The sequence below is a fragment of the Clostridium merdae genome (genome assembly GCF_900176635.1).
Taxonomy (GTDB): Bacteria; Bacillota; Clostridia; order Oscillospirales; family Acutalibacteraceae; genus Faecalispora; species Faecalispora merdae.
Map to the genome: position 1 here is coordinate 692,058 of NZ_FXLN01000003.1, position 47,943 is coordinate 740,000.

Below are 47,943 nucleotides of genomic sequence, written 5' to 3' on the forward strand. Positions count from 1 at the left end.
TTCTGCTGCGAATCGTATTCAAAGAAGGTTTCTTCCTTGGGGTTGGTTGGTTGCAGGTTACAATCGGGGCCAAACAGGGCATGGCAGGCATCTACCACATCGCCCAGAGGAACAAGAGTGCGGCCTTGGTCGTCGTAGCTGTTGTACTGCGCCCCGTTTTGTGTAACGGCACGCCACAGGGATGCCTTCATCACCATTTCCGCATTTGCTTCTTCTTCATTCTCAAAAGGCTCGGGGTCCTGCATTACAATAGGTGACAGAAAAGTGTCGTAAGCACGAAGCTGTGTGTCATCAGTCGCCGCACGGTAAATTTGGCGCCCAACTCCCCACACAAGAACCGAGAGGCCAACAAATGCAAGCACCATAACCAAAGCACCAACGCCAATCCCATAGCGGTATTTACCCCGCCTGCGCAAGGAAGGTGTTTGCTCCGCAACTATAACCGCAGTTTCTTCTGTATTCTCAGCCTCTGCCTGTTCTTGTTCCTCCGGAGTAAGTGTAGCTTTTTTAATTAATAGAATATCATCGTGCGTCGCAGGTTCATCCTCCGACAAAAAGTCATCCAGCTCCGGCTCTGGCTCGGGGTCCGGCGCTTGCGCCGCCTGCGCAAAATCGGCCGCAACTTTTTGCGCTTTCAGGCGAGCCTGTTCAGCGGCTTCCAGTGCAGCGCGCACCTTTTTTTCTTCCGGGCTGCGTTTGGCGGACTTTTTCTTTTTATCCGACTTTTTTTGGTAAGCGGATCGATAATCGGTTGAAACCTGGTTTTCTTCGCTTTTTTTACTCTCAGCAAAGCGGTCAAAATCGATTTCTTCCACTAGTTCCTCGGGAAGCTCGCCGTGTTCCGCGGCATTTTCCTGATTCTTTTCATTTTGCTCTGCGTTCATGGCCTCTCCTTTTACACTCTAATCTGCCCGTCACCGGTTATTATAAACTTCTGAGATGTCAGCTCGTTTACACCCATAGGCCCTCTGGCATGCAATTTCTGCGTAGAAATGCCGATTTCTGCTCCAAGGCCAAACTGCCCGCCATCCGTAAACCGAGTAGACACATTCACATATACGGCGGCAGCATCTACACGAGAAGTAAACGCTCGAGCATTGCCGTAATCATTGGTAACGATTGCCTCGCTGTGCCCGGAGGAATACTTGGAGATATGCTCGATTGCTTCATCGAGTGAATCTACCACGCGAACCGCCAGAATATAGTCTGAAAACTCGGTTGCCCAATCATCATCTACTGCGGGAATGACCGTATCACAGGCTCCCAAATATTGCAGCGAACGCTCATCAGCACGAAGCTGAACGTTTTTCTCGTCCAGCAGTTTCTTTGCTACGGGTAAAAACTGTTCTGCCACTGCCTTGTGAACCAGCAATGTTTCTGCCGCATTACAAACGGAGGGGCGGGAGGTTTTGGAATTGAAGATAATATTTGCCGCCATCTCCAAATCGGCGGATTCATCTACATATACATGGCAGTTGCCCACACCTGTTTCAATGACGGGTACACGGGAGTTTTCTTTTACCGAACGGATTAACCCTGCGCCACCGCGGGGAACGAGTACATCGAGATACTCGGTAAGAGCCATTAGCTCCACCGCGCTTTGGCGGGTAGTGTCTTCTATGAGCTGAACACTGTCTCGGGGCAGCCCGGCGCTTTCCACGGCGTCACGCATGACCTCTGTAATAGCGGTATTGGAATGAATGGCCTCTTTCCCTCCGCGCAAAATTATTGCATTGCCGGCTTTCAGGCACAACACCGCCGCATCTGCCGTTACATTGGGGCGGGCTTCATAAATCATGCCGATTACTCCCAAAGGAACGGCAACCTTTTCAATCTTCATTCCATTGGGGCGAACCTCACCTGAAAGAATACGGCCAATGGGGTCTGTTTGTGCCGCCACCTGCCGGGCACCTTCTGCCATATCTTTGATTCGTCCCTCATTTAAAGTGAGGCGGTCAAGCATGGATTCACTCATACCACCGGCTTTTGCCTGCTCTAAGTCTAATTTATTTGCTGTGATTATTTTGTCCACATTTGTAACCAAACCGTCCGCAATGCTCAAAAGAGCCACATCTTTTTTTGCACCGGCTGTTGCCAGCACGCGGGAAGCCACCTTGGCTTTTTGTCCCATCTCTTGCAATTTTGTCATCATACTTTCTCCTTTCAATATGAGAAACACTCCATTCTCTTGGAGAGATTCATAGGCAAATCCATTTGCATCTCTATTAATGCTATCTCTTCGCCAATGGCAAAGATGTAAAAAACGCGCGTCCGCCGGCAGACCCCTTTTAGGGGCTGCCTTTGCCCAGCTTGTAACAAGCTGGGCAAACCAATGCCGAACAGGCATGGGGCGTGCGCGCGCGATGTTTTTTTATTCCGCTTCGAATATCGTCCCCAGGTCTTCCCCTGCCAATAGGCGGTACAAGTCCCTTGGAGCAGCGCCGTCAATGATGCCGCACGGAATCCCTGCTGCGGTTGATACCATTGCCGCAGAGATTTTGGTACGCATTCCCCCGGTTCCTCTTGCAGAGCCTTCCCCACCGCCGAGCATTTTAATCTCATCGGTTATCTTTTTTACGCGTGGAACTCTCTTTGCATTGGGGTCCTTTTTGGGGTCGGCCTCGTAAAGGCCATCTATATCGGTCAGCAGTACCAACAGGTCTGCATCCGCCAAAACTGCCACCGTAGCAGAAAGCGTGTCGTTATCACCAATATGTGCGCCCATCAATTCATCAATTGACACGGTATCGTTTTCATTTACTACCGGAATAATACCCATGTCGAGCAGAGCACGGAACGTGTTTTGTACATTCCTCTTGCTAATCTGCTCGGTCATTACATCGCTTGAAAGCAAAACCTGCGCCACCGTGTGATTAAACTCCCCAAAGAATTTATCGTAAAGGAACATCAGCTCACACTGGCCCACAGCCGCTACTGCCTGTTTTTTCTCAATCTCACGCGGTCGTTCCTTTAACCCCAGCTTGCTCATGCCGACCGCTACCGCACCAGAGGTAACCAGAATCATTTCTTTACCAGAATTCTGAAGGTCGCTTAAAACCTTACAGAGTTCTTCCATTGTGCGGAAATTCGCCTTGCCATTATCGTATGTTAAGGTAGAAGTACCAACCTTCACCACGATACGCTTGGCTTGTGTGATTTCAGACATTCCTTTCACTCCTTTTCCTGCTACTATCCATATGCAAAACAGGGCAAACCTGCTCAACAATCATAAAAGCGCTAAATTTTTGAGGATTCCCCAATACCCGCAGTCGTCTCTTCCTGCCCTCTGCGGTAACGTGTCTTGCCACAATACACACAAGCACACAGTGCAGCAAATACCAACACAAGAGGTTCACTTGCAGCGGATAACCCCAAAACAACACCAGTCAAAACATCTGACGGGTAGTGCACAAACAAATAAAGACGGGAAAATGCGATTAAAAAAGCAAACACAAAAGCAGCAATACCCATCGCATGGTTCGCATAGAAAATAATTAAAGCCGCTCCAAAGGAAGACATGGTGTGGCCAGACGGAAACGAGTAATCCGTTGGGCAGCTCAAAAGCAATTTTACATCCGTATATGTATGGCACGGCCTTGGCCTAGCCACAAGAGGTTTTAAAACAAAGTTTGTTAAAACACCGCAGGCTGCTAGTACAAAAAACAGTACAACACCTGCTTCGCGGTAACGCGGCATCATAAAAAACAACACCATCACTGTGGCCCAAACAGCACCAACATTGCCGACTAAAGAAATATACGGCATAATCGCATCAAATAGGCTGCACCGCATTCTTCTTTGAATCAAACGCAACAGCTTTATATCGATTGCCTGTATTCGTTCAAACATCAAATAGTTCCTTTCTGATCCCCGCCAAATTAGCTGCCTAATACAGCCCGGGGATTTCATCTCACTTAATGTACCTTCCATTCCCTAACTTAACATAATTCATCCATAGCGATGGTCTTATGTAGTATTATACCTTATCTCAAAATATCTCACAAGGGATAAAGCCGTGAAAAAAGTGAGAACTTTTTGGGAATTTGCCGTGTAAAAAGCACAGTAAACAGCAAAAAACGGCTCTAATCGCTTTAGAGCCGTTTTTTAAAATAGCACTATATTTACTGTGTTGATTATATAAAATGTTCAATGATATACAAGGTTTGAGAGGATTCTACATAGTATAAGTACATTCTCGTGCTGCCTTTTTTCACTGCCTTCATTCTGAGTGTTACACCATCAAAATTTGGAAGATATCTCTTTTCCACCGTAATTCCGCTGGACAGTATTTTTAACACGTCCTCTCTTTCTTCCTCCGGTATTGTGGTAACAGGTATCATCTCCGCAGGAAAATCTGGAGTCTTGTCATACTGAAATACATGGTAACGCTCGCCATCTCCATGAAAACTTGCTTCACTTTGCACTTCATACAACTGTTTTGCATTCGTGGGCAGCGAGATCTTCCAATTCAGCCGAAAGACAAAAAAGTAATCTCTGCCGTTTTTGATATGATTCCCTATTACGATAGAACTGACTAAAATTACAGATAAAATTATAACGACAACTCTAATTTTCTTGTTTTCCACAAGTAAAACCTCTCATTACATAACACATTATATTTTTAATAGACATTTAACAATTAATGCTTATCAGGCATTCTCGCGGAATGTAATCGTCACATCAATAGGATAAAGAACAGCTGCATTCTGGCATAGCCATGCCCAATTATTAACAGATGCTGTAAATGGACTATCATAGTCTTTCATGTATTCAAAATCAAATGTATCCGTTATCTCAACTGCATAATTATTTGTAGACTTAACAGTACTAATATCAACTGAATGTAAAGCATAAAATAAGTCTGAATTATCGCTTTTCTCAATGTTGAAAGATCCACTGGAATATGCTTCTTTATTTCTCATAACAGGTTTCATATAATTTTTATATGGCGTAGTCTTCCTTATTTTTTTTCTAAATAAACCGTCTGAACTGGCTGTTTCATTATAATCTTTTCCCTTAACAGAGCATTTTATAAGTTCTGCTGAACAAGGATACCCTTTTCTTTTAGCTATCATTGCTGCTGCAAGCCAAGCATCTTGTAAATCATTGAAATGAATTCCAGGATTTATAGGAGTAATCCCATTGGGCCTAATCTGTTGCGGATTTGATTTTTTTGCTATTGAATCAATAAATTGGTTAAGTTGTCCAACCGTCATGCTTTCAAATCTTTTCTGATTTGCATCTAATGCAGTATAAGTGCCCTTTTCTGACACTAAAAAATCACTTGCAAAAACTGGAATACCAGAAGATATTACAAAAGACAATGCCATTATACCACTTAATACTCTTTTTTTCATCTTTTTCAAAATTTTAATAACTCCTTTCGAAATAACACAACTTAGTTTTTAACATATTCTATAATTATTACAAATAGAAAGTCTTTGAAAAACTAAAAAATACTTATCCTCCTCTCATAAATAAACTTAGTTTGTTTTTCAAAAGCCTTTATTAATATAACGATAAGCAAGTTCAATTTGTCACACATTTATTTAAATAATATATTTTATATTTAAAAATAATAAAAACTTACCAACATAACCGGTGGGTATTTCATATGCTGGCTCCACTTTATTGACAAATACTTCTAACCTTATCTCAAAATATCTTACAAAGAATAAACCTGTGAAAAAAGTGCAAAGTTTTTGGGAATTTGCCGTCTAAAAAAGCACAGTAATCGTAAAAACCGGCTCTGATGCAATCAGAGCCGGTTTCAAAATTTTTAGTTTATTTCGCTGTATTGTTTAGTAAGAATACCTATTGATTCATTTTTTATTTCCATTTAGCCTCTTTAACGCCTCTGCATATTCAACAAACCGGGGGGATTTCTCATCCATATCCTTTTGAGTTACCCCACGCCAGATACATAAATCATCGAGTATGGATTCCTCCACGTTCATGGCGGACATGTACTCTGTTTTCATCTCTACTTCGAGAATAGACTCATAATTACTATTTGTAAGCTGTGCCGCTGTAGCTCTTTGATTTTTCTTTTTTTCTTTCGTCTTTTGAGGGATTAGAAATGCACGGAACTCTAAATCCAGTTCTTCCTCTGGATATTTCAACGCTCGAATAAAGGAATCGCTTCTTCTACGATAATGCTGCTTTTCTTCGGGAGTAAGCTCTTTTTCTCTATCTTCCTGCAAAAGCTCCGGAAAATAATTTACAATCACATTCGCTTTTATTTCTCTCATGCGCTCTTTTGGTAAATTCGTAGGAACAGCATGATACGTTTCAATGAAGTAAGCAAGCATTTGTTCAAAGGTTCGCTCACTTGGCTTAACACTCTTTGCAACTTCGTTTAAAAAAGCTTCCTGCTTTTTACGCATTTCTTCCGTTTGTACACAAACAAAGGTTGCAATTGGTCCATCTGCCTCAATCATTATTTTCTTCCTTTCTTTTGTAAGATAATTATAGAATAAGATATAGTAAAACGGCTCCCCACAAGGTGGGGAGCACGATTTTTATAAAAGCATTTAACTATATCTCGATTACTCGCGGGGCCTATTGGTATTGGGGCGGAAGCCATTGCTGCCGCGGCGGTCGTCACGGCGGTCATCTCTGCGAGGAGCCGGACGGCGAGGTGCGTCTGAAATTTCGTTTTCCGGTACAAGACCCTCAACCTCAATCAGTGCATCACGACGGGAAAGGTTCAAGCGACCCTTATCGTCAATCTCAAGCACTTTAACCATCACTTCATCGCCAACATTGACAACGTCGGTCACCTTCTCGGTACGCTTTACATCCAAACGAGAAATGTGAACAAGACCTTCCTTACCGGGGGCAATCTCAACAAATGCGCCAAAGTCCATGATGCGGGTTACCTTACCGTTGTAAATGGCACCGGCTTCGGGGTCATTTACGATGGTATCGATAATGGTCATTGCACGGCGGCAGTTGTCAATGTCAATGCCGGATACAAATACGTGGCCATCATCTTCAATGTCAATCTTAACGCCGCATTCAGCGGAGATTTTCTGAATAACTTTACCGCCGGAACCGATAACCTCACGGATTTTCTCCGTAGGAATCACGGTAGACAGCATCTTTGGTGCATATTTAGAAAGCTCTTCACGTGGCGCGGGAATCTGCGGGAGCATAATATCGTTGAGGATATAGTCGCGAGCCGTGTGGGTTTTTTCCAAAGCTTCCTTTACCATTTCAGGGGTAAGACCATCAATCTTCAGGTCCATCTGAATGGCGGTGATACCCTCATGGGTACCGGCAACCTTAAAGTCCATATCGCCGAAGAAATCTTCCAGGCCCTGAATATCAACCATGGTCATCCAGCGGTCGCCCTCGGTAATCAAACCGCAAGAAATACCAGCAACCGGAGCCTTAATCGGCACACCGGCATCCATCAGTGCCAAGGTGCTACCGCACACAGAGCCCTGCGAGGTAGAACCGTTCGAAGAGAGAACCTCAGAAACCAAGCGCAACGCATAGGGGAAATCCTCAACGGCAGGAATCACCGGCAGCAATGCACGCTCAGCCAAAGCACCATGACCAATTTCGCGGCGGCCGGGGCCACGGCTGGGTCTTGTTTCACCAACGGAATACGAGGGGAAGTTGTAGTGGTGCATATAGCGCTTGTACTGTTCCTCATCGATTCCATCCAAAAGCTGGCGGTCTGTAACCGGGCCAAGGGTAACAATGGTGAGTACTTGTGTTTGGCCACGGGTAAACATACCGGAGCCGTGTACACGAGGCAGCAGACCAACCTCAGCAGCGAGCGGACGAATCTCATCCATTCCACGACCATCCACACGCTTGCGCTCGTCGAGCAGCCAACGGCGAACCACATATTTTTGTGTTTTGTAGAGGCATTCGTCAATCTTAGCCGCACTATCGGGGTAAATATCGGCGAACTTCTCATGCACTTTATCGTAGATGGGCTTGAGGCGAGCATCGCGAACTGTTTTATCGTCCGTATCCAGTGCAAGGCGAATGTCTTCAATTGCAAACTCTTTGATTGCATTGAGCATGTCCTCATCCGGCTCGTTGCTCGGGTAGCTGAACTTCTCTTTGCCGATTTCTGACTTCATCTTGTTGATGAGCTCAATAATCTGCTGGTTGGCGGCATGACCAGCCATAATACCATCATACATTACTTCGTCGCTTACCTGCTCTGCACCAGCCTCAATCATGGCAATGCGAGAATCGGTAGAAGCAACGGTAACAGCCATTTTGGAGTTTTCTCTTTGCTCGGCAGTGGGGTTGATAACCAGTTCGCCATCCACATAGCCAACCGAAACAGCAGAGATCGGCCCTCTCCACGGAATGTCTGAAATGCTGATAGCAATGGAGGTACCTACCATGGCAACAATTTCAGGGGAGCAGTCGGGGTCTACCGACATGACAGTGCAAACAACAGAAACGTCGTTGCGCATATCCTTAGGGAACAAGGGGCGAATGGGGCGGTCAATTACGCGAGAAGCCAAAACAGCCTTCTCTGAGGGGCGGCCTTCGCGCTTCATGAAAGAACCGGGGATTTTACCTACTGCATAGAGCTTTTCCTCAAAATCAACCGATAGCGGGAAAAAATCGATACCGTCGCGCGGCTTAGCAGATGCGGTTACTGCCACGTGAACAACCGTTTCGCCATAACGAACAAGGCAAGCTCCATTAGCCAGCTGTGCCATTTTGCCGGTCTCAACCACCAGAGGGCGGCCTGCGAATTCGGTTTCATACACCTTGAAATTCTCGAACATCAAATAATCCTCCTTGTCACTTCAACTACATTATGCCCGGGAGGGAAGCAGGCTTAGCAATAAAACCAATTCCTACACAAAAATTGTTGGGAACTCGTTTCACTGCTAAAACCCGAAACCTCCCATTTCTTTATGGTTTTGCTTAAATATGCCTAAAAGGCAGACGGCTAAAAAAGCCGTCTGCCCGAAACAGCGTGCTATTACTTACGAATGCCCAACTTCTCGATAATGACGCGATAACGCACAATATCTGTCTTGGTCAGGTACTTCAGCAAACTTCTTCTCTGGCCAACCATTTTCAACAAACCGCGGCGAGAGTGATGGTCTTTCTTATGTGCTTTGAGGTGATCGGTCAAATCGTTGATTCTCTTGGTCAGAATCGCAATCTGAACCTCGGCGGAGCCGGTGTCTCCCTCGTGTAAAGCATACTGCTCAATAATCTGCTGTTTTTCTTCTTTTAACATATTTTTTCCACCCTTCCGTGCGAGTTACGCACCTATTGTACCCTCAAACCCAGCATAAGGCTGGTGAACTCCCCAAAGGGGCTTACTCCTTGTTCCGGGTAAGGGGCAATTTAACCTATTGATTATATCATAGCTTCCTGTGTTTGTAAATAGGGAGCAGCCAAGCTGCGGGCGGTCTGTGCGTCCCGCAGAATCGCTTCGCGAAGCTGGTCTAAATCTCCAAATTTCTGCTCCGGGCGCAAAAAGCAAACCAGCTCTACGGGTACGCGGCGGCCGTATAAATCGCCCGAAAAACCATCAATCATGGTTTCTGCTAAAACTCCGTCAGAACCCACAGTGGGGCGAACACCGATATTGGTAACACCGGCATATCGCTTGCCATTTACCGTTACCACAGAGGTATACACACCAAACCGCGGTGCAAGGAACCCGGGCGGAAACGGCTGGTTAATGGTTGGCGCCCCAAGCTGCCTGCCAAGCTGGCGCCCGTGCGCAACCGGAAAATCGATGGAATAAAACCGCCCTAAAAGGCGGGCCGCCTCCGTCGCATCCCCTAATAGCAGAGCCTTCCGAATGCGTGTTGAGCTAACCGGCTCACCATCTACCGTAAGTGCAGGAACTATCGAAACCTCTATTCCAAACTCCGCGCAAATTTCGCGCAGCTCATTGCTGCCGGCTGTACCGCCGCGGCCAAAATGAAAATTAAAGCCACAGCTCACTTCTTTTGCGCGCAGAGTATGATGCAATATTTTCTCAACAAACTCGCGGGGCGAAAGCGACCTTACCTCTTCAAACCGAGGCATGTACACTCGGCGAACACCTAAACCCTCTAATACACGCATTTTGCTTTCGCACGAGGTCAGGCGCAAATCACCCTCCCCTTTTAACAGCTCCTGTGGGCTGGCATCAAAGGTAAAAACCGTTGGCACAAGCTTACGGGCTGTAAATGTAACGCACGAAATCACTCTTCTGTGGCCTAAGTGGACTCCGTCGAAAGCGCCCATTGCCACTGCACTTTCTGAAGGTGCTATCTGTTTCAAATCATGGAACACCTGTAATCTCAAACAAAAACCTCCCGACCAGCGCAATCATACCATTTTCTCACGGGAAACCGGCGCTATTCGGCTTTTTTATTCTCCTGTTCTGCTGCAAAACAACCGCAGAACGGCAAGCTCCTGCGTTTCTGCATTTGCCTGACCCAGCCCTAAAAACTCCCCCGTTGAGGAATACACCCTCACTCGCTCCTGTGGCGCTAACGGGCTGCTCAGGCGCAAGCGCTCCAATGCAAGCGCCCCACCATTTTGAAAGCGAACGCTCTGCGCGGCTGTTACCGAAACCTGCGGCAAGTGGAGAAACAAGCTTTCTACCGATAAAACCCTACCGGCAAGCTGATTCTCTTCCGCAAGTGAACGAGCCTCTTCGAGCGGCAACGCCTGCTCGAGTGAAAAGCCACAGGCACGAGTACGGCGCAGTGCCGTCATAATCCCCAAGCTTCCCACGGCTTGTCCTAAATCTGCACAAAGCGTGCGGATATACGTTCCTTTCGAGCATTCAACCAGCAAGCTACCCTGCCGTTCCTGCTCATTGTATTCCAAAAGCTCCAGCCGGTAAATGGTAACCGGACGGGACTCACGTTCCACTTCAATTCCCTGACGCGCCAGCTCATACAGATGCTTACCGTCTTTCCGCACTGCTGAATACATCGGCGGTGTTTGCATAATCTCACCCCGAAATTGGGGAAGAGCTTCCTCCAGCTGCGCACGACTTACCGGAGCGTTACTCTCGCGAAGCACCTCGCCCGTATTATCCTGCGTATCGGTTTCTACTCCGAGGCGAAACACCGCGCAGTATACCTTATCGGAATCCTCCAGCAAAGAAGCGGCACGAGTAGCTTTCCCCAAAAGCAGGGGCAAAACCCCTGTTGCCATTGGGTCCAGCGTACCGGTATGGCCAATCTTTTTCTCTCTGCAAAGGCGGCGTGCAACCGCGACCACGTCAAACGAGGTAAAGCCGCAGGGCTTATCAATTATTAGGACTCCGTCCATCGGGGTCACCTCACATTGTTTCGAGAACCTTACCAATTACTTTTAAAATCTTTTCACGAGCCGACTCAAAGTCTTCTTCAATGGTACAGCCAGCTGCTGCAATATGGCCGCCGCCGCCGAACTCTGCACATATTTTAGCCGCATTTACCTGCGGCAATGTGCGCAGAGAAACTTTATAGCCGCCTATTTTGCGCTCCCGCATGGTAACGCCCACTAATACGCCCTCGATTTGGCGAGGGATTGCCGAAAGGCCATCCAAATCACCTTCGTCAGCACCGGAAGCATCGATCATCGCACGGCTAATTTGCATCACCGCACAGCGCGAATCAAAATAAAACTCAATCGAATCCAAAACGCTGCGCTCCATTTCAAGGCGGGCGCGAGTTTTCGTTTCGAACATCTGGCGATTAATGTCTGCGGCATCGATACCGGTACGAATGACCTGAGCAGCAATTTCGTGCGTGCGTGCGGTCACATTGGTATAGCGGAAGCAGCCGGTATCTGTGGTGATTCCGGTATAAACCGCCTGCGCAATCACTTGATCCGGCACCACACCCAAACGGCAGATTACCTCATAGATAATCTCACACGCCGCAGCGGCGGTGCTGTCTACATACGATTCTTTTGCGAAAATCTGATGAGAACCGTGGTGATCAATGCACAAATCAATGTTACCGGCATGCTTTGCGGCGAGCACCGGGCCTAGCAGCTTAATGTCTGCTACGTCCACACTTACTACAAATTGCGCGGGGAAGTCCTGCTTCTCAATCTCTTCGAATAAGAAGCTATATTTTTCAGAAACGGGGTCAGCACAGGTGCAACGGGCACGCTTGCCAAGAAGGTGCAGTGCGTGGCAGAGTGCCGCCGCACAGCCCAGTGTGTCGCCATCCGGGAAATGGTGGCTTAATATTTCAATGTCCTGCGCGTTACGCAGGAGAGAAACCGCGCGCTCGAGATCAATCATCGTGATCCTCCCCGTTTTCTTCTGCACCGTCTTTCCAATCCATCAAAAGCTTATTGATGCTTGCGCCGTATTCAATGGAATCGGTCGCACGAAACAAAAGCGCTGGCACATGGCGAATTTTCAGTCGAAGCCCCAGCTCACGGCGAATAAAGCCGCCAGCCGATTTTAGCCCCTCTACTGCAATTTTCGCTTTCTCCATACCCTCCATTGCACTGATAAATACCGTGCAGTACGAAAGATCGTTTGTTACGTCCACACGCACAATGCTAATGAGGCCGCCTTGAACACGAGGATCCTTAAGCTCACGGAAAATTGCCGTGAGCTCGCGGTGAATATCTTCTGTAATACGTTCTATTTTATGGCTGGGCATTCCTTAATCCTCCCGGTATTCCTCCATGACAAAAGCTTCCAGAATGTCGCCTTCCTTTACATCGTTGAAGCGATCCAAACCGATACCGCAGTCGTAGCCCTCTGCCACTTCCTTTACGTCGTCTTTAAAGCGGCGCAGAGAGGCTATTTTATCTTCGGTAATTACGATTCCGTCACGCACCACGCGAACCTGGGCGTTTCTGATCAGTTTGCCGGATGTAATATGAGCGCCAATAATGATGCCCACATTGGTGATTTTGTAAATTTCACGTGCTTCTGCCTTGCCGAGAGCAATCTCGCGGAATTTCGGGGCAAGCATGCCCTTCATTGCAGATTCAATCTCGTCAATGCAATCATAAATAATGCGGTACAGTCGCATATCCACGCCGTCGCGCTTTGCGTTTTCTTCGGCAATGGGGTCTGGGCGAACGTTAAAGCCAACAACAATGGCATTGGAAGCATTCGCAAGCATTACGTCAGACTCACTGATGGCACCAACGCCACCATGAATGACAGAAACGCGAACCTCTTCGTTCGTGAGCTTCTCCAGAGACTGGCGAACCGCCTCCACAGAGCCCTGTACGTCTGCCTTAACAATGACTTGAAGAGTCTTCATTTCACCCTGCTGCATTTGGTCAAACAGGTTATCGAGCGTGACCTTGGTCTGCGCACGGAACTGCTCTTCCTTCTGCTCGTTGTAGCGTTGCTCAACTAGCTCACGAGCCAAGCGCTCATCGGAAACGGCATTGAGCGTATCACCACCGGAAGGTACTTCTCCAAGGCCGGTAATCTCAACCGGCATAGAGGGTCCTGCTTCCTGCACACGGTTACCACGGTCATCCATCATTGCACGCACACGGCCAACGCTGGAGCCAGCCACTACAATGTCGCCCACATGCAGGGTGCCGTTCTGCACCAGCACGGTTGCGATGGGTCCGCGACCCTTATCCAAACGAGCCTCAATAACCGTGCCCTTTGCAGCACGCTCGGGGTTCGCACGAAGCTCCTTCATATCGGCAACCAGCTGAATCATCTCTAACAAATCATCGATGCCCTGCTGTGTTTTGGCAGAAACGGGGATGCAAGGAGTTTCGCCGCCCCATTCTTCCGCAACAAGGCCGTATTCGGTTAGCTGCTGCTTTACATGGTCGGGATTCGCAGCGGGCTTATCCATTTTATTAACCGCTACAATGATGGAAACGCCTGCCGCCTTAGCATGGTTAATTGCCTCAATCGTCTGCGGCATCACACCGTCATCCGCAGCAACAACCAGCACTGCAATATCGGTTACCTGCGCACCACGGGCACGCATGGTGGTAAACGCTGCGTGGCCAGGGGTATCGAGGAAGGTAATGGGGCGATCCTGCACTTCAACGCGGTATGCGCCAATGTGCTGGGTAATGCCGCCCGCTTCGGAAGAAGTTACCTTTGCATTGCGAATGGCGTCAAGCAAAGAGGTTTTACCATGGTCAACGTGACCCATAACCACCACAACGGGGGCACGGGGAATCAGGTTGTCATCCTCATCTTCACTATCGTCAATAATTTGCTCTTCAATGGTTACAACAACCTCTTTTTCTACCTTTGCATGGAACTCCATGGCAACAAGGGAGGCGGTATCGTAATCAATGGTATCATTTACAGTAGCGAACACACCCATCGCCATCAACTTTTTGATGACTTCTGCCGCGGTTGCCTTCAGGCGAAGTGCAAACTCGCTGACGGTGAGCTCCTCTGGAATGGTAATTGTCATTTGCTTTTGCTTGCGCTCCTGCGCAATACGGCGCAAACGCTCGCCCTCGGTCTCACGGCGGGCATTTCTGGGCTTGCCGCGGTACTGCGAGCTACGCTGTGTCAGCTTTTGCTTTTTCACAACGTTGTCTGTCTTCACTTTTTCAGAAGCCATACGGTCATACTTTTCGTTGTAGCGGTCGAGCTCTACGTTAGAGGTACGAGTGTCTACAATACGCCCCTGGGGCTTACGAACCACATTGGAATCTGCAGCAGAGGCGGCAGGCGCATGGCTTTGATGCGGCTGTGCATTCTGGCCGTGGTGCTGGTTCTGCTGCGGGCGATTCTGACCCTGTTGCTGTGCAGGGCGCTGTTGGCTCTGCTGCGGGCGGTTTTGACCCTGCTGCTGGCCCTGAGGGGCAGTTGGTTTGGGGCCTACCGGTGTAATTTTACCCGGTTTAACCGCTTTACGCACGGGTGGCTGTGCCGCCGCCGGAGCCTGCTGCTGCACGGGTTGTGCAGGCTGTGGCTGTGCCGGTTGTGCTGCTTGCTGTACCGACGCAGGCGCTGCGGGCGCTTCCGCCTGAGCGGTAGCCTGCTGTGTTGCGTTCTGCGCATTATCTGCAAAATAGGCGTCTAAAGAGCCTGTGCTTTTCTGCTGAGTAATGGACTCAAACACCATATCCAGCTCTTTCTCGGTTAATGCAGTCATATGTTTTTTGGTTTCATCGCAATACTTTTGAATAATATCTAATACAACCTTATTCGGTACGTTAAGATCTTTCGCTACTTCGTGCACCCTGTATTTCATCATCATTAACTCATCCCTCCCGTTTGTCTGCCGCCTCATTGGCCAGCTCCGTCAACCTCTTAGCGAATCCCTGATCGTTTACTGCAATCACACCGATTTTTTTGCCAATTGCCATACCGATTTCATCCATGCCATCTGCAAGTATAAGGCAAGGCACCTCAGCCTGCTGAGCCGCCTTTTGCGCATGGGTGGCAGTGCGCGCAGAAACATCCTGCGCTAATACGATCAGTTTTGCTTCTCTCTTCTTCAAGGCTTCGTCTACGGCATCATGACCCAAACTGAGCCGGCCCGCGCGCCGGGCGATGCCTAAAAGAGAGAGAACCCGATTTGTCATTTTCCGATCTCCTCCTCCAGGCGGTCGTACACCTCCGGCGGTATAGCGCAGGAAAAAACCCGCTCAAACCGCTTGGACTTACGCGCCGCTCTCAGACAATTAATATCCTTACATACATAAGCACCGCGCCCGGGTTTACGGCCGATTAAATCCAGCGAAATCTCCCCTGGCCCAGTGACCTGCCCCGAATCATCTTTCACATCCGGCGCTTTCACCACCCGTACCAGCTCTTTTTTCGGTTTCATTTCTCCGCAGCCTGCGCACATACGCAGGGGCACGCGCTTTTGTATCATATAACACTTACTCCTTCCCGCGCAGCTGCGCGGCTTCTCTCCCTATTTTACATGGGATGGGAGGCTCCCCGGCCGATTGCCCTATGTTATTCTTCCTCTATTACCTCTGCTTTTTCAACAGCTACTGGCTCTTCGCCAAAAAAGCCACTTTCGGGCTTAATATCAATCTTCCAGCCGGTTAGCTTTGCAGCAAGGCGGGCGTTTTGGCCCTTGTTGCCAATGGCAAGCGAAAGCTGGCTATCCGGCACGGTAACGCGGCATACGCGAGAGCCATCCTCTGCCACCTGAACAGAAACAACGTCTGCCGGGGAAAGTGCGGAAGCAATAAACTGAGCGGGGTCTTCACTGTACTCCACAATGTCGATTTTCTCGCCGCCAAGCTCATTGACGATATTCGAAACACGGGCACCACGTGCACCAATGCATGCACCTACCGCGTCAACGTCTGCATTGTGGCTTTGCACCGCAAGCTTTGTGCGCGAACCTGCCTCGCGGGAAACTGCCTTAATCTCAACCACGCCGTCATAAATTTCAGGCACTTCGGTTTCAAACAGGCGCTTTACCAAGTCGGGGTGGGTACGGCTAATCATGGCACGGGGGCCTTTTTCCGTCTCTTTTACATCCACCACATAAACTTTTATATGGTCACCTTCACGCAGCTGCTCGTCGCCAACCTGCTCACTTTTGGGCAGCACGGCTTCTGCCTTGCCAATTTTAAGAGTAGCCGCTCCGGAACGGGGGTCTACACGCTCAACCAATGCGCTTACCAGCTCCTGATTTTTGCTTTGGAACTCCTGCATCATTTGCCCGCGCTCACCGTCGCGAATGCCCTGGCGAATAATATTTCTAGCAGTTTGAGCAGCGATTCTGCCAAACTCCTTGGTATTGAGCGCTACGTTGACCTTATCTTCCATACCTGCCGAGGGGTCGATTTCTCTAGCCTGCGCCAGCGAAATTTCTTTGCCCGGCTCTTCCACCTGCTCTACCACGGTTTTACGCAGGAACACTTCAAAATTACCGCGGGCGGCGTCCATGTTGATGAGCGCATCCTCATTGCCGTAGCTGTTCTTACAAGCGGTTAAAATCGCTTTTTTGATTTTATCCAGCATAAAATCGACCGGGATGCCACGTTCCTTTTCCAACAAATTCAAAGCCTCAAAAACTTCGCTGTTCATCTAACCTTACTCCTCTTCAAAATCGTCATCCAACAGGCGCACCGAGACGCTGTCTTTCTGAGCTATGGTCAATACTTCTTCCTCATCAACTTGCAGGCGGATTTCTCCATCTGCCAAAGAGAGCAGCTCCCCGTTAAGCTCCCGGCGGCCATCTGGCAGCGGGCGAATCAATTTAACCCGCACCGGCGAGCCGGTAAAATGCTCAAAATGCTCCGGGCGGGTCAATTCTCTGTTAATCCCCGGAGAACAAACCTCCAGGCAATAGCTTTGCTCAATTAAATCTTCTTCATCCAGCAGGGTGTTCAGCTCACGGCTGACCATTACGCAGTCATCCATACTAATACCCTCGGGTTTGTCAAGAAATACGCGCAAAAACCAATCTGCGCCCTCTTTTACAAAGCGAACGTCCCAAATTGTAACGCCTGTGCCGCTTGCGGCCTTCTCTGCCAACGCCCAAACAGCAGTTACGGTATTCCCCGATTTTTTCTTTGCAGCCAACGCTTTCACCTCATAGACAAACAAAAGAGCGGGTCACCCCACTCTTTCATCCTCACCGTTATTTACTCAAATTAGTATAGCATAATACTTTTTAAAATGCAACTTTAATTTCAGTTTTCAATCTGCCGCGCCAGAAAAGAAGCCGCGGCCTGCGTGAGCTTAATGTCGCTTGCATCCGGCTGTTCGGAAGAATCCCCCGCGAGCAGCACAACCGCTCCCATAACGTCGCTAGATGCAATGATGGGGTACACCACCGACGCAGCACGGTTAATGCCTTCTACCGGTTGCAGGGGTGGGCTGTTTTGGTCACGCACATACGTGTGGCGAGCGTGCATGGTCTCTTCCAAATCCTGCGAGACACGACGCTCCATATATTCTTTGCGAGATGCACCCGCTACTGCAATTACATGATCGCAGTCACATACAAGAGCTGGACGGTTTGCAATTTTACTCAACACATCTGCGTACTGTGCTGCAAAAGCAGACATCTCTCCAACGGCTGAATACTTCTTAAAAATAACGCCACCCTCGGCATCCGTAAATATTTCGAGAGGGTCGCCCTCACGGATTCTCAGAGTACGGCGGATTTCTTTTGGAATAACGACACGACCCAGATCATCAATTCTTCTGACAATTCCTGTTGCCTTCAAGATAATACTCCCTCCTGCGTTTTGATTTGTAATTATTATCCGCACTCTCTTTTCTGTTATTCATGCAGTTACCAATTCCGCCAAGGAATTCCTATGGAGGATTTTAACAATTGAATCGGAGGAATGCGCTGTTCTTTTGCCCCATTTTGGTGTATAATATACGCCATAAAGACGTGCATCGTCGCAAATAAATTTTTACATATTTTAACGCTCAAAAAAATTACCCAATACACAGGAGGAACTCCCGTTGAAACAAAGATTTTTACTTTTATCGGCCTTGCTAGTGCTGGCATTGGCTATGACCGGCTGCTCCGCACGCACTGCCGTAGACGCAAACGATTTTAAAACCATGGCCGAAGCGGCCGGTTACACCGTAACTGACAATACCGAACAGCTGAGCGGTGCAAAAAGCTATATGAGTGCAACCGATAAAAATGGCAATGAGCTGTACTACGCCGCTCTTGCAGACGACAGTGTTGCTCTGCGGATGTACAATTCATTAAAAGATGGAATTCAAACCGGCGGTAACAAACCCACAAATTTAGACTCCACCCCATACGCAAAGTATACGGTAACAAACGGCGAGCTTTATTACCGGGTAAGCCGAGTGAACAATACCGTGATTTACAGTAAGTGTTTAACCTCTGACCAATCAGTACTCGACAAAATGCTGGATTCGATTCACTACTAAATTTTTGTTTTAGGGAGTGTCTGCATGAAAAAAGTTTTGGTTTTATCGCGTTTATCCGATTCGCAAAAAGAGCGTCTGGAACAAAGCATTCCCGGTGCTGCAATTACTTATGCCACCTTTAAGACGGTAAGCGAGGAACAGCTTTATGAGGCTGAGATTATTTTTGGCAACCCGCCGCCTGAAAAGCTGGCCAAGCTGCCGAATTTGCGACTTCTGCAATTGAGAACTGCGGGCAGTGATAAATACGATGCCGAAGGTATTCTACCGCCCAACTGTAACATGATTAGCGCGAGCGGTGCATACGGAGTTGCTGTTTCAGAACACATGCTTGCTCTCACGCTCTCTTTTTGCAAAAAGCTTCACTTGTACCGAGACAACCAACTGCAATCCTTATGGAAGGACGAGGGCGAAGTGCAATCCATCTCCTCCATGAACATACTGGTGATTGGGGCAGGAGACATTGGTACCCATTATGCGCGTTTGTGCAAAGCGCTCGGCTCTTACACCATCGGTGTGCGTCGCTCGGGTGGTACACCAAACGGAGCTTTTGATGAAATGCACACGCTCAGTGAGCTCGAACAGCTTCTTCCCAAAGCGGATGCAGTGGCAATGGCGTTGCCGTATACGAGCGAGACACATCATTTTATGGACAAGCACCGGCTTGAGCTCATGAAGCCGGGTGCGTTACTGATTAACGGCGGTCGCGGTAAATCCGTAGACCAAGAAGCGGTTCGAAATGCTTTGCATAGCGGGCAGCTCGGCGGTTTTGTCACCGACGTTTGTGATCCCGAACCTCTGCCGGCAAGCGACCCCTTGTGGCAGGAGAAAAATGTGATTCTAACACCACACATTGCAGGGCTGTTCCATTTGCCCAAAACGCTGGATCTGGTGTTAGAGCTTGGCGCACGGAATATAAAGCGCTTTATCGAAAAAAACGCCTAATTACTTTATTAAGAATACGAAAAGTTCCCTACTCTTTTAGAGTGGGGATTTTTATTTGAGGATTTCAAGAAAGTTTTCAACAAGTTGTTAACTTTCTGTTGAAAACCAATTTTATTCTTCTTTTTCACTTGATTTTGCTGTTATTTTTTAATGCACTCTCGCCAATGCGCAGAGCGGGGCGAGGCTTCTGCTGGCACAGGGCTTTGCCCCTCATGCCGGGGCGGGCACAACCTTTCACGAAAGGGTGAAAGTAGGCAAAGGCCTTCCAAAGGGAGAGTATCGATTCTCTCCCTTTGGATTCCCTCTCAACGACCAAAGGCTCTGCCTTTGGTGAGTCTTTCCGCCTTTTCTCTTCATCGAGAAAAGGCGAGCCTGCCCCGGCTTGAAGGGCGAATGAAAAGAAAGAAGAAATTCTCTGCGGTGGCAGCCGCTTTAAAAACACTTAGACAAAATGAATGGCGCCAAGGCAAAGCCCCAGCGCCATCAAAATCTTGCGCCGTAGCGCAAAATTAAATTATTAAAAAAGCTTGCCTCCCGCAAAACCAAATATCGCGAGCGATAAAATACCTACATACAAAAACACCGATGGCAAACCTTGAAACGCTTTTGGCATATCGGGGTTTTTCAGCCGCTCCATAGCATGAGACAATACAAGAGCCGCCAAGAAGAACGCCACTCCTGACCCAATCGCATAGCCGGTAATCTGCCATTCATTCATACGAAATACTCTTTGAATAAAGGGCATCGACAAAACTAGGCAGTTAATGGCGGAGGAAGAAAAAACAGGCTCCAACCTTTTATAACGTGCCGCAAAAAATACGCGGTATATAAGAGCCGCAAGCAAATACAAAACCGCAACACACGCCGCAAAGATGGCGGGGCGGTAAAATGCAATGGGGCTCATTCCCGGAATCAACTTATTAATACCGATTCCAAGCCATGCAGAAAGAAGTGTAAATAAGCTCAATAGACCAGCATAAGAAAGCAAAATTTTGGGCCTGCGTGCCGCACGCAGTACGCGGCTAAAGCCAATTCCCCCACAGAAAATCACATTCTGTGCGGTAATCGCCAAAACTGCATAAAGAAATAACTGAGCTGCCATTTCCATTACTGCTTCGCCTTCCTTTCTGCCGCCAGTCGCTTCGCATTCATGTGCTGAATGAGAGCAGCAATCATACCCAGCAGCAAGAACCCAACCAACGGGTATGCCCCCGCGTGGTACACGCCGCCCGTATTTGCAACGAGCTTATCCCAAATCTCCCGGAATGCGGCAACCAAAAACAATACGGCGGAAAAGCCAGCCGTACAGCCCAAAGAATCCATTAGCACCGCTAGCGAAATATGCGTAGGCGCATAGTCATTCGCACGAGAAAGCACAATCGAGTTGCCTATCATTAAAATGGCATACACCCCTAAAGTCGATACCGTTTGCGGCAAAAGCCATTTGGTAAGATAAGCTGCTGGAATATACAAAATTCCAGAAAGCACTAAAGCCAAGGCCGGGCGAATCCATACTGGCACCTTGAGCCACCCGCTGAGAAGGCAAACCGGAAGCATCATCACCAACATCATGAGAGAGAGCACGGCAGCATTTTCTATACTATACCCCGCTCCCACTACAGGGAAGAGACCAAGCGCGCCAAGCGCCACAGGGTTACGGTAGACTAGACCATTGAGAAAAATGCCGATGCTTTCTTTTACCAATCGCTGCTGGATTGTTTTCTTAGAGCCCCGCGAAGCACTTTTGCGGCTGCCCTTTTCCATTATCTGCGGCTGTGCCTTGGTCTTCTTTTTATTGCTGCTCACTACGCCTTGCCTCCCTTCTTGTTAGAATGGCAATCACGAAGCTGTCAATCACCGGAGAAATCGCGTTCATAAGCAGCACCGCAAAGCATGCCGCCTGCTCAAAGGCGCCATAGCGGCGCATCAGCATAATCAGCACGCCGGCAACAGCACCATAAATTGCTTTGCCCACCTGTGTGCGGGGTGATGTAACGGGATCCGTTATTAAAAACACCGCGCAGAACAGTAACGAACCGGAGAGCATTTCATACTTTAATGAAGTAAGGGGAGTAACCATGATGCGTGGGAACAGCAGTGCCATGAGCCCTGCGGCTGCCAAAAAGCAAACGGTGATTCTCCAATTTACGGTTTTCTTCACGATTAAATAGACCGCGCAAGCGGCAATTACTAACACGGCAGTGGTGCCAATAGCACCGCTTGCATTGCCCCAAAGCATTTCAGAGGGAACTTGAAAGGGCTTTAGCCCCTCCTTTAACACCGATGAAGCGGACGGCTCTAAATATGAGAAGACCTTCTGCGGCCAAAAGACGGTAACAAACGCTACACCTGCGGCCGCCGGATTAAATGGGTTATTCCCGGTAAACCCAAACGGCACACGGGCAACCAGTACTGCAAACGCCGCTGCTGCCATAGGTAGCCATAAAGGTGCATACGGCGGCATTAGCATTGCAATGATTAAGCCGGTAACTACAAAGGATAACTCCGATATATTTACTTGACGCTTTGCAACCATACAAGCGGCTACCTCACAAATAAAGCAAGAGGCCATGGATACAAAAGCAATCAAAAGCACTTGCAGGCCATAATGAACAGTAGGCAAAGCCAACAGGAGTGCCAGCGCCAACAGCATGTCCTTAATCATGCTAGACACCGTTTGGCCACTGCGGAGAAACGGCGGTTTTTGTATTATAAGTTGCTGCATTCAGCGCTTATCCCCTTTCTTTGATTTCCATTGCGCGGGCTACCGCCTCGGCAAGCTCCAGCCCGGATGGACACACGACAGAGCAAGCGTTGCAGCCAACACAATGCTCGACCCGCAAAAGCTGCTTTGCATCGGGGAATTCCTGCCCCTGTATGCGGCGGTAAATATTCCAAGGCATAATCCCAACCGGGCAGGCTGCTTCGCACTTACCACACCCAATACACGGGAATACCTTTACGGTCTGTTTGGCCTCCGGCAGCACAATCAGGCAGCGAAGGTCTGCGGTAACCGGTGCAGAAAGGTCCTCCACACGGTTTCCAGTAATGGGCGAGCCAGCGATAACTGCCGTGCGTTTCTTACGCCCACAGGCTGCGAGCAGCTCCCCAATTGGCATGCCGAGCGGCACACGCAGGTTCTGCCAGCGAGATACGCCCTCCCCCGCAACGGTGATAACCGTGGTTGTTTGGGGAATTCCTCGCTCTGCTGCCTGTGCAAGCGCTTCCAGTGCCTGCACCCCGATTAAACCCGGGTGAAAGCCCTGCTTTCGTAATCTCTTGATTAACCCCGGCTGTGCGGGGTAACGACCACCGCTGCCAACCAGAAGATCTGCAATATGGCCTGACACATGCGAGTAGCTGCGCGCCCGCAAGCCGCTCACTACCGCAACGCCGGTCTTCTTCGCGCCAACTGCCAGAGCCGCAAGCTCCAGCCCTCTTTGTACCCCCTGCGGGTTCTCCCGCAGGACAGCCAAACCACTGCAAACAAAAGGCTCGTCATCCAGCACATTTGCACCAAGCCAATCAATTTTCATTCTTCTGAGGCGTTTTAGCTTCTTAAACAAGGGTATTCCATCATATTCATCAATAATCCCTGCTACTGCAGCAAGATGAATGAGCCCCTGTGGGGTAAGCTCTATTTCTGGAGCTCGCAGCGTTAGCTCCTGTTCCTCACCGTCCTGCTCAATCACCGCACAATCTACGGTGCCCCGCACCGGGTGGGAAAAGGTTTGAAAACCAGTAACGATGCCGCTTACTGGTGACGTAACGGCAACATGACTGCCCGGCATAGAAAGCTGTGAAAAGCGCAGTACCGTCTCTTGTACTCGCACACAGCGGTCTGAAATTGCCTGAGCACCCGGCAAGGGAACATGAAGTACCTTTGGCGCCGGCAGTACTAAAATCTTCGCTTTCATGGTACGGCTTTTTTGTTGTTCCAGACGAATACCGGAAGAAAAAAACGAAATCATTGAAATCACCTCTTACAAAATACCGGGGCCGTTAATATTATAGTAGTGAAGCTCTAAATGTGATTGGGGGTGTTCGATTGAAGACAAAAGCCCTGGATGCTTCTCACCTGCTGATCATCCTAACCGCACGGGAAACCCGAGCCTTGGGGCTAATGCAGGGACTAAGCTGGAACAGCCTGCACTGCCGTTTAACCATTGCCCGTATTTTTGCTGCGGCCTGCGCCAGTACCAACTTCACACTAAAAAGAGATCAGGTGGCGATTCGAGCGATGGCAACCGCAGACGGTGAAACCGTGCTAATGTTTACCGCGGTATCCCCAGCAAAGGCTAAAAAAGGAGAACCGCGTAAAATTTACCGGATTAAATGCTCCGGGCCCTATGTGTATGAACTGGAAAACGCCGGAGATCTACTAGACGTTTTGGAGCACCTATACCGCATTAACACCCTTGGCGGGTGCCAGCTCTTGCGGTACGGGAGCAACTACCGGCTGATTCTCTCCCCGTATTTTGCAATGAAAGAAAAAACAGAAGCATTTTTAAAAGAGTATGCCCGACTGCGCGGCATTGGGAAAACTGCCGCTGCATTGTGTATGGAACATGGTGAGCTTCTCTCACGTGATGCAGTAAATCAGGTAGGGGGCTGCCTTTAGCAACCGGCAGACTGCAGCTGCCGGATTGCCGCAGCGGGGTCAGCCGCTTTAAACACGCCTGTTCCCGCTACGCAAATATCTACGCCTGCCTGAGCACAGTCCAATACCGTTTGGGCGTTGATCCCTCCGTCTGCTTCAATCAAGACGGAGGGATTTTTCTCTTTTAACTGCCGTGCCTTCAAAAGCGGCTCCGGCATAAAGCTCTGCCCACCAAAGCCGGGCTCTACCGTCATGAGCAGCACCATGTATAGCTTGTCCAAATATGGAAAAATCGACTCAGCCGGTGTATTCGGCTTTAGCACCATAGCGGGCCTTACGCCATGAGACACAATTTCAGCGATTACCTCTGCCGGGTCATCTGCACATTCCACATGGAACGAAATAATATCTGCCCCAGCCTTTGCAAAATCGGCTATGTATCGTTTGGGGTGCTGTATCATCAGGTGAACATCAAACAGCATAGATGTATGAGGGCGCATGGCGGCAATTACCGGCGCACCAAAGGATATATTTGGCACAAAAGCGCCGTCCATTACATCCAAATGAACGTAATCGGCACCGCCATCCGTTATTTTTTTTAGTTCGTCCGCTAAATGGGAAAAATCGGAGGCTAACATTGAGGGTGCTACTAACATAGTTGAGAACTCCTTCCTGCGCAAGCGCAGCGGCTGTTTTTGGGGCAGATTCTCCCGCTGGGAGGTTCGGCGCCCCATTCTTTTTGCGAAGGGCACCGCTCCCCATTTCAATCTGTTCTATTTTACCCCAAATTCCACCCTTTTTCAAGCACAGTGTCATCCCTCAAAACACGTCCAAAAAGAAAATGCCCGCCACAGCCGAAACGACTGAGGCAGGCAATCTATTTGAAGCGGTACTCAATCTCGCCCGCATTCCATACTATGCGCTTAATCACACGAACGCCACTGCTTTTTAACCAGCAGCCACCAAACGCTGTGCCACTGCCGCTACCACAGGCATCGTCAGAATAGAAAACAACGTGCTCATTGCCACCATCTTACAGGCAAGGGGCACATCGTTCCCCAGCTTAATTGCAAACAGAACGGAGTTCATCCCAACCGGTGCTGCCATAAGAAGAACAGTGGTAATGAGCACTCCGGAATCGGGCTGAAGAAGCCACAGCGGTACCAAAAATACCGCCGGTACAACAACAAGGCGCAATACAGTAACCTTTAAGACCTCACTGTCTGAGAAAATCTCTTTTATCTTTAGCTGTGCCAAATAGGTACCTACCACAATCATAGCAAGCGGGGTGTTCATTGCACCCATAGAACCCATGGTAGCCATTATCGCTTCTGGCAGCTGTAATGAAAATGCAAACAACGGTAGACCCACCGCAAAGCTGATGGTGCCGGGGTTGAGCAAAGCGTTTTTCAGCATCTGCCTGCGGTCATCGCCACCGCCGCCCAGAAGAAGGTACCCATGCGTCCAAGTAAGCAGGTTAAAAGCCACTAGGCAAGCCGAAGCATACACAACGCCTGCATTGCCCAGAATCGCCTGTGCCAGCGGCAAACCCATAAACCCGCAGTTGGTATACACCACACCGTAACGCAGCATCCCGGCTCGTTTTGGTGATTGGGAGCGAAACAGAAGCTGCATTGCAAGGGCGGCAGCAATCATCCCGACCAAAAACAAACCGATGGTTAACAGGATGTTCCCGGTACTCACTGAGCCAGAATTCCCCTGCAATGCCGAGATGATAAGGCAAGGCCCTACAATATACAGGAGCAAATTCGTCAGCTGTGCGGCGCCGCGTGATGTAATGATGCGCTTTTTGTAGCAAAGGTACCCTACGCCCATCATTAAAAACATGACGAACACCTTCTCTGCCACAGTGAGAATCGATGCAAGCAAGGTTAGTCCTCCCTGTGGGTATCCGGTGATTCTTCTTCCGGTAAGGCTTCTTTTCCTTCCGCCTCTTGTGTCTCCTCCGGTTCTGCCGGCTCAAGTGCATCTAGCTCGGTATCGTTCGGTATGCTCTGCTCTTCTTTATCGTTTTCAAGCATTGCCTCAGTTCGTTTTTTCTCACGGTAAAAGGCCACGCTTACCACAGCCAGAGACAATGCAGTTACTCCACGCAGTATCCACCCCATATTCCCGGAGAACATGTGGTAATCTGGGTAGAGAATATTGGTCAGCCACCAGCCGCCTAAGAATAAAAAGTAAACTCCAGCGAAAATAAAAATCTTATTTTCCTGCCGAAGTTTGAAAATCATAATCAACCCTGCCGCAAACCAGATAACGGGGTAAAGATATGCCATCATTCCGTATTTCTCTCCTGTTCTCTTCACAGAGAATTTCCCGGGTTATTTCGTTACAAGGCGGCAAAAAAGCCTTGCCTGTATGCCCCTCGCTTTTGAAATGAAAACCCAAAATAATGTTCTAAGTATAATTCGCCCGGCGGGGAATGTCAAGGATTCCCGCATCGGCGCTAAATTGGGAGCACAATTTGCAAGCTCTAAACCGCGCTGCTGTTCAGGCAAAGTCGTACGCAAACGGCAAGTGTGAAGATGCTGGGCTCTTAAACGATATTCTTTGCAAACCGCCAGCAAACAGCAGCCCGCGAGCAAGCCTTGTAGAAGGCTTTGCATTGCCTGCATTGCAAATGCACCACCCGGTACGAGTAATCCCATAATTCCAGATAAAGCGCACAAGCCCCAAATTCCCTTTGTCCTCTTGCTACGTGGGCGCTTGCAAAGAAAAACGACCGCAGCTATCGCTAGAGTTACTAAGGTTACCACTGTACTCATTTTTAGCCCTCCGAAAACCGCTCATATGTTCGATTAGTGCTATTTTATCAAATGTATGTTCGATTTGCAAGAGGGTGAATCAAATTTTTTAATGAATGAAGCAGAGCCGCTCCCGCATTATAGATATTCTATACTGTGGTTTTATCCTGTAAGCTCTTTTTACCACTAAAAGCACAATCTATATGAAACCCCTTTCCAGAGGTTTTTTACATATTCTGCAATTCTATTTTACCATAATGGCAGTTGAAACAACAGCAATCTGCCAACTTTTCAAACGGCTTGTATTCGGTCTTTGTCCGCATCATGCCGTAAATAATTCTTACAGCCCTTCTGGTTATGCAGACAAAGGCTTGCGGCTTTGTTTTGCCTCGGCTTACATCAACCCGCAATGCGGGCTGCGGCATTTTGCATAGGTGATCGGAATTGGTGATACGGTCACCTGTCAGATGGTCGGATTATAAGAACACCCGCATTTACCAAGGGGTTACATGGTGGCCATTATTGACACCTGTGACTTTTAATGAAATGTTCAAATAAAAAAAGGCGGTTATTTCTGTTGAGATAACCGCCCTTGCATATCTAAACTATGATGGCAGGCTACTACACTTACACTATTTCTTATTAGCCAGCTATACCATCATATGCATCACCATATGGCACAAAATCATCTTTTAAAAAATACCAATACCCCCCTCCATTATTTATAAAGTGTTCTAACAATTCAGTAAATGATTTAGCAATTATCGGCATACCTCCCATTTCAGGATAACTATCCCAAAATGCTTTGTAGCATTGACCCATCCGCTCTTTATTAAAATCAATAACTGCATAATCCGAATTATACAAGTCAGCAATTATAAACCAATCTCTAGATATTTCGCTATCATAAGTTCCCTTTTCAATTTCGGCATTAATAATATCCTCACCAATAATTACTGGATTAGCAAAAACGACCTCTTCTGGCTTAACAATTTTAATAGCATAAGCAGCACCTTCAAACAGGCTCATACCTCCACAAAGACTATAAAACTCTTTTACATCGTCTGGGATTGCTAAATTATTTTCCACTTGTGGCATCCTCGATGGAGGTAGCACAATGCAATTGGGTAAAGTCTTTGCTTTAGCAATTAACTTTTTAATATTCATAAACACTTCACTCCATTACTTTTCTAGTCCATAAATATATCTATGAAATTCTTGATAGTAATCTCTTCAGACAATTTTTGTATTTGCTATGGAAAGATACTTTTCCAATCAACTTGCCCTTTGAATCCATAGTTTTCATATTACCATTTTCCAAATACAGACTTTGTTGCATTGTGTTGTTCTGGCGTTAATGCCATTGCTGTTTAATCGGCAGGTCTGGATTTATAACCAGGAATATTTTTCTGTGCCCGCATATCCATTACTCCATAATAATTTTGAATGCCTGGTGTTTTATCTCCATACTTAACTATATCAAATGACTTTACATTGCCAGCCTCACTTACTCCCGTGTAAGGAGTGCTCTGCTTCTCTAATTTTTCAAAAAAACGGACCGAGTATTGTAAAGCCTCTTTTACAACAAGCTTCCCTTTGAAAGGAAAATGGGTGCAAATACCAAAGCGATGATAGACATCAGCTTAATCAGCGTGTTCAGCGCAGGGCCAGATGTATCCTTAAACGGATCCCCTACCGTGTCACCTACAACTGCCGCCTTATGAGCATGGCTGCCTTTACCGCCGTGATTCCCCTGCTCAATGTATTTTTTCGCATTATCCCATGCGCCACCGGAGTTTGCCATGAAAATAGCCATCATCACACCGGTAACCAAAGCACCTGCCAATGTACCTCCCAATGCTTGTACACCCAGCAAAAGCCCTACTGCCACCGGAGTCATAATTGCAATTAGTCCCGGAGCAAGCATTTCTTTTAACGCGGCACGCGTAGAAATTGCCACGCACTTTTTATAATCCGGCTTTTGGGTACCGTTCATAATGCCGGGCATGGTGTGAAACTGGCGACGCACCTCTTCTATCATTTCAAAAGCGGCCTTGCCAACCGATTCCATAGTAAACGCAGAGAACAGGAACGGCATCATACCACCAATAAGTAAGCCAATCATAACACGAGGCTCCAGAATGCTAATGGAGTCAAGCTCAACTGCCTCCGCATACGAAACAAACAGGGAAAGTGCGGTCAGCGCCGCCGAACCAATTGCAAAGCCTTTTCCTACTGCCGCTGTGGTGTTACCCACCGCATCAAGCTGGTCGGTAATCTCACGCACGGAAGAATCCATCCCGCTCATCTCTGCAATACCGCCTGCGTTATCTGCAATTGGGCCGTAGGCATCAATTGCAACCGTAATCCCTGTGGTGGAGAGCATCCCCAAAGCGGCAAGAGCAATGCCATACAAACCGCCAACCGAGTAAGACACAAAAATGGCGGCACAAATCGTGAGCAGAGGAATGGTAACGGATGTCATTCCGACTGCAAGACCACTGATGATATTGGTTGCCGAGCCCGTTTCAGACTGACGGGCAATTTTTTTCACAAACCCAAATTCGGCAGAGGTGTATACTTCCGTTAAAATTCCAATCAAAACACCGGCCAAAAGACCGGCCACCACGGCAAAGCCCGGCATAAGGCCATCGAACAGCCAGTTGCTAAGCAGGAGCGCGCCGATCATTACGACAATGCTCGCAAAGTGCGTGCCGCTGTCGAGCGCACGCTTGGGATTCTTCTGATTGCTCATGCGTATTAGAATCGTTCCGATGACAGAAGCAAAAATGCCAACTGCCGCCAGCAGCAGCGGGAACAACGCTCCCTTTTCGCCGAAAACAGCCAATCCCAAAGAAATGGCGGAAACGATGGATACGGAATAGGACTCAAACAAATCGGCTCCCATGCCGGCTACGTCGCCTACGTTGTCACCCACATTGTCGGCAATAACCGCCGGGTTACGCGGGTCATCCTCCGGAATCCCTTTTTCAACCTTTCCTACCAAGTCGGCGCCTACGTCTGCCGCTTTGGTGTAAATACCACCGCCCACTCGCGCAAACAGCGCAATGGAGGAAACGCCCAAGCTGTAATTAAAGAGAATATTGGGGTCGCGTACGAAATAATACAGCATTCCTACGCCCAAAAGGCCAAGACCCACCACGCTCAGCCCGGTTACAGCACCACCGGAAAATGCAATACCAAGTGCACGGTGCATTCCGTGCTCTTTTGCCGCATTGGCTGTGCGCACATTTGCGCGGGTAGCGATGTTCATGCCAAAAAAGCCTGCCAGTATGGAAGAAACCGCTCCCATTAAAAATGCGCCTGCCCCCAAAAAGCCAGACACTGCTGAAATAAGTGCAAATACCACAACAATGAAGACTGCCAGAATCTTGTATTCTGCCCATAAAAAAGCGTTTGCCCCATCTCGAATTGCCGCTGCAATTTCTTTCATCCGCTCTGTGCCTTCCGCTTGTGCGGTTACCTGCCTTGCCAAAATCGCCGCTGAAAGCAGCGCGACCAGCGCAGCACCTGCTGCTAGGTAATAGTACAAATCCATTCTAATTTTCTCCTCTGTATTCGTTTTTCTTAAATGCGGTTGATACATAATTCATTCGTGCTACGTGCGTTCCCGAAAAGCAAAACCGCATAAAAAAATAAAGATATGTTGCGCAATTATACCATGTTGAAAAGTTGAGAGTCAAGAAACAAGCCATTTTTAGAGTAAATTGTAAAAAACATTTAAGAATTATGCACAAAATTCGATGGACTTCGCGCTTTCTTTCTTTTTACGAAAACTAAACGAAGCTTGCTTTTATCGCAGTAAAACATTCATATTGAGTGGATAACGCAAAAAAAGGAACGGCAGAAATTCTGCCATTCCTTTTTCATTTTTTACGCAAGCCGTGGTCAGTCTAGAACATAAATCAGCATATTGCGAACACCAAAGCTGTTGCACTGGCTCTCAGTATCGTAATACAAGTCAACCAGTACACGACCGCTGCGCATTGCACCGCCGGTGTCGGCTGCCTCGGCATAACCGTACACTACCTTTCCATTGGGCGAGGTAATATACAATTTTGTTCCATAGGGAATCACTTTTGGGTCAACCGCTACATAGCCAACCTGAGCCAGCTTACCGGTTGAGGTGCGACCGCCGTTTGAGGTATACGCCGTCGCCTTGCCTTTAATGACTTTGCGATAATTTACCTGCTTACCGTTACTGTCTGTAAAGGTAGGTGTAGCAGATACTTCTTCCTCCTGATCAGCAGGGGAAACCAGCTTTACTTCGGCAACCGGTTGTTTCACAATAGCACTGCTAACGGTTTCGGAGTCTTCCACCGTACCGTCCACAAGCTTCTCGCGAACAACTACTTCGCGCTGGCCTTGTTCACCAACCGTTGTGACACGAAAAGCACCAGGAGAAACCGTGTCGCTCTCTTTTTCAACAGTCGTAAAAGGAACATCTTCTGTTTTCTTTACTTCACGATAAGTCACTCTCTTAACAGCCACTACAAGGCCATCTCCCACCGGTGTATCGAGGGAGGGGGTAACGATGTCGTCTTTCCCCAGAGTAATGCCGCTCTCTTTTAAAGCCTGCTTCACGGTTCCTTCTGAGACCGTGGGGCTGCGGAAGCCTCCATCAAACAATACATGAATTCCATACTGCTTTGTTAGCTTTACCTGGTCGCCCGAGGTCAACTCCTGGTCAAGCGGTACATTCAGCTTATCTTTTCCACTAACCTGTACGCCAGCCTTTTGGAGTGCCTGAGCAGCGGTTTCATTCGTGTACATAATCACAGGAGTGGTTTTGCCCTTAGCAGATACGTTTACTTCGTATCCTCTGCGAATATGAATGAAGATTCCATGCTCGTCATTTCTAGTTACCACATCGTGGGGGCCTACCTCAACTTGGGCCTGTGCCAAAATGTCTTCGGTTTTGGAAGACAGCACTTGAATGGTATACGTGTTATTATCATCCACGATGGTTGCGGCAATGGTTGTTGCAACCGCTGTTACGACTGAACTTAAAAAAATAATCATCGTTAGCGCAAACGCTACGAATTTTTTAGCCGGAAAATGTAGTTCCAACTGCATTGTCTCCTTTCTTCTTCCTCAACTGCTCTGAAAATGAAAAAACCGCAAAGAAGCTTTGCGTCGTTGAGGTAAGGAATTCGGATTTCGTTGATGGCGTTATTATATCTGCACAATATGAATGCTGTCAAATTCAATTCCATTGTATTTTTGTACTGTTTGCACAATTGAAAAATCGAATAATTCTTTTAAAGATATTATAAACGCCTCTTTTCTTCGAATTTCTTTTTTTTCGTCGGGAAAACGTCCCCCCCTTTCTGTGCAAACTGTAAGAAAATGAACGGTTACAAACTTGTTACAATCATTACAAGGCTGTTTTTCTTTGTAAAATAAGAGATTATTTCGGCATAAAATCATAAGCAATACCGTAACTCACATTTAAAAAATTCAGCTATAGCTAGATTTTTAACATATTTTTGTTTTTCTACATTGGAATTACATAACCTGTAAGAAATTGTCTTTTCCTACCGAAAAATAAGTTTAAAAAATAACAGTTTGAAACAGAGTGATAACCGCTTTTTACACGGCAAAAGCGGAGTTTTAAGGAGACCTACTGTTTCACATTTTCATAAAAAGCCAGAGTATAATCGCATGTATTTGTAATTATTTACCTGTTAATAATTGACTATTTGTTATGTACCGAAAGACAAAGTCGAATTAATTCACTTTTTATATTCTTATTTTGAAGCGATTTCTTTCTATCTAATCATTCCCACTTATTAGAGAAGAATTTTTACATATTTCTTTTGGGAGTTTCTTGGATTACGAATAGGTTGTCCCAAAAAAAGCCTTAACAGGCCATATTACAATGCCTAAAACTTAGATTTTAAAGCCGTATTTTCCTTTCATTATATATAAGGATTTTGCGTGTAACTTTTGCACTGCAAAAACACACGCGCTGTGATTTAAAAATGTAAAAGAAAATCAGGAAAAACCTATCTTTATTCCTCTTTTTTATGAATCACAAAGTGCTTGTATTTTCTCCTATATATAATGAAAAGGAAAATGACGTAAAAAACCGCGCTTTTCAGAGTGAAAAGCGCGGTAAAATAGCACCTATTCTTTTGTCCGTTTTTAATCCATTCTTTTATAATAATCGTATTTTGTTTTCACAACTGATTCCATATCAAAATCAGTTAAAATTGCTTCTTCATTTAATATTTGCTTTTGAATTAGTAGTTCTTTTTTATTTGAGGGGAGCATTGCGACATACGGCCTGCCATTATACAAATAGTGATAAAAGAGTACTTTGCCTTGCCGATATAGATCCAATAAGATATTGGCCATCTCGTAAATCATTACCTTTGAAAAGGCGATCTCATTTTTCAAATTATACTCCAGCGCATATTCTTTAAACACACCGGTCTTATCGTGCTCCGCAATCTTTTCATCAAAGTACTTGGTAAACTTCTTCCAGTACTGGTCAATAATATCATCCAGAACACGGTGCGTTATTTTTGTTTGGACTATTTCTTCTAAGCTAATGTGCTCATCCGCAAAGGCGGTTAATGCCTCGTTGTATTGATCACCGGTTGTAATAACGGACACATTTCTTTTATTGGCACGAATTACGTTGAGTAGCGGAGTCATGTCTTTGTCGTTTGACATAATAAAGAATTCGTCTATATTGTGGTTGGAATAGATGGAACCAAGCACATCTATTGTAATTTTCAGGTCTGCATAGTTTTTACCCTGGTTCGCTGTGTGAATGGTTTCAACCCCATAGGATTGCAATAGGGACTGATGATAGGACTCGTGTAAATCGTTATTATCAAAGTTACAATAAACCGCTATGTTGACTACACGCTTGCCGTGTATACGGCACCATTCCCTCAGCTTCTCAAAAAAGGCCAAGCGCAGCATATTTTGATTTTGCTCCAGTAAGCACTTATAAACGTTTTCGTAGTCGATAAAGACCGCAACGTTAACTGGCTGCTGTTTATTCATTGCATCCATCGTTTTCACCTCTTCTTGAGCGTAACACATCTTTTTTGCTTTTACAATAATATTTTATAATCATATAATCTACTAACAGTATAGCCCAAGGTCTTTCTAATTATTGCTAGAAAGGCCTTGGGCACTCTGACTTCTTTTAAAATACAAGCTCACAGCGCATAAGTCTGCGCTCAATCTCTTCTATAATCTTTTTTTCCTCTTCTACACCATTTGCTACAAACGTAACCGAAATACGGATGTAATGCCCCACATCATCCCACGGCACCGTAGAAATACATGCGTTGCGCAGCAGGAAATCCGAAAACTCATCTGCAGTCGTAAAGGAGCGGCCATCGCGAGTCCCTTTTGGTATCTCCATATACTCATAGAAAGAGGCCTTGGGAGAAGATGCCACAAAACCAACTCTGCGCAGAGCAGCGGAAAGCAGCTCATGCCGCCTGCGATACTTTTCGCAGGTAGCCTCTGTTATCTCTGGGTGGTGAAGCGCATAGGCGCCTGCATGCTGTATCGGGATAAACTGTCCGGAGTCGTTATTATCCTTTACCGCTGCAATTGCTTTCACTATTTTTTCATTGCCCGCAACAAAGCCCAAACGCCAACCGGTCATATTATACGATTTACTCAACGAGTGAACCTCAATACCAACCTCCATTGCGCCCTCTACGGACAAAAAGCTGAGCGGACGCTCCCCAAAGGTAAGCGCACCATAAGCGGCATCCTGAATTACAATAATCTTATTTTTCTGCGCAAATGCAATTACTTCCTGATAAAACTCTTTCGTTGCAGCCGCGCCGGTGGGGTTATTGGGGTAATTAAGGTAGAGAAGCTTTGCTTTCAGTAACACAGCCTGTGGTATTGCTTCTAAGTCTGGCAGAAAATGATTCTCTCTCAGCAGTGGCAGAGGATATACCGCTCCACCCAGCCACTTTGTCTTTGTACCTAAAATGGGGTACCCCGGTACCGTCATGAGTGTAATATCGCCTGGGTTGATAAATGCCTGCGGTATCATTGCCAAAGCAGCTTTGGAGCCCATGGAGTGAAGCACCTGTGTTTGCGGGTTTAGTCCGCCCACGCCAAATACATTCTCCATGTACTCTGCTGCGGCCTGCTGAAACAAAAGAATGCCGTTATCGGCATATCCGCGGTTCTTCCACTCCTTTGCCTGCGCGTGGAGAACATCAATTACGCCGGCGTCCGCCATTGCATCTGGCTCACCCACACCCAAATCGATCATCGGGGTTTCCGGGTGCTCCCGCTCCATCTCTCGTCTTGTTTTTTTAATCTTCTCAAACTTATATAATTCCACCTGCTTGCCAAATGATGAACCGCCTATGCGCTCTGCAAACAGCTCCTGAAGATATTCCACTACACCCCATCCTTTCTAGTTTTCTTTCTTATTGCTAAGTATAACAGGATGTAGTATGATATGTAAAACCGATATAACCGATTTTTATCATTCGTTTTTTCGATATAATGTTATCTATTTTGTTACAAAAGGCGGCGGCGTATGAATACTGATATGTTACAAACTTTTTTGCTGCTTGCGGAGCTTAAGAATTATACCCATACCGCAAACCAACTCTTTGTGGCGCAATCTACCGTTACAAACCGCATTCAGGAATTGGAGGCTGAGCTTGGGAATCCTCTGTTTGTTCGCAACCGAAAGCAGCTTCGGTTAACCGAGCAGGGTGAGCGCTTTCTTTCTTATGCAAGGCGTATTGTAGAGCTTACGCAGAGCGCCGCTGAGGAGCTCGACAGTATGTCTCACTACCAAGCCTCTCTGCGGATTGGCTCGACCAACACCATTTACGACTGCCACCTGGCACCAAAGCTCGTTGGCTATTCCCTTAACCACCCAAACACAAAGCTGAATATTGTGATTGGGCACTCGCATTCGTTAATTCAAATGCTTCAGGATCACACACTGGACATCGCCTTTACTTATGTGCCGTATACCAAACGCAGCATCTCCTGCTCTTTGTTCACCACAGACGAGCTACTATTGGTTACCGCTCCGCAAAATAAAGAATACCAGCAAGGGATTCTACAAAGAGAGCTTGCCGGCATTCCGTATTTATATTGTGACTTTCCCTTTCAGGAGGTTGGTAGCTATATACGCGACCTGTTCCCGGCGGGGCATGCATTTCCTCTGGAGATTGACCGTAGTGCCAACCTGCTGCCGTTTCTATACAGCGGTAAAGGGTATTCCTTTCTTCCCAACAGCATGGTCAGAGCTTCGATTGACCATGGGGTGCTTCGTAACATTCCTCTGCTCGATTTCTCCATCCCCCGGGTAAACTGTTACCTGCTTTCTCGAGAGACTGCGGAAAGCGAAGCCTTGCTAAGTGCGTTACAAAAATCCATCTAGAATACGATCAATCGTCCTCTTCTTCCAGCTTCTTTTCAAGCATCTTTTGCCCTTTGTTATTGAACCAATATATCACTGCAATGATCAATGAAATGAAGATGACCGAAGACAGGGTGGTGATGAAAATCGTAGCGATAAAATACCCGTCGAAGATTCCCGTGTATTTATCCCCGTAAAGAGTGTAATTCTTCACCCCAGTAATAACACCAATAATAAGGCTTAAAACCACAATGGCCAATACCGTTAAACGCTTTCCGGATTTTGTGGTGCTTACAAAGTTATTCCCCAGCATCATGCTGCGAATGGAGATATATAGCGTTGAGAGAACAATGATGCCAAACTCAACTACATACTGTGAGAAGGCGAAATCTAGCACGTAAGACTTCACAATGATGGATGCCGTAGCAAGAAATAGTACTAACACGTAAGCTTCACTTTGAATCTTATAATTGATTTGTAGAACTCGTTCATCTTGGATTTTCATTCTAATACCTCCCAAAAGATATCGTTTAAGGTTTTATTGAGAGCTTTGCAGATTGCCGTGCAAAGCTTTAGCGTTGGATTATAGTTCCCAGCTTCAATTAATCCGATTGTTTGCCGCGTAACACCAACCATATTTGCTAAATCTTCTTGGCTCATCTCCAATTCCATTCTAGCCATTTTAAGCTTCTTGTTTTTCAAAACCATCCTCCTCTCTGCCGCTATTATACGATATATCTTGCATAATGTCAATTATATATTGCATTTAAGTTTAAAAAGTGCTTCTATTCCAAAGGCCTTAAACAGGAGGGATATCGGTGAAAAAAGAATTCATTTACCAAAGCATGGATTACATCATCCAACATTTTAACGAGAATCTTTCGGTTCAAGATGTTGCAAAACATTTTCATTTCTCAAAATTTTATTTTTGCCGATCCTTTAAAGAAGTGACCGGCGAAAGTATATATGAATTTATCAAACGCTTGAAATTAGACCAGAGCGCCGTTGATATGAAGCTGGAAAGGAGCAAAGCAATAACCGATATCGGGCTGGACTACGGATATAGTTCTTCTAATTACAGCTCGGCATTCAGAAAGCACCATCATGTTTCCCCAGCAGAATTCCGTAAATCTACCAATGTAACGGGTATGACGAATCCGTTCTATCCCGAAGGGCTATCCCGCTTTGATCCATTTGAAGAATACGATCGTAAAATTCTGATACAGGAGCTGCCGGATTTTCTCGTGGTCTACGAACGAATGATTGGTAATTATATCGATTTGAAAGAAAAATGGTACGACTTTTTGGATCGATACAAAGAAGATATCTCCGCAGATACCTTATTAATCGAACGGTTTTATAACGATCCATCGATTACCAGCTTAAATAGCTGCCTGTGCGATATTTGTTTTACGACAGATGCGTTTTGCAAAACGGACCAAATGACAACTGTAACAGGCGGCAAATTTGCAACCTACCGCTTTCAAGGCAAAATACAGGACATTTTTGGAACCTTACAGGGTCTGTTCAGCATCTGGCTGCCAGAAAGCGGTTATGAAATGGACGGAAGATGCGGACTAAATATATACCGCAAAATCGACAAAGAAAAGGGCTCCGTTACGATGGACTTTTGTATCCCTATAAAATAGAGCAAGAATTCAGAAGTAAAAAACCAGACTTTCTTCTATGATGAGAATCAGCCGAATGCGGCAGTTCTCGTAGAAGAAAGTCTGGTTTTTTTAAAGAAAGAAGGGTATCTATATGTTTGATATCAGGAAAACACAGGAACGCGTCCTTTTCGATGCCATTAGTAATCGTAGCGATCTTAAAACAGCCGAAGAAATTGTATATGGATACGATGGCTTGGCAAGAGACGAGAGTAATCCTACTTGGGTAAAATCGACCATGCACAGGCTGGAGAACAAGTTTGACTTCAATACCATAAAACAAATTCGAATGGATTGCCAGTGTGGCTACGGAATGGAACAGAAGCTTACGCTCTTACAAAAATTAAAATCAAGCGCATCGAATCTGGAAGACTTTGTACACTCAGACGAGGCAAAAAAGGCAGGTCTGTTCTGCAGAGAGGGTGAACTTTATTTGCAGTTTTTCTTTTGTCCTTGCCCAATGCTTGCCGACGTGGATCAACTAGAGAGTAAAACATGGTGTCAGTGCACAACAGGCTATAGCAAAGTACTGTTCGAAAAAGCGTTTGGGTGTGATGTTGATGTAAATTTATTGAAAAGCATTAAATCAGGAGACGATATCTGCCTTATGAAGATTATCCCTAACGGTTTAAGTTGGGAATAAGTACACTCAAGGCTTATCACGGTATTCAATTGTGTACAGAAAGGGAAAGTACAATGACCTGCCTGAAAGCAAAAAAATATGAAATTATCCCTACAGAACCATATAAAATAATCCGCAATTGTTCCGGATGTGGACGAAAAAATAGTTTTTTCACTACCGGAAAAATCAGAATCAACGCCAATGGAAAACAACTTGACATATGGTTAATCTATCAATGCGAAAAATGTAGACACACCTATAATCTGCCGATTTATTCACGCATTAATAGAAACGAGCTGAGCCAATTGGAATATGAGACGCTGATACAGAACAACGAAGAGACAGCAAATAAATGTGGCTATTGCAGAGATTTGTTAACAAAAAATCACGCAGTTATTTTAGAAGAACCCTCTTACCTCTTTAAAGAAATTGGAAATAGCATCAAAGAAAATACAATCGAGTTTTTGAACCCTTATAAAATTAAAACTCGCTATGACAAGTTAGTTTCAAAGTGTTTTGGAATTCCCCGTTACCTAGTAAAAAAGTGGCTAGATGCTGGCACATTAACTGTAATTTCCCACTCAGATGTTCAGCTTGTGTTTGCATACGGATGATACACCACCGTACAGAGGCAAATGGCTGTTAAAATCTACAACAAAAAACCTTTTTACAGAACAAAAACCCCCGAAGCCAAACGCTTCGGGGGTTTCGTATATTCCAAATGGAATAAAATTATCTCTTGGAGAACTGCGGTGCGCGGCGAGCCGCTTTCAAACCGTACTTCTTACGTTCCTTCATTCTCGGGTCACGAGTCAGGAAGCCTGCCTTCTTCAAGGAAGAACGCAGATTCTCAGTGTCGAACTGCAACAGGGCTCTGGAAATACCATGGCGAATCGCACCAGCCTGGCCGGTAACACCGCCGCCAGCAACGCGGCAAACCACGTCGAACTTGTCAGCAGTATTGGTCAGCTCAAGAGGCTGACGCACGATCAACTTGAGGGTCTCCAGACCAAAATAATCGTCAATGCTTCTATCGTTAATGGTAACCTTACCGGTTCCCTGATAAATTCTGACGCGGGCTACAGAGCTTTTTCTTCTTCCAGTTCCGTAAAAATATGGAGCCTTATCGTACATACTAATCCCCCTCCCTTAAAGTGCCCATTCAGCGGGCTTCTGTGCGCTGTGCATATGCTCAGCACCGGCGTATACACGCAGTCTGGTGAGTGCCTCACGGCCGATGGTGGTTGACGGAATCATGCCCTTAACAGCAAGCTCCATTGCCTTTTCAGGCTTCTCACGCATCAAAGTGTCGTAGCGAACCTCTTTCAGGTTACCAATGTAGCCTGTATGGTGGTAGTAGTACTTCTTCTGAAGCTTAGAGCCAGTAAGAACTGCCTTAGCGCAGTTAATGATTACAACATGATCTCCGCAATCCACATGGGGAGCGAAGGTGGGCTTGTGTTTGCCACGCAGCAAAACAGCAGCCTGTACCGCAACACGGCCAAGCGGCTTACCGGCAGCATCAATCACATACCACTTGCGGTCAACCTGACCCGCTTTGGGCATATAAGTAGACATGAGCGTTTTCCTCCTAAATAATCGTCTGTTTATTCCTCGCAAACCCAACAGGGTTTTTTCCTAAAAGAACAGCTTCTCTACGGAAGCGATGGAACTGCATTTCTGATATTACCACAACCGGCGGCAGCTTGTCAATGGTAAATGCCCAATTTTTTAATCTATTTTGTATTCCCTCTTATTTTCGCCTGTTTTTACTGCTTTACTCCCTGTATCTATTCTTTCATTTCATTTTTTACCAACTTCAAAATATTCAAATAGAGTTGCCAGGTCATTGATGCTATCGCATGAATTTTGCAGCTTACTCAATCATTTGAATTTATCTGTTGGTTATTCAATGATAAGCTCTACATATTTGCCAACCTCTTTGTTATATATGTGTTTTCCAATTAAAGAACGTAGATTTTTAATATCCTTTAAGTTGGGACTAGCAAATTCTTGGTAACACCTTTGGGATTCAGCAGTATTTAATTCTTTGTAAAAATCTGAAATATGGCAAAAGAATTTATCAAGTATATCTTCTAAAGGGTATTGTGATATCGTGCTCGCATTCGTACCTTCATCGAATTCTGGCTCTTGGATAAATGATAATGAGGTTACATATAGTCTCTCACCATCATCTTGTACTTCATAGATTCCATTTTCAATCTCTGAGTAGATAGCACTGTTATATTTGTTTGCTGAATAATTATCAATTTGTTTCATTGCTTTGTATCCTTTGTATTCTAGTTTTGTGAAAGAAAATGAACTTAAAAAAGTACTGTATATTTAACTTTTAATATACAGTACTTTCTAATTTTTATATTCTTGAATGTAACAAATAGGAGGTTTTCATTTAATTTCCGTCATCTTGAATTCGCTGTGGAAAAACCACGCTGTCAAGTCTCCATTCTTCCCCTTGCTTTTTCAGGTGCAGACTCTTTTTGATTGCTGTGGACCCCTGCGTCTGCATTGTCATTTCTACTGTTATCTCATCTACCGTCTGCCGCATAATTACTGAAGTATCGACCATATAATCCATTGCCTCAGGTGAAAGTACCGCTTGATCTTCGGAGAAATATAGCACACCGTCAATTTCCTTTAAAATAGGGTCTGAGCCCTTAAATAACTCAGCGCAGTACTCATCCGCCGCTTTATTCGTATAGATAGACTGCATTACTGTCCGTATCTTTTCGCTGGAGTTGTATTCACCGCTGGTAATTGGCCGCAAACCCTGTTGCGTTGCTTTACTTGCCTGCCCGGTGGCAGAGCCTCCAGCTGGGGCGGCATCCGCAGAGAAATACGTCGCACTCCTCTGGGTAGCGCCAGATAAATCTTCTTCTGTAATTTGCGTTTGTACCTGTTTTGCTTGATCAAGAAGCCCTTGTACCACCTCTTTTACTTCTTCAGAGGAGAGTGGCTGTTTTTGAACAAAGCTTTGTACCTCTAGCACATCGGCATCTTTTGCCGGTGCCAAAGCGCCTTCTTTTTCTAATGATTGGGTACAGCCCCACATTAAAATAAAAGCCGTCAGACAGAGCGCAATTCCAGATACTCTGTTCATGAGCTCATCCTTTCCTAATATAATCCTAAATTGGATATAATTTGCAGTATTAGCATTTTACACTAAAAATGCGAGAAGTACAAGAAACGTTTTTGTAACCTACATTGTCAACCACAAGAAAAAATTATTGTTGACAATGCAAATTGCATTCGGTATAATACAAGCTATGAGGAGGGTACTAAAAATGAAGACAAAAAACTTAGCGCTAACAGCAATGTTTACAGCGCTTACAATGGTATTGGGGCCACTGGTTATTGTATTACCCTTTACCCCTATTCCAATTACCTTGGCGCTTATTCCAATCTACTTATGCGGTGCGTTACTACCCAAGAAGAACGCGTTCAGCGCACTGATTGTTTACTTATTGCTTGGCTGTGCCGGTTTGCCGATATTCAGCCAATTTAGAGGCGGACTTGGTGTTCTCTTTGGGCCGACCGGTGGTTTCTTGCTCGCTTACCCGGTTATGGCATTTGCAATTGCACTGCTTTTGGAAAAGCTCCCCCAACAGCGCTTGTACTCGCTCGTGATTGCCTTTGTAACGGGTCTTATCATTTGCTACGCTTTTGGTTGCCTTATGTTTATGGCGGTGGCACATGCAGACCTCGCAAAAGCGCTTACCTTAACGGTGATTCCCTTTATTCCGCTTGATTTAGCAAAGGTTGCATTTGCCGCTGTGGCAGCGCTCGCACTTAAAAAAGCTCTATACCATGCAAAATTGCTGCCACTTACCTGATTGATTTCCATTTGAAACTAAGATGAGAAAGACGCTTCAATTTTGAAGCGTCTTTTTTGCAGCATATATTAAATAGAACAAAAAAACAACCACCCTATTGGGTGGCTGCTTTTATAGTGTTGGCATCATCCTATTGTCCCGGGCCGTTACCAGCCAAGTATCTTCGGCACTGATGAGCTTAACTTCTGTGTTCGGAATGGGAACAGGTGGACCCTCACCGTCATCAACACCAACTGTCTATTTACTTTCGCCGTCGCTCTCGACGACTTAGATATAATAACATAGGCTCAGACAAATTGCAAGCCTTTTTTCAAAAATAATTGAAAAAAGTTTTTAAAAAGGTTTTGTTTCCCTTTTTTCCAGCAAAAACCGCCTTCTAAACCGCATACAGACTCATATTTGCGGTTGTTTTAGAACACTTTCGTTTGAATCCTGCTGTTTTTTAACCTTTTCAATCCACTTTTAAGTATTGCTCCATCTTTTAACTTTTATACACTCTAGCTTGTAATCACCATTATTTATGATAGGGAGGTCTGTATCCATGATACAGACCTCCTGCAAAACACATATCATTATACTTTTCACTACCGCATTTCAGGCGCTTCTAATATATTATGGCAAGCGGCATATATCCCTAACGTTACTAGAATACTTCCAAGCGCGAAACCAAGTCCGGCAAAATACCAAGGAAGCTCTAATAGAGTCAATGCAACCAGAGCAATAATACCGCCCGGTATTGCTAATATAACCAAGCATATCAGCTGCAAAAACGCAAGCAGCCCTTTGGTTACTGGCTGACCAAATAATCGGAAGAATAAAATACTGGTTGCTGTAAACAGCCAAGCAAAGCCTGTATACATAAGAATTCCACATATGACAATGATGGGATTCACCTGAAGATAGAGCCCCAAAACAGTAAAAGTAATAACGGCATCAAACAGAGGCTTTATCAGCGTTGTGGCGCTTGCCCAAACCAAGCGGGAAAGGGAAGAAGTGGGAATTAAATAGACATAGGGCTTTTTGAGCTCATTGACCCAATCCGCAGAAATTTGAAAGAAATAGAGCAAGTAAATCTCAGTAGATAATATGGTGGCAAACATAGTTTCAACATTTCTAGGCTCACCGTCTCCGCGTGCCATTCGTTCTATAAAGACAGCCATTCCCATTGCAATCAATAATATTAGCAAGGTAGATGTTGTTAAGAATCCCAAGCGATTCCTGCGCTGCATTTCACACAGGTGCTTATAAAATAAGGTGCTGGAGCCCCAACCGCCGCGAAATCCAGCTTTCTTCACAGCACCGCGATTCCGAATCATTGTGAGGCCTAAATTTTCGTTTTCTTTTTTAGCCTGCTGCATAGTATAAACTTTTTCTGTACTTTGCAGTACGTCCTCATAGTAATCGGGGTTTCCCTTTACCAAAATAATTACACTCACAACAGCCAGCACCGCGAGCAACACAGTGTATAGTACAGCTTGGCCTCCATCGCCAAGAATCAACCCAAAAACAGCCCCGCGGAACCATCCCACAACTGGAAAGCCATTTAATAATGGGGATGCCGCAGCCTGTAACGCAGCATTATACAAATCCTCTGATAAAAATGCACTCGCTGCAATATAAATGGCTGGCAGAGCCGTGATACCATAAATAACATAGCTAAGTATTTTACGACGTACAAGATTGCCATTAATCACATTATACAGGAGCATCGATAAGATTTGAGACAGCACCAAAAGGACTGCCAAGCCTACAATCATAAGGAAGACCTGCCCTGGGGTCAGGCCGAACATATTCACCAGCATTGGCGAATAGAGCATAAGAAGAACAATCATCAGCAGCAGTGATCCCATTTGCTTTACTAACCCATACGCCAAAATCAAATTAGGACGAAGGGGCGAAACAAAAAGGAGGTTCACGTCCGGCATATTAAAAAAGGTAGAGCCCGATTTTAATCCAGAGATTATCACCATAACCATAAGCGCCAATAGCACGAAGAAATAAATACCCTGTATCATTTGAGAACCAGTGGTAGTTATTTTTAAGGCTGCGTCTTGCTTTATTAAAACGGACGCCCCTATTAACACAATTATTAATAGATACGAAATCAGCTTTAATGGGTGGCGTATCATATTTTTAAGCGAATTTTTCGCTTGTACAAGCATTAGGTAGCTAATTGACTTCATTCGGTAGCACCTCCGGCCGCCTTTTCCGTAATCGAGAAGAAAAGTTGCTCTAAATTCTCTCCGCTCTCTTCAATCTCAGCACGAGTACGGATCGCCATTACCTTACCGGACTTCATGATCAATGCTTTATCCCAGAATTCGTCAACACTGTCTATCATGTGAGTACTTACGAGGATAGAGCAGCCCTCTGCCCGCAGCTCCATTAAAATGGCTTTCAGCTCTTTAATCGCATGGGGGTCTAGACCCACGAGCGGCTCATCAAGCATAATAACCTTGGGCTGCGGCAAAAGTGCACAGCACAGGCTTACCTTCTGCTGCATTCCCTTTGAAAGCTCTTGACCCAACTTGCCTTTTTTATCATCCAGCTCCATTCGCACCAACAGTTCTTCTGCACGCTCGCGCCAATTTTGCAGTTGATATGCACGCGAGATAAACTCCATATGCTCCCACACCGTTAAAAGTGGGAATAAAGCAGGCAGCTCCGGAACATAACCGAATACACGGCGAGCCTGTTCTTTTTTATTGGGGATTCCACAAATCTGAATCGTTCCGTGAAAACGCAATAAACCTGCAATGCACTTGATAGTGGTAGATTTCCCCGCACCATTCGGCCCCATTAGCACCGCAATTTCACCCGGACGCACCTCAAAGGACACATCATCGTTTGCGAGAAGGCGGTCATACTGTTTGGTTAAATTCGTTACTGTAAGCATATGGTTTCCTTTCATATTCCGTTCTTGACCATCATTCTTAATCCTTTTAACGATACAAGATGCTAACTAAAATGTCAAGAAACGAGCCCTGATTACCAAGACATTCCTGGTAAAAACTATAATTTATTCTTCCTCTTCAAGAAAATGCATTTTTTTATTTTCTTTTGACTGGGATATGTCCTCTATATCAAAATAAAAAACTTCTTCAAAAGCTTTCTCCAAGGCCATACTAATTAATAGAGAAAGCCTTGCACTGGGGCAAAACTGTAAATTCTCAATGGAACTAATCGTTTGCCTAGATACCCCCACCATCTCAGCCAAGTCCGCCTGGGAAAGTCGCTTTTCTGCACGCCACATTCGAATTCGATTTTTGAAAACTAATATTTGTCCCATATCCATTCACCACGTCTGCAAAAAATACAAAAGCAGGTTGGCGATTGCTGCCACCATAGCGGACACCGTTGCCACCAAATCCGTTTTTCGGCGATATGCTTTGTATTTATGCAAAAGAAGAACTGAAGTATATGCCCAGAGTATTGCCATTAAATCGTTACTTTGAAGCCCTTTAAATAAATTATATATGACCAAAAAAATCATTAAGCACATTAATACAATTTCGCCTTTTCTTCTCGCACGGTTGTCTACAAATTCTATCCCCTCATCGTTGATTTTGGCTTGCTTATTGATTTTCAAAATATCATTGTAATCCATATTCATCCTCCTTATAGACGTTAACTTCGTCCTCACACTTTGTATGCTTTATATAATTTAAGGTTTTCTCACGAGTCATACCTAGCTCCTCCTCCTTTAAATTACATTTATAAAATAACATATATAAAATGCAATGTCAAGTAAACTTGTCACTATGTTATATATTCTTGTCAATTTAACCATACTGAATCGAAAGCTTTCTGCAGTGCAGATTACAATTAGAAGAGAGGCAAAAAAATACCAGCCTCTTGTTCAAGAAGCCGGTTAATTTATGGCATAAAAAAACGAGAGCAATTATGCTCTCGTAAAATACATTTTCAATTCGTTTTTAACGGGCACTGAAAACTGAATAAAGAAGAAACAGAAGTAAAGCGATTGAGCAAGGCCCAACCAAGAAATATGGTCAAGCCCTCGACCGATTAGTACTGCCAAGCTAAATGCATTGCTACACTTACACACGCAGCCTATCAACCTTGTAGTCTTCAAGGGGTCTTACTAGCTTAAGCTATGGGATATCTTATCTTGGAGTCGGCTTCACGCTTAGATGCTTTCAGCGTTTATCCGATCCGTACATAGTTGCCCAGCTATGCTCCTGGCGGAACAACTGGTGCGCCAGAGGTACGTCCATCCCGGTCCTCTCGTACTAAGGACAGCTCTCCTCAAATATCCTACGCCCACGACAGATAGGGACCGAACTGTCTCACGACGTTCTGAACCCAGCTCGCGTACCACTTTAATCGGCGAACAGCCGAACCCTTGGGACCGAATACAGCCCCAGGATGTGATGAGCCGACATCGAGGTGCCAAACCTCCCCGTCGATGTGGACTCTTGGGGGAGATCAGCCTGTTATCCCCAGGGTAGCTTTTATCCGTTGAGCGACGGCAATTCCACTCTCATACCGCCGGATCACTAACTCCAACTTTCGTTACTGCTCGGATTGTCATCCTCGCAGTTAGGCTAGCTTACGCGTTTACACTCTAAGGCACGGTTTCCGTCCGTGCTGAGCTAACCTTTGAGCGCCTCCGTTACCTTTTAGGAGGCGACCGCCCCAGTCAAACTGCCCGCCTAACAATGTCCCCCGGCCGGATTCACGGCCGCAGGTTAGAATTTCAACCATTTAAGAGCGGTATCCCAAGGATGACTCCACCATAGCTGGCGCCACGGCTTCCAAGTCTCCCGCCTATCCTGTACATAAATGATCAAAACCCAATATTAAGCTGCAGTAAAGCTCCATGGGGTCTTTCCGTCTTGTCGCGGGTAACCGGCATCTTCACCGGTACTACAATTTCGCCGGGCGGGTAATTGAGACAGTGCCCAGATCATTACACCATTCGTGCGGGTCGGAACTTACCCGACAAGGAATTTCGCTACCTTAGGACCGTTATAGTTACGGCCGCCGTTTACTGGGGCTTCAATTCAATGCTTGCACATCTCCTCTTAACCTTCCAGCACCGGGCAGGTGTCAGCTCCTATACTTCATCTTTCGATTTGGCAGAAACCTGTGTTTTTGCTAAACAGTTGCCTGGGCCTATTCACTGCGGCCACATTTCTGTGGCACCCCTTTTCCCTAAGTTACGGGGTCAATTTGCCGAGTTCCTTAACTACCCTTCTCCCGTTGGCCTTAGAATTCTCTTCCTGTCTACCTGTGTCGGTTTGCGGTACGGGCGCCTTAGATATACATAAGACTTTTCTCGCCCT

Annotated in this window: 50 protein-coding genes and 2 rRNA genes (2 of these 52 running past the window's edge); 8 read left to right on the top strand and 44 right to left on the bottom strand. The window is 46.1% G+C overall.

Features of this window, described 5'->3' with window-relative positions; translation table 11 throughout:
- From CAN90_RS05110 to CAN90_RS05200, 19 genes are all read right to left on the bottom strand, one after another.
- On the bottom strand, positions 1-884 hold the 5' portion of the coding sequence (locus CAN90_RS05110) for a hypothetical protein (RefSeq protein ID WP_085832745.1). Its footprint begins 241 nt before the window's first position; the window shows 884 of its 1,125 coding nt (coding positions 1-884); it begins with the start codon at positions 882-884; its stop codon lies beyond the left edge, outside the window.
- An 11-nt stretch (positions 885-895) separates the two neighbouring features.
- Positions 896-2,149 carry a glutamate-5-semialdehyde dehydrogenase gene (locus CAN90_RS05115; RefSeq protein ID WP_085832746.1) on the bottom strand — a complete coding sequence of 418 codons (1,254 nt, stop codon included), beginning with the start codon at positions 2,147-2,149 and terminating at the stop codon, positions 896-898.
- Positions 2,150-2,371: 222 nt separating this feature from the next.
- Entirely contained in the window at positions 2,372-3,166 is a 795-nt protein-coding gene (gene proB / locus CAN90_RS05120; RefSeq protein WP_085832747.1) for a glutamate 5-kinase, read from the bottom strand.
- A gap of 71 nt (positions 3,167-3,237) precedes the next feature.
- Positions 3,238-3,849: a phosphatase PAP2 family protein gene (locus tag CAN90_RS05125; protein ID WP_085832748.1), complete on the bottom strand. Its 612-nt coding sequence runs from the start codon at positions 3,847-3,849 to the stop codon at positions 3,238-3,240.
- A gap of 284 nt (positions 3,850-4,133) precedes the next feature.
- The gene (locus tag CAN90_RS05130; protein ID WP_085832749.1) at positions 4,134-4,586 is read right to left on the bottom strand and encodes a hypothetical protein; all 453 of its coding nucleotides are present in this window, start codon (positions 4,584-4,586) and stop codon (positions 4,134-4,136) included.
- 63 nt (positions 4,587-4,649) lie between these two features.
- On the bottom strand, positions 4,650-5,366 hold the full coding sequence (locus tag CAN90_RS05135) for a hypothetical protein (RefSeq protein WP_085832750.1): 717 nt from the start codon (positions 5,364-5,366) through the stop codon (positions 4,650-4,652).
- Positions 5,367-5,822: 456 nt separating this feature from the next.
- Positions 5,823-6,440 (bottom strand): hypothetical protein, encoded by a 618-nt coding sequence (locus CAN90_RS05140; RefSeq protein WP_085832751.1) that lies wholly within the window; start codon positions 6,438-6,440, stop codon positions 5,823-5,825.
- A 108-nt stretch (positions 6,441-6,548) separates the two neighbouring features.
- Entirely contained in the window at positions 6,549-8,768 is a 2,220-nt protein-coding gene (locus CAN90_RS05145) for a polyribonucleotide nucleotidyltransferase (protein WP_085832752.1), read from the bottom strand.
- A 200-nt stretch (positions 8,769-8,968) separates the two neighbouring features.
- The gene (gene rpsO, locus CAN90_RS05150) at positions 8,969-9,232 is read right to left on the bottom strand and encodes a 30S ribosomal protein S15 (protein ID WP_085832753.1); all 264 of its coding nucleotides are present in this window, start codon (positions 9,230-9,232) and stop codon (positions 8,969-8,971) included.
- Positions 9,233-9,354: 122 nt separating this feature from the next.
- Positions 9,355-10,272, bottom strand: coding sequence for a riboflavin biosynthesis protein RibF (gene ribF, locus CAN90_RS05155; RefSeq protein WP_242953576.1), 918 nt, complete (start codon positions 10,270-10,272; stop codon positions 9,355-9,357).
- A gap of 90 nt (positions 10,273-10,362) precedes the next feature.
- Entirely contained in the window at positions 10,363-11,277 is a 915-nt protein-coding gene (gene truB / locus CAN90_RS05160; RefSeq protein WP_085832755.1) for a tRNA pseudouridine(55) synthase TruB, read from the bottom strand.
- 10 nt (positions 11,278-11,287) lie between these two features.
- Positions 11,288-12,241 carry a DHH family phosphoesterase gene (locus CAN90_RS05165; protein ID WP_085832756.1) on the bottom strand — a complete coding sequence of 318 codons (954 nt, stop codon included), beginning with the start codon at positions 12,239-12,241 and terminating at the stop codon, positions 11,288-11,290.
- The gene (gene rbfA / locus CAN90_RS05170) at positions 12,234-12,611 is read right to left on the bottom strand and encodes a 30S ribosome-binding factor RbfA (RefSeq protein ID WP_085832757.1); all 378 of its coding nucleotides are present in this window, start codon (positions 12,609-12,611) and stop codon (positions 12,234-12,236) included. The genes CAN90_RS05165 and rbfA overlap by 8 nt, the downstream gene beginning before the upstream one ends.
- Positions 12,612-12,614: 3 nt before the next feature.
- On the bottom strand, positions 12,615-15,158 hold the full coding sequence (gene infB / locus CAN90_RS05175) for a translation initiation factor IF-2 (protein WP_085832758.1): 2,544 nt from the start codon (positions 15,156-15,158) through the stop codon (positions 12,615-12,617).
- A 4-nt stretch (positions 15,159-15,162) separates the two neighbouring features.
- Positions 15,163-15,486, bottom strand: a complete 324-nt coding sequence (locus tag CAN90_RS05180; RefSeq protein WP_085832759.1) for a L7Ae/L30e/S12e/Gadd45 family ribosomal protein — start codon at positions 15,484-15,486, stop codon at positions 15,163-15,165.
- Positions 15,483-15,779: an RNase P modulator RnpM gene (gene rnpM, locus CAN90_RS05185; protein ID WP_085832760.1), complete on the bottom strand. Its 297-nt coding sequence runs from the start codon at positions 15,777-15,779 to the stop codon at positions 15,483-15,485. Before rnpM ends, CAN90_RS05180 begins: the two co-directional genes overlap by 4 nt.
- A gap of 86 nt (positions 15,780-15,865) precedes the next feature.
- Positions 15,866-16,954, bottom strand: coding sequence for a transcription termination factor NusA (nusA, locus tag CAN90_RS05190; protein ID WP_085832761.1), 1,089 nt, complete (start codon positions 16,952-16,954; stop codon positions 15,866-15,868).
- A gap of 6 nt (positions 16,955-16,960) precedes the next feature.
- Positions 16,961-17,476, bottom strand: coding sequence for a ribosome maturation factor RimP (locus tag CAN90_RS05195; protein ID WP_085832762.1), 516 nt, complete (start codon positions 17,474-17,476; stop codon positions 16,961-16,963).
- Between the two features lie 86 nt (positions 17,477-17,562).
- Complete coding sequence (locus tag CAN90_RS05200; protein WP_009061913.1) at positions 17,563-18,102, bottom strand: stage V sporulation T C-terminal domain-containing protein; 540 nt, start codon at positions 18,100-18,102, stop codon at positions 17,563-17,565.
- 247 nt (positions 18,103-18,349) lie between these two features.
- Here CAN90_RS05200 and CAN90_RS05205 point away from each other — a divergent pair, with 247 nt between their 5' ends.
- Together CAN90_RS05205 and CAN90_RS05210 are read left to right on the top strand one after the other, a co-directional pair.
- Positions 18,350-18,793 (top strand): hypothetical protein, encoded by a 444-nt coding sequence (locus tag CAN90_RS05205; RefSeq protein ID WP_085832763.1) that lies wholly within the window; start codon positions 18,350-18,352, stop codon positions 18,791-18,793.
- A gap of 24 nt (positions 18,794-18,817) precedes the next feature.
- Positions 18,818-19,735 carry a D-2-hydroxyacid dehydrogenase gene (locus CAN90_RS05210; protein ID WP_085832764.1) on the top strand — a complete coding sequence of 306 codons (918 nt, stop codon included), beginning with the start codon at positions 18,818-18,820 and terminating at the stop codon, positions 19,733-19,735.
- A 517-nt stretch (positions 19,736-20,252) separates the two neighbouring features.
- On the opposite strand, the gene CAN90_RS05220 is transcribed toward CAN90_RS05210, so the two are convergent.
- Genes CAN90_RS05220 through CAN90_RS05235 form a run of 4 tightly spaced genes read right to left on the bottom strand, consistent with a single transcriptional unit; the run spans position 20,253 to position 23,706 of the window.
- A complete protein-coding gene (locus tag CAN90_RS05220; protein ID WP_085832766.1) occupies positions 20,253-20,843 on the bottom strand; it encodes an Rnf-Nqr domain containing protein in 591 nt (196 codons plus the stop codon).
- Positions 20,843-21,541: an Rnf-Nqr domain containing protein gene (locus CAN90_RS05225; RefSeq protein WP_085832767.1), complete on the bottom strand. Its 699-nt coding sequence runs from the start codon at positions 21,539-21,541 to the stop codon at positions 20,843-20,845. The genes CAN90_RS05220 and CAN90_RS05225 overlap by 1 nt, the downstream gene beginning before the upstream one ends.
- Positions 21,528-22,460, bottom strand: a complete 933-nt coding sequence (locus CAN90_RS05230; protein WP_085832768.1) for an RnfABCDGE type electron transport complex subunit D — start codon at positions 22,458-22,460, stop codon at positions 21,528-21,530. The genes CAN90_RS05225 and CAN90_RS05230 overlap by 14 nt, the downstream gene beginning before the upstream one ends.
- Positions 22,461-22,467: 7 nt before the next feature.
- Positions 22,468-23,706 (bottom strand): 4Fe-4S dicluster domain-containing protein, encoded by a 1,239-nt coding sequence (locus tag CAN90_RS05235; RefSeq protein ID WP_085832769.1) that lies wholly within the window; start codon positions 23,704-23,706, stop codon positions 22,468-22,470.
- Between the two features lie 77 nt (positions 23,707-23,783).
- Here CAN90_RS05235 and CAN90_RS05240 point away from each other — a divergent pair, with 77 nt between their 5' ends.
- Positions 23,784-24,356: a hypothetical protein gene (locus CAN90_RS05240; protein WP_085832770.1), complete on the top strand. Its 573-nt coding sequence runs from the start codon at positions 23,784-23,786 to the stop codon at positions 24,354-24,356.
- Here the strand turns inward: CAN90_RS05240 and rpe are convergent.
- The 9 genes from rpe to CAN90_RS05300 form a co-directional block, all read right to left on the bottom strand.
- Positions 24,353-24,991, bottom strand: a complete 639-nt coding sequence (gene rpe, locus CAN90_RS05245) for a ribulose-phosphate 3-epimerase (RefSeq protein WP_085832771.1) — start codon at positions 24,989-24,991, stop codon at positions 24,353-24,355. The two genes, CAN90_RS05240 and rpe, sit on opposite strands and share 4 nt — an antisense overlap.
- A 292-nt stretch (positions 24,992-25,283) precedes the next feature.
- Positions 25,284-26,225: an AEC family transporter gene (locus CAN90_RS05255; RefSeq protein WP_085832773.1), complete on the bottom strand. Its 942-nt coding sequence runs from the start codon at positions 26,223-26,225 to the stop codon at positions 25,284-25,286.
- 2 nt (positions 26,226-26,227) lie between these two features.
- Positions 26,228-26,635 (bottom strand): hypothetical protein, encoded by a 408-nt coding sequence (locus CAN90_RS05260; protein ID WP_242953577.1) that lies wholly within the window; start codon positions 26,633-26,635, stop codon positions 26,228-26,230.
- A gap of 42 nt (positions 26,636-26,677) precedes the next feature.
- Complete coding sequence (locus CAN90_RS13825) at positions 26,678-27,121, bottom strand: hypothetical protein (RefSeq protein ID WP_085832774.1); 444 nt, start codon at positions 27,119-27,121, stop codon at positions 26,678-26,680.
- Between the two features lie 621 nt (positions 27,122-27,742).
- Positions 27,743-28,267, bottom strand: coding sequence for an SMI1/KNR4 family protein (locus CAN90_RS05275; RefSeq protein WP_085832776.1), 525 nt, complete (start codon positions 28,265-28,267; stop codon positions 27,743-27,745).
- Between the two features lie 412 nt (positions 28,268-28,679).
- A complete protein-coding gene (locus tag CAN90_RS05280) occupies positions 28,680-30,659 on the bottom strand; it encodes a sodium-translocating pyrophosphatase (protein WP_085832777.1) in 1,980 nt (659 codons plus the stop codon).
- A gap of 350 nt (positions 30,660-31,009) precedes the next feature.
- Entirely contained in the window at positions 31,010-32,191 is a 1,182-nt protein-coding gene (locus CAN90_RS05285; RefSeq protein WP_085832778.1) for a 3D domain-containing protein, read from the bottom strand.
- A gap of 1,077 nt (positions 32,192-33,268) precedes the next feature.
- Positions 33,269-34,150 (bottom strand): NYN domain-containing protein, encoded by an 882-nt coding sequence (locus CAN90_RS05295; RefSeq protein WP_085832780.1) that lies wholly within the window; start codon positions 34,148-34,150, stop codon positions 33,269-33,271.
- A 136-nt stretch (positions 34,151-34,286) separates the two neighbouring features.
- Positions 34,287-35,516, bottom strand: a complete 1,230-nt coding sequence (locus CAN90_RS05300; RefSeq protein ID WP_085832781.1) for an LL-diaminopimelate aminotransferase — start codon at positions 35,514-35,516, stop codon at positions 34,287-34,289.
- A 141-nt stretch (positions 35,517-35,657) separates the two neighbouring features.
- Here CAN90_RS05300 and CAN90_RS05305 point away from each other — a divergent pair, with 141 nt between their 5' ends.
- Positions 35,658-36,518 (top strand): LysR family transcriptional regulator, encoded by an 861-nt coding sequence (locus tag CAN90_RS05305; RefSeq protein ID WP_085832782.1) that lies wholly within the window; start codon positions 35,658-35,660, stop codon positions 36,516-36,518.
- Between the two features lie 7 nt (positions 36,519-36,525).
- Here CAN90_RS05305 and CAN90_RS05310 read toward each other — a convergent pair whose 3' ends face one another.
- Together CAN90_RS05310 and CAN90_RS05315 are read right to left on the bottom strand one after the other, a co-directional pair.
- Positions 36,526-37,002: a DUF6773 family protein gene (locus CAN90_RS05310; protein ID WP_242953578.1), complete on the bottom strand. Its 477-nt coding sequence runs from the start codon at positions 37,000-37,002 to the stop codon at positions 36,526-36,528.
- The gene (locus tag CAN90_RS05315; RefSeq protein ID WP_085832783.1) at positions 36,999-37,199 is read right to left on the bottom strand and encodes a helix-turn-helix transcriptional regulator; all 201 of its coding nucleotides are present in this window, start codon (positions 37,197-37,199) and stop codon (positions 36,999-37,001) included. The genes CAN90_RS05310 and CAN90_RS05315 overlap by 4 nt, the downstream gene beginning before the upstream one ends.
- A gap of 110 nt (positions 37,200-37,309) precedes the next feature.
- Here CAN90_RS05315 and CAN90_RS05320 point away from each other — a divergent pair, with 110 nt between their 5' ends.
- The 3 genes from CAN90_RS05320 to CAN90_RS05330 all read left to right on the top strand — a co-directional run bounded on the left by CAN90_RS05320 (position 37,310) and on the right by CAN90_RS05330 (position 39,400).
- The gene (locus CAN90_RS05320; RefSeq protein ID WP_341456297.1) at positions 37,310-38,146 is read left to right on the top strand and encodes an AraC family transcriptional regulator; all 837 of its coding nucleotides are present in this window, start codon (positions 37,310-37,312) and stop codon (positions 38,144-38,146) included.
- Between the two features lie 112 nt (positions 38,147-38,258).
- Complete coding sequence (locus tag CAN90_RS05325) at positions 38,259-38,807, top strand: DUF6144 family protein (RefSeq protein WP_085832785.1); 549 nt, start codon at positions 38,259-38,261, stop codon at positions 38,805-38,807.
- 53 nt (positions 38,808-38,860) lie between these two features.
- On the top strand, positions 38,861-39,400 hold the full coding sequence (locus tag CAN90_RS05330) for a DUF1062 domain-containing protein (RefSeq protein ID WP_085832786.1): 540 nt from the start codon (positions 38,861-38,863) through the stop codon (positions 39,398-39,400).
- Between the two features lie 118 nt (positions 39,401-39,518).
- Here the strand turns inward: CAN90_RS05330 and rpsI are convergent, their stop codons facing one another.
- The 4 genes from rpsI to CAN90_RS05350 all read right to left on the bottom strand — a co-directional run bounded on the left by rpsI (position 39,519) and on the right by CAN90_RS05350 (position 41,904).
- Positions 39,519-39,920 carry a 30S ribosomal protein S9 gene (rpsI, locus tag CAN90_RS05335; protein ID WP_085832787.1) on the bottom strand — a complete coding sequence of 134 codons (402 nt, stop codon included), beginning with the start codon at positions 39,918-39,920 and terminating at the stop codon, positions 39,519-39,521.
- A gap of 15 nt (positions 39,921-39,935) precedes the next feature.
- On the bottom strand, positions 39,936-40,364 hold the full coding sequence (rplM, locus tag CAN90_RS05340; RefSeq protein WP_085832788.1) for a 50S ribosomal protein L13: 429 nt from the start codon (positions 40,362-40,364) through the stop codon (positions 39,936-39,938).
- A 327-nt stretch (positions 40,365-40,691) separates the two neighbouring features.
- Positions 40,692-41,066 carry a hypothetical protein gene (locus CAN90_RS05345; RefSeq protein WP_085832789.1) on the bottom strand — a complete coding sequence of 125 codons (375 nt, stop codon included), beginning with the start codon at positions 41,064-41,066 and terminating at the stop codon, positions 40,692-40,694.
- A 130-nt stretch (positions 41,067-41,196) separates the two neighbouring features.
- Entirely contained in the window at positions 41,197-41,904 is a 708-nt protein-coding gene (locus CAN90_RS05350; RefSeq protein WP_085832790.1) for a hypothetical protein, read from the bottom strand.
- Positions 41,905-42,088: 184 nt separating this feature from the next.
- On the opposite strand from CAN90_RS05350, the gene CAN90_RS05355 reads away from it, so the two are divergent.
- Positions 42,089-42,637 carry a biotin transporter BioY gene (locus CAN90_RS05355; protein ID WP_085832791.1) on the top strand — a complete coding sequence of 183 codons (549 nt, stop codon included), beginning with the start codon at positions 42,089-42,091 and terminating at the stop codon, positions 42,635-42,637.
- A 117-nt stretch (positions 42,638-42,754) separates the two neighbouring features.
- Here CAN90_RS05355 and rrf read toward each other — a convergent pair.
- From rrf to CAN90_RS05385, 6 genes are all read right to left on the bottom strand, one after another.
- Positions 42,755-42,871: ribosomal RNA gene (gene rrf / locus CAN90_RS05360) — 5S ribosomal RNA — on the bottom strand.
- Between the two features lie 350 nt (positions 42,872-43,221).
- Positions 43,222-44,820 (bottom strand): putative ABC exporter domain-containing protein, encoded by a 1,599-nt coding sequence (locus CAN90_RS05365; protein ID WP_085832792.1) that lies wholly within the window; start codon positions 44,818-44,820, stop codon positions 43,222-43,224.
- Positions 44,817-45,533, bottom strand: coding sequence for an ABC transporter ATP-binding protein (locus tag CAN90_RS05370; protein ID WP_085832793.1), 717 nt, complete (start codon positions 45,531-45,533; stop codon positions 44,817-44,819). The genes CAN90_RS05365 and CAN90_RS05370 overlap by 4 nt, the downstream gene beginning before the upstream one ends.
- A gap of 123 nt (positions 45,534-45,656) precedes the next feature.
- Entirely contained in the window at positions 45,657-45,926 is a 270-nt protein-coding gene (locus CAN90_RS05375) for a helix-turn-helix transcriptional regulator (RefSeq protein WP_085832836.1), read from the bottom strand.
- Positions 45,927-45,932: 6 nt separating this feature from the next.
- Positions 45,933-46,244 (bottom strand): DUF6442 family protein, encoded by a 312-nt coding sequence (locus CAN90_RS05380; RefSeq protein ID WP_085832794.1) that lies wholly within the window; start codon positions 46,242-46,244, stop codon positions 45,933-45,935.
- A 399-nt stretch (positions 46,245-46,643) separates the two neighbouring features.
- Positions 46,644-47,943: ribosomal RNA gene (locus CAN90_RS05385) — 23S ribosomal RNA — on the bottom strand (it continues 1,538 nt past the right edge of the window).

Bases quoted from the DNA above. Each gene is read 5' to 3' on its own strand.
- CAN90_RS05365 (WP_085832792.1), bottom strand. From the start codon at position 44,820: ATGAAGTCAATTAGCTACCTAATGCTTGTACAAGCGAAAAATTCGCTT.
- rpe (WP_085832771.1), bottom strand. From the start codon at position 24,991: ATGTTAGTAGCACCCTCAATGTTAGCCTCCGATTTTTCCCATTTAGCG.
- rpsO (WP_085832753.1), bottom strand. From the start codon at position 9,232: ATGTTAAAAGAAGAAAAACAGCAGATTATTGAGCAGTATGCTTTACAC.
- CAN90_RS05325 (WP_085832785.1), top strand. From the start codon at position 38,259: ATGTTTGATATCAGGAAAACACAGGAACGCGTCCTTTTCGATGCCATT.
- CAN90_RS05370 (WP_085832793.1), bottom strand. From the start codon at position 45,533: ATGCTTACAGTAACGAATTTAACCAAACAGTATGACCGCCTTCTCGCA.
- CAN90_RS05180 (WP_085832759.1), bottom strand. From the start codon at position 15,486: ATGACAAATCGGGTTCTCTCTCTTTTAGGCATCGCCCGGCGCGCGGGC.
- proB (WP_085832747.1), bottom strand. From the start codon at position 3,166: ATGTCTGAAATCACACAAGCCAAGCGTATCGTGGTGAAGGTTGGTACT.
- rnpM (WP_085832760.1), bottom strand. From the start codon at position 15,779: ATGATACAAAAGCGCGTGCCCCTGCGTATGTGCGCAGGCTGCGGAGAA.
- CAN90_RS05310 (WP_242953578.1), bottom strand. From the start codon at position 37,002: ATGAAAATCCAAGATGAACGAGTTCTACAAATCAATTATAAGATTCAA.
- CAN90_RS05350 (WP_085832790.1), bottom strand. From the start codon at position 41,904: ATGAACAGAGTATCTGGAATTGCGCTCTGTCTGACGGCTTTTATTTTA.
- CAN90_RS05375 (WP_085832836.1), bottom strand. From the start codon at position 45,926: ATGGGACAAATATTAGTTTTCAAAAATCGAATTCGAATGTGGCGTGCA.
- CAN90_RS05355 (WP_085832791.1), top strand. From the start codon at position 42,089: ATGAAGACAAAAAACTTAGCGCTAACAGCAATGTTTACAGCGCTTACA.
- CAN90_RS05235 (WP_085832769.1), bottom strand. From the start codon at position 23,706: ATGATTTCGTTTTTTTCTTCCGGTATTCGTCTGGAACAACAAAAAAGC.
- CAN90_RS05260 (WP_242953577.1), bottom strand. From the start codon at position 26,635: ATGATGGCATATCTTTACCCCGTTATCTGGTTTGCGGCAGGGTTGATT.
- CAN90_RS05230 (WP_085832768.1), bottom strand. From the start codon at position 22,460: ATGCAGCAACTTATAATACAAAAACCGCCGTTTCTCCGCAGTGGCCAA.
- CAN90_RS13825 (WP_085832774.1), bottom strand. From the start codon at position 27,121: ATGAGTACAGTGGTAACCTTAGTAACTCTAGCGATAGCTGCGGTCGTT.
- CAN90_RS05140 (WP_085832751.1), bottom strand. From the start codon at position 6,440: ATGATTGAGGCAGATGGACCAATTGCAACCTTTGTTTGTGTACAAACG.
- rbfA (WP_085832757.1), bottom strand. From the start codon at position 12,611: ATGCCCAGCCATAAAATAGAACGTATTACAGAAGATATTCACCGCGAG.
- truB (WP_085832755.1), bottom strand. From the start codon at position 11,277: ATGGACGGAGTCCTAATAATTGATAAGCCCTGCGGCTTTACCTCGTTT.
- CAN90_RS05295 (WP_085832780.1), bottom strand. From the start codon at position 34,150: ATGGATGCAATGAATAAACAGCAGCCAGTTAACGTTGCGGTCTTTATC.
- rplM (WP_085832788.1), bottom strand. From the start codon at position 40,364: ATGTCTACTTATATGCCCAAAGCGGGTCAGGTTGACCGCAAGTGGTAT.
- CAN90_RS05380 (WP_085832794.1), bottom strand. From the start codon at position 46,244: ATGGATTACAATGATATTTTGAAAATCAATAAGCAAGCCAAAATCAAC.
- CAN90_RS05330 (WP_085832786.1), top strand. From the start codon at position 38,861: ATGACCTGCCTGAAAGCAAAAAAATATGAAATTATCCCTACAGAACCA.
- CAN90_RS05165 (WP_085832756.1), bottom strand. From the start codon at position 12,241: ATGATTGATCTCGAGCGCGCGGTTTCTCTCCTGCGTAACGCGCAGGAC.
- CAN90_RS05280 (WP_085832777.1), bottom strand. From the start codon at position 30,659: ATGGATTTGTACTATTACCTAGCAGCAGGTGCTGCGCTGGTCGCGCTG.
- CAN90_RS05305 (WP_085832782.1), top strand. From the start codon at position 35,658: ATGAATACTGATATGTTACAAACTTTTTTGCTGCTTGCGGAGCTTAAG.
- CAN90_RS05125 (WP_085832748.1), bottom strand. From the start codon at position 3,849: ATGTTTGAACGAATACAGGCAATCGATATAAAGCTGTTGCGTTTGATT.
- CAN90_RS05220 (WP_085832766.1), bottom strand. From the start codon at position 20,843: ATGGAAATGGCAGCTCAGTTATTTCTTTATGCAGTTTTGGCGATTACC.
- infB (WP_085832758.1), bottom strand. From the start codon at position 15,158: ATGATGATGAAATACAGGGTGCACGAAGTAGCGAAAGATCTTAACGTA.
- rpsI (WP_085832787.1), bottom strand. From the start codon at position 39,920: ATGTACGATAAGGCTCCATATTTTTACGGAACTGGAAGAAGAAAAAGC.
- CAN90_RS05210 (WP_085832764.1), top strand. From the start codon at position 18,818: ATGAAAAAAGTTTTGGTTTTATCGCGTTTATCCGATTCGCAAAAAGAG.
- CAN90_RS05115 (WP_085832746.1), bottom strand. From the start codon at position 2,149: ATGACAAAATTGCAAGAGATGGGACAAAAAGCCAAGGTGGCTTCCCGC.
- nusA (WP_085832761.1), bottom strand. From the start codon at position 16,954: ATGAACAGCGAAGTTTTTGAGGCTTTGAATTTGTTGGAAAAGGAACGT.
- CAN90_RS05275 (WP_085832776.1), bottom strand. From the start codon at position 28,267: ATGAATATTAAAAAGTTAATTGCTAAAGCAAAGACTTTACCCAATTGC.
- CAN90_RS05145 (WP_085832752.1), bottom strand. From the start codon at position 8,768: ATGTTCGAGAATTTCAAGGTGTATGAAACCGAATTCGCAGGCCGCCCT.
- CAN90_RS05345 (WP_085832789.1), bottom strand. From the start codon at position 41,066: ATGAAACAAATTGATAATTATTCAGCAAACAAATATAACAGTGCTATC.